Source organism: Saccharopolyspora sp. 6V, from assembly GCF_020176785.1.
Lineage (GTDB): Bacteria > Actinomycetota > Actinomycetes > Mycobacteriales > Pseudonocardiaceae > Saccharopolyspora_C > Saccharopolyspora_C gregorii.
In genome coordinates, this window is record NZ_JAIUKB010000084.1 from 5,312 (window position 1) to 61,674 (window position 56,363).

50 protein-coding genes and 1 pseudogene are annotated in these 56,363 nt (G+C 74.5%); 24 read left to right on the top strand and 27 right to left on the bottom strand.

From position 1 onward, the window contains the following. Nucleotides 1-116: 116 nt before the first annotated feature. Both LCD35_RS17220 and LCD35_RS17225 read right to left on the bottom strand, forming a co-directional pair. On the bottom strand, nt 117-1,256 hold the full coding sequence (locus LCD35_RS17220; protein WP_255615126.1) for a macrolide family glycosyltransferase: 1,140 nt from the start codon (nt 1,254-1,256) through the stop codon (nt 117-119). Nucleotides 1,257-1,843: 587 nt separating this feature from the next. Further along, nucleotides 1,844-2,866, bottom strand: a complete 1,023-nt coding sequence (locus LCD35_RS17225) for a tetratricopeptide repeat protein (RefSeq protein ID WP_224961525.1) — start codon at nt 2,864-2,866, stop codon at nt 1,844-1,846. 355 nt (nt 2,867-3,221) lie between these two features. On the opposite strand from LCD35_RS17225, the gene LCD35_RS17230 reads away from it, so the two are divergent. From LCD35_RS17230 to LCD35_RS17245, 4 genes are all read left to right on the top strand, one after another. Further along, nucleotides 3,222-4,100 carry an NAD(P)H-binding protein gene (locus LCD35_RS17230; RefSeq protein WP_225044458.1) on the top strand — a complete coding sequence of 293 codons (879 nt, stop codon included), beginning with the start codon at nt 3,222-3,224 and terminating at the stop codon, nt 4,098-4,100. Then, entirely contained in the window at nt 4,097-5,134 is a 1,038-nt protein-coding gene (locus LCD35_RS17235) for an alpha/beta fold hydrolase (protein ID WP_224967658.1), read from the top strand. The genes LCD35_RS17230 and LCD35_RS17235 overlap by 4 nt, the downstream gene beginning before the upstream one ends. A 43-nt stretch (nt 5,135-5,177) precedes the next feature. Then, the gene (locus LCD35_RS17240; protein ID WP_224961519.1) at nt 5,178-5,717 is read left to right on the top strand and encodes a GNAT family N-acetyltransferase; all 540 of its coding nucleotides are present in this window, start codon (nt 5,178-5,180) and stop codon (nt 5,715-5,717) included. A 173-nt stretch (nt 5,718-5,890) separates the two neighbouring features. Then, entirely contained in the window at nt 5,891-6,034 is a 144-nt protein-coding gene (locus LCD35_RS17245) for a hypothetical protein (RefSeq protein ID WP_224961517.1), read from the top strand. A 187-nt stretch (nt 6,035-6,221) separates the two neighbouring features. On the opposite strand, the gene glpK is transcribed toward LCD35_RS17245, so the two are convergent. Both glpK and LCD35_RS17255 read right to left on the bottom strand, forming a co-directional pair. After that, entirely contained in the window at nt 6,222-7,721 is a 1,500-nt protein-coding gene (glpK, locus tag LCD35_RS17250) for a glycerol kinase GlpK (RefSeq protein WP_224961514.1), read from the bottom strand. 148 nt (nt 7,722-7,869) lie between these two features. Then, nucleotides 7,870-8,613 carry an MIP/aquaporin family protein gene (locus tag LCD35_RS17255; protein WP_224961510.1) on the bottom strand — a complete coding sequence of 248 codons (744 nt, stop codon included), beginning with the start codon at nt 8,611-8,613 and terminating at the stop codon, nt 7,870-7,872. Nucleotides 8,614-9,032: 419 nt separating this feature from the next. On the opposite strand from LCD35_RS17255, the gene LCD35_RS17260 reads away from it, so the two are divergent. Then, nucleotides 9,033-9,914 (top strand): DeoR/GlpR family DNA-binding transcription regulator, encoded by an 882-nt coding sequence (locus LCD35_RS17260; protein ID WP_224961508.1) that lies wholly within the window; start codon nt 9,033-9,035, stop codon nt 9,912-9,914. Between the two features lie 148 nt (nt 9,915-10,062). Then, on the top strand, nt 10,063-11,760 hold the full coding sequence (gene glpD, locus LCD35_RS17265; protein WP_224961512.1) for a glycerol-3-phosphate dehydrogenase: 1,698 nt from the start codon (nt 10,063-10,065) through the stop codon (nt 11,758-11,760). Between the two features lie 59 nt (nt 11,761-11,819). Here the strand turns inward: glpD and LCD35_RS17270 are convergent, their stop codons facing one another. From LCD35_RS17270 to LCD35_RS17300, 8 genes are all read right to left on the bottom strand, one after another. Then, on the bottom strand, nt 11,820-12,629 hold the full coding sequence (locus LCD35_RS17270) for an ESX secretion-associated protein EspG (protein ID WP_224961506.1): 810 nt from the start codon (nt 12,627-12,629) through the stop codon (nt 11,820-11,822). Further along, nucleotides 12,626-13,495 carry a PPE domain-containing protein gene (locus LCD35_RS17275; RefSeq protein ID WP_224978343.1) on the bottom strand — a complete coding sequence of 290 codons (870 nt, stop codon included), beginning with the start codon at nt 13,493-13,495 and terminating at the stop codon, nt 12,626-12,628. The genes LCD35_RS17270 and LCD35_RS17275 overlap by 4 nt, the downstream gene beginning before the upstream one ends. Nucleotides 13,496-13,526: 31 nt before the next feature. Next, a complete protein-coding gene (locus LCD35_RS17280) occupies nt 13,527-13,913 on the bottom strand; it encodes a hypothetical protein (protein WP_225044459.1) in 387 nt (128 codons plus the stop codon). A gap of 136 nt (nt 13,914-14,049) precedes the next feature. Continuing rightward, entirely contained in the window at nt 14,050-14,790 is a 741-nt protein-coding gene (locus LCD35_RS17285) for a DUF3558 domain-containing protein (RefSeq protein WP_225044460.1), read from the bottom strand. Between the two features lie 227 nt (nt 14,791-15,017). Beyond that, complete coding sequence (locus tag LCD35_RS17290; RefSeq protein ID WP_224961859.1) at nt 15,018-15,389, bottom strand: DUF1707 domain-containing protein; 372 nt, start codon at nt 15,387-15,389, stop codon at nt 15,018-15,020. 131 nt (nt 15,390-15,520) lie between these two features. Further along, nucleotides 15,521-16,852 carry a dicarboxylate/amino acid:cation symporter gene (locus LCD35_RS17295; protein ID WP_224961857.1) on the bottom strand — a complete coding sequence of 444 codons (1,332 nt, stop codon included), beginning with the start codon at nt 16,850-16,852 and terminating at the stop codon, nt 15,521-15,523. A gap of 164 nt (nt 16,853-17,016) precedes the next feature. Beyond that, nucleotides 17,017-17,094 carry a putative leader peptide gene (locus LCD35_RS30760; RefSeq protein WP_373690059.1) on the bottom strand — a complete coding sequence of 26 codons (78 nt, stop codon included), beginning with the start codon at nt 17,092-17,094 and terminating at the stop codon, nt 17,017-17,019. A 142-nt stretch (nt 17,095-17,236) separates the two neighbouring features. After that, nucleotides 17,237-17,851, bottom strand: coding sequence for a nucleoside triphosphate pyrophosphatase (locus tag LCD35_RS17300; protein WP_224961855.1), 615 nt, complete (start codon nt 17,849-17,851; stop codon nt 17,237-17,239). A 418-nt stretch (nt 17,852-18,269) separates the two neighbouring features. On the opposite strand from LCD35_RS17300, the gene LCD35_RS17305 reads away from it, so the two are divergent. Continuing rightward, complete coding sequence (locus tag LCD35_RS17305; protein ID WP_225044461.1) at nt 18,270-19,406, top strand: S1 family peptidase; 1,137 nt, start codon at nt 18,270-18,272, stop codon at nt 19,404-19,406. A gap of 63 nt (nt 19,407-19,469) precedes the next feature. Here LCD35_RS17305 and LCD35_RS17310 read toward each other — a convergent pair whose 3' ends face one another. Beyond that, entirely contained in the window at nt 19,470-21,380 is a 1,911-nt protein-coding gene (locus LCD35_RS17310) for a Xaa-Pro dipeptidyl-peptidase (protein WP_374108095.1), read from the bottom strand. Between the two features lie 335 nt (nt 21,381-21,715). On the opposite strand from LCD35_RS17310, the gene LCD35_RS17315 reads away from it, so the two are divergent. The 3 genes from LCD35_RS17315 (at nt 21,716) to LCD35_RS17325 (ending at nt 24,098) form a co-directional block, all read left to right on the top strand. Beyond that, nucleotides 21,716-22,540 carry a biotin--[acetyl-CoA-carboxylase] ligase gene (locus tag LCD35_RS17315; RefSeq protein ID WP_224961851.1) on the top strand — a complete coding sequence of 275 codons (825 nt, stop codon included), beginning with the start codon at nt 21,716-21,718 and terminating at the stop codon, nt 22,538-22,540. 89 nt (nt 22,541-22,629) lie between these two features. Next, nucleotides 22,630-23,148 carry a PH domain-containing protein gene (locus tag LCD35_RS17320; protein WP_224961849.1) on the top strand — a complete coding sequence of 173 codons (519 nt, stop codon included), beginning with the start codon at nt 22,630-22,632 and terminating at the stop codon, nt 23,146-23,148. After that, nucleotides 23,145-24,098, top strand: a complete 954-nt coding sequence (locus tag LCD35_RS17325; protein WP_225044462.1) for a hydroxymethylglutaryl-CoA lyase — start codon at nt 23,145-23,147, stop codon at nt 24,096-24,098. The genes LCD35_RS17320 and LCD35_RS17325 overlap by 4 nt, the downstream gene beginning before the upstream one ends. A gap of 75 nt (nt 24,099-24,173) precedes the next feature. Here the strand turns inward: LCD35_RS17325 and LCD35_RS17330 are convergent, their stop codons facing one another. Then, a complete protein-coding gene (locus tag LCD35_RS17330) occupies nt 24,174-25,487 on the bottom strand; it encodes a MaoC family dehydratase (protein WP_225044463.1) in 1,314 nt (437 codons plus the stop codon). Nucleotides 25,488-25,809: 322 nt separating this feature from the next. Here LCD35_RS17330 and LCD35_RS17335 point away from each other — a divergent pair, with 322 nt between their 5' ends. Next, nucleotides 25,810-26,640 (top strand): TNT domain-containing protein, encoded by an 831-nt coding sequence (locus tag LCD35_RS17335; RefSeq protein WP_225044464.1) that lies wholly within the window; start codon nt 25,810-25,812, stop codon nt 26,638-26,640. After that, nucleotides 26,637-26,969, top strand: a complete 333-nt coding sequence (locus LCD35_RS17340) for a hypothetical protein (RefSeq protein WP_224961841.1) — start codon at nt 26,637-26,639, stop codon at nt 26,967-26,969. Before LCD35_RS17335 ends, LCD35_RS17340 begins: the two co-directional genes overlap by 4 nt. Before the next feature lie 47 nt (nt 26,970-27,016). Here the strand turns inward: LCD35_RS17340 and hisN are convergent, their stop codons facing one another. Then, nucleotides 27,017-27,784: a histidinol-phosphatase gene (hisN, locus tag LCD35_RS17345; protein ID WP_224961861.1), complete on the bottom strand. Its 768-nt coding sequence runs from the start codon at nt 27,782-27,784 to the stop codon at nt 27,017-27,019. Between the two features lie 126 nt (nt 27,785-27,910). On the opposite strand from hisN, the gene LCD35_RS17350 reads away from it, so the two are divergent. Together LCD35_RS17350 and LCD35_RS17355 are read left to right on the top strand one after the other, a co-directional pair. Then, nucleotides 27,911-28,585, top strand: a complete 675-nt coding sequence (locus LCD35_RS17350) for a response regulator transcription factor (RefSeq protein WP_224961839.1) — start codon at nt 27,911-27,913, stop codon at nt 28,583-28,585. A gap of 11 nt (nt 28,586-28,596) precedes the next feature. Beyond that, complete coding sequence (locus LCD35_RS17355; RefSeq protein ID WP_224968285.1) at nt 28,597-29,871, top strand: ATP-binding protein; 1,275 nt, start codon at nt 28,597-28,599, stop codon at nt 29,869-29,871. Between the two features lie 91 nt (nt 29,872-29,962). On the opposite strand, the pseudogene LCD35_RS17360 reads toward LCD35_RS17355, so the two are convergent. Beyond that, nucleotides 29,963-30,466 (bottom strand): annotated as a pseudogene (locus LCD35_RS17360) (GtrA family protein); the annotation flags it as partial. Nucleotides 30,467-30,550: 84 nt separating this feature from the next. Beyond that, on the bottom strand, nt 30,551-32,971 hold the full coding sequence (locus LCD35_RS17365; protein WP_225044465.1) for a sigma-70 family RNA polymerase sigma factor: 2,421 nt from the start codon (nt 32,969-32,971) through the stop codon (nt 30,551-30,553). A 279-nt stretch (nt 32,972-33,250) separates the two neighbouring features. Between LCD35_RS17365 and LCD35_RS17370 the strand changes: the two genes are divergently transcribed. From LCD35_RS17370 to purE, 3 genes are all read left to right on the top strand, one after another. Further along, entirely contained in the window at nt 33,251-34,048 is a 798-nt protein-coding gene (locus LCD35_RS17370) for a hypothetical protein (RefSeq protein WP_224962535.1), read from the top strand. Between the two features lie 51 nt (nt 34,049-34,099). Then, nucleotides 34,100-35,284, top strand: coding sequence for a 5-(carboxyamino)imidazole ribonucleotide synthase (locus LCD35_RS17375; RefSeq protein WP_224962532.1), 1,185 nt, complete (start codon nt 34,100-34,102; stop codon nt 35,282-35,284). A gap of 133 nt (nt 35,285-35,417) precedes the next feature. Then, complete coding sequence (purE, locus tag LCD35_RS17380; RefSeq protein WP_224962530.1) at nt 35,418-35,930, top strand: 5-(carboxyamino)imidazole ribonucleotide mutase; 513 nt, start codon at nt 35,418-35,420, stop codon at nt 35,928-35,930. Nucleotides 35,931-35,984: 54 nt separating this feature from the next. Here purE and LCD35_RS17385 read toward each other — a convergent pair whose 3' ends face one another. The 4 genes from LCD35_RS17385 to LCD35_RS17395 form a co-directional block, all read right to left on the bottom strand. Beyond that, the gene (locus LCD35_RS17385) at nt 35,985-36,248 is read right to left on the bottom strand and encodes a lasso peptide biosynthesis PqqD family chaperone (RefSeq protein WP_224962528.1); all 264 of its coding nucleotides are present in this window, start codon (nt 36,246-36,248) and stop codon (nt 35,985-35,987) included. After that, complete coding sequence (locus LCD35_RS17390; RefSeq protein ID WP_224978407.1) at nt 36,226-38,073, bottom strand: asparagine synthase-related protein; 1,848 nt, start codon at nt 38,071-38,073, stop codon at nt 36,226-36,228. Before LCD35_RS17390 ends, LCD35_RS17385 begins: the two co-directional genes overlap by 23 nt. After that, nucleotides 38,070-38,198, bottom strand: coding sequence for a hypothetical protein (locus LCD35_RS30000; RefSeq protein ID WP_255615122.1), 129 nt, complete (start codon nt 38,196-38,198; stop codon nt 38,070-38,072). The genes LCD35_RS17390 and LCD35_RS30000 overlap by 4 nt, the downstream gene beginning before the upstream one ends. Nucleotides 38,199-38,388: 190 nt before the next feature. Further along, nucleotides 38,389-39,171, bottom strand: coding sequence for a thioesterase family protein (locus LCD35_RS17395; protein ID WP_224962524.1), 783 nt, complete (start codon nt 39,169-39,171; stop codon nt 38,389-38,391). A 192-nt stretch (nt 39,172-39,363) separates the two neighbouring features. Here LCD35_RS17395 and LCD35_RS17400 point away from each other — a divergent pair, with 192 nt between their 5' ends. Further along, the gene (locus LCD35_RS17400; RefSeq protein ID WP_224962522.1) at nt 39,364-39,795 is read left to right on the top strand and encodes a DoxX family protein; all 432 of its coding nucleotides are present in this window, start codon (nt 39,364-39,366) and stop codon (nt 39,793-39,795) included. Between the two features lie 206 nt (nt 39,796-40,001). On the opposite strand, the gene LCD35_RS17405 is transcribed toward LCD35_RS17400, so the two are convergent. From LCD35_RS17405 to LCD35_RS17415, 3 genes are all read right to left on the bottom strand, one after another. Beyond that, the gene (locus LCD35_RS17405; protein WP_224962520.1) at nt 40,002-40,715 is read right to left on the bottom strand and encodes a TIGR03089 family protein; all 714 of its coding nucleotides are present in this window, start codon (nt 40,713-40,715) and stop codon (nt 40,002-40,004) included. Nucleotides 40,716-40,886: 171 nt separating this feature from the next. Then, a complete protein-coding gene (locus LCD35_RS17410) occupies nt 40,887-42,059 on the bottom strand; it encodes an LCP family protein (RefSeq protein ID WP_224978490.1) in 1,173 nt (390 codons plus the stop codon). A gap of 146 nt (nt 42,060-42,205) precedes the next feature. Beyond that, nucleotides 42,206-43,657, bottom strand: coding sequence for an LCP family protein (locus LCD35_RS17415; RefSeq protein ID WP_225044466.1), 1,452 nt, complete (start codon nt 43,655-43,657; stop codon nt 42,206-42,208). A gap of 702 nt (nt 43,658-44,359) precedes the next feature. On the opposite strand from LCD35_RS17415, the gene rfbB reads away from it, so the two are divergent. The 6 genes from rfbB to LCD35_RS17450 all read left to right on the top strand — a co-directional run bounded on the left by rfbB (nt 44,360) and on the right by LCD35_RS17450 (nt 53,258). Further along, on the top strand, nt 44,360-45,349 hold the full coding sequence (rfbB, locus tag LCD35_RS17425; protein ID WP_224962119.1) for a dTDP-glucose 4,6-dehydratase: 990 nt from the start codon (nt 44,360-44,362) through the stop codon (nt 45,347-45,349). After that, nucleotides 45,346-46,296 (top strand): dTDP-4-dehydrorhamnose reductase, encoded by a 951-nt coding sequence (rfbD, locus tag LCD35_RS17430; protein ID WP_224962117.1) that lies wholly within the window; start codon nt 45,346-45,348, stop codon nt 46,294-46,296. Before rfbB ends, rfbD begins: the two co-directional genes overlap by 4 nt. Before the next feature lie 423 nt (nt 46,297-46,719). After that, nucleotides 46,720-49,260, top strand: coding sequence for a class III lanthionine synthetase LanKC (lanKC, locus tag LCD35_RS17435; RefSeq protein WP_224968926.1), 2,541 nt, complete (start codon nt 46,720-46,722; stop codon nt 49,258-49,260). 123 nt (nt 49,261-49,383) lie between these two features. Beyond that, nucleotides 49,384-49,521 carry a SapB/AmfS family lanthipeptide gene (locus LCD35_RS17440; RefSeq protein WP_255615140.1) on the top strand — a complete coding sequence of 46 codons (138 nt, stop codon included), beginning with the start codon at nt 49,384-49,386 and terminating at the stop codon, nt 49,519-49,521. Between the two features lie 369 nt (nt 49,522-49,890). Continuing rightward, nucleotides 49,891-51,546: an ABC transporter ATP-binding protein gene (locus LCD35_RS17445; protein ID WP_225044467.1), complete on the top strand. Its 1,656-nt coding sequence runs from the start codon at nt 49,891-49,893 to the stop codon at nt 51,544-51,546. Beyond that, a complete protein-coding gene (locus LCD35_RS17450; protein WP_225044468.1) occupies nt 51,540-53,258 on the top strand; it encodes an ABC transporter ATP-binding protein in 1,719 nt (572 codons plus the stop codon). The genes LCD35_RS17445 and LCD35_RS17450 overlap by 7 nt, the downstream gene beginning before the upstream one ends. On the opposite strand, the gene LCD35_RS17455 is transcribed toward LCD35_RS17450, so the two are convergent. The 3 genes from LCD35_RS17455 to LCD35_RS17465 form a co-directional block, all read right to left on the bottom strand. Next, complete coding sequence (locus tag LCD35_RS17455; RefSeq protein WP_224962107.1) at nt 53,245-53,817, bottom strand: sigma-70 family RNA polymerase sigma factor; 573 nt, start codon at nt 53,815-53,817, stop codon at nt 53,245-53,247. The two genes, LCD35_RS17450 and LCD35_RS17455, sit on opposite strands and share 14 nt — an antisense overlap. 160 nt (nt 53,818-53,977) lie before the next feature. After that, nucleotides 53,978-54,838: a hypothetical protein gene (locus tag LCD35_RS17460; RefSeq protein ID WP_225044469.1), complete on the bottom strand. Its 861-nt coding sequence runs from the start codon at nt 54,836-54,838 to the stop codon at nt 53,978-53,980. A 547-nt stretch (nt 54,839-55,385) separates the two neighbouring features. After that, the gene (locus LCD35_RS17465; protein ID WP_374108096.1) at nt 55,386-56,357 is read right to left on the bottom strand and encodes a glycosyltransferase family 4 protein; all 972 of its coding nucleotides are present in this window, start codon (nt 56,355-56,357) and stop codon (nt 55,386-55,388) included. Nucleotides 56,358-56,363: the final 6 nt, after the last annotated feature.

Genomic DNA, 56,363 nt, shown 5'->3' on the forward strand with positions numbered 1-56,363 from the left:
CCCCCCCCCCCCCCCCGGGCCCCCGGGCCCCCCCCGGGCGGGGGGGGGCCCCCCCCCCCCCCCCCCGGGGCCCGGGGGGGGGCGGGGGGGGGGGGGGGCCCCGCGCCCCCGGGACGTCAGGCCGACTCCGCGCCGAGCCGCGCTTCGACGATCTCCGCGGCGCGCCGGGCGCCGCCCGCTTCGCCGATCTCGCGGCGCATCGCCGCCGACCGGGCCAGCACTTCCGGGTCGGTGGACACCCGGTGCAGCGCCGCCCGCAGCGCCTGCGGCGTGGCCTCTTCCTTCGGCAGGTGCACGCCGAGGCCGAGCTCGGCGATCCGCGCCGCGTTCGCGAACTGCTCCGCGGCCTGCGGGATCGCGATCATCGGCACTCCCGCGTGCAGGGCCTCCATCGTCCCGCCCATGCCCGCGTGCGTGATGAACGCGTCGGCCTGCGACAGGACGTCGAGCTGCGGCACCCACCGGTGCACTTCGACGTTCGGCGGTACCTCGCCGAGCACCGCCGGGTCGACGACCTCGCCGATGCTCAGCACCACCTGCCAGTCGAGCCCGCCGAACGCCGCCAGGCAGTCGCGGTACAGCTGCGGCTGGTCGGTGAAGGCCGAACCCATCGAGATCAGCAGCACCGGACGAGCACCGGACCGCTGCCACGTCCCCTGGGTGCGGCGCGCGGTCAGCATCGGGCCGACGAAGGTGTGGTTCGCCGCCACCGACTCGGCGTAGTACTGGAAGGAGCGCGGGATGGTGACCACGCTGCACTCCCGGTCCATGGTCGCGAAGGTCAGCGGCGCCCCGTGCTCGGCGAAGAAGGCGTCGGCCTTGGCGTGCACCGCCAGCAGCTCGGGGGAGTCGTCGAAGCCGAAGACCTCCTCGATCCCCTCGAACCGGACGTGCGTCGGGGACAGGCAGATCGCCGGGACGCCCCACTCGTGGGCGAGCACCGGTGCTTGCAGGGTCCCGATGTCGTAGATCACCAGGTCCGGCCGGTCCGCGGCGTAGGCCGCGCCCAGCTGCGGGTGCACCGAGATCATCTCGTCGACGAACAGCAGCACGGCCGCGGCCTGGTCCTCCGGCCACTCCTGCTGGGTCGCGGCCGAGGGCAGCGTCGAGGTGTACCGGACCGGTTCGGCACCGGCCTCGGCGACCTGCGGGGCGAAGTCCTCGGTGACCGCGTAGGTGACGCGATGTCCCCGGGCGGCCAGTTCGGCGACGAGGCCGAGGCCGGGATTGACGTGGCCGTGCGCGGGGACGGCCATGAAGGCGATGTGCGCGGATCTGGGCACGGGTTCACTCCGATTCGAGCTGGGCTGAGCTGGGCGGGCGCTCGCGAGCACGAGCGGGCGGGCTCCGCGCGGCACTTCGAAGGGGCTCACCACCGCGGACGGGGGAGCGGCGCGCGGGTGCGCCGGATCAGAGGTGCTGGTACCCGAACATGGCGCCACGGTAGCCCGGAACCGGTGGCGCCGTCCTCCCCTTTTTCGCCCGCCCGGCCGGGTTCCCCGTCCAGCCCGCGTCCCACTCGCGTCGCTGATCGCTGCCCGCACGCCGACCGCTGCTCCCGCGCTGACCGGCGCCCGCACGTCAAGCCGCGGTCCGCACCGGCTCCGCCCGGCCCGGCCGGAAAGCCGCAGCTCCGCGTTCGCGGGTCGGCGCTGCCCACGACCCCCGCCTCCGGAACGGCCGTCCGGCGAGCAGAACAGCCTGCCCGACGCCGAAACCGCTTTCCCCGCGAGCAGGACGCCCCGCCCGACGCCCGAAACGGCCCTCCGCGCGAGCAGAACGCCCCGCCCGACAAGCAGAACGCCCCGCCCGACAGGGTCGGACGGGCCGCCGCATCCCGCGCTCAGCCGGTGCGTTCCGCGATCGCGTTCTCCACCATCGTGCGGGTCTGCCACAGCTGGTTCCCGTTGACCTCGTCGCGCAACGCCACCAGGTCCGCCATCGTCGCTTCCGCGGGACGCCCCAACGCGTCGAGGCTCTTGAGCAGTCCCAGCCGGGACAGCGCGATGCCGCGCGGTTCGCGCAGCGCGCGGAACTTGTCGTGCGCGTCCCGGTAGGTGCGGGCGGCCTCCTGGTGGCGACCGGCGCGGAACTGCACGTTGCCGCGCATCTTGCGGTTGTAGGCGAGGGCGCTGGAGAGGTCCATCCGGCGGCAGGTGCGCTCAGCGGCGGAGAGCAGCTCCAGCGCCCGCTCGTGCTCGCCGCGCAGCGAGAGCACGTCCGCCTGCCCGCGCAGCGCCCACGCGTGGCCGCGGTCGTCGCCGGAGGCTTCGGCGACCTGCGCGGCTTCGGCGAACCGCCGGGCCGCCGAGTCGAGGTCGCCGGTGTTGCGCTCGATCTGGGCGAGTCCTTCCAGCGCCCACACGATGTGCCGGGATTCCTCGCGACGGCGGGCTTCGGCGAGCACGTGCTCGTGGAGTCCGCGCGCCCGCTCGAAGTCCCCTCGGATGCGCAGCGTCTCGGCGACTCCGGCGAACGCGTAGCCGTAGGCGGTGATGTCTCCGGCCTGCCACGACAGGTCGCGGCCCCAGGCGAGCAGCCGCAGCGCCAGGTTCAGCTCGCCGCGCTGGCGGGCCAGCGTGCCGCCGCTCCACAGCGCCCAGCCGCGGACGCCGTCGTTCCCGGCGGTGCGGGCGGCCCGGTAGGCGGCCTTCCACGCCCCGTCGGCCTCTTCCAGGTGGCCGAGCCTGCGGCAGGCTTCCGCGACGGCGAGCTCCGCTTGCGCGACGTCCAGCGCGGTGCCCCGCTCGGCCGCCCACCGGGACCGGTCGCGCGCCTGCGCCAGGACGTCCTCGTACGCGGTGTTCACCGACATGTCCCGGAGCGCGCCCTGGTATTCGGGGGCGAAAGCCCTGTTGCCGTCCATTCCGAAACCTGCCTCACTCGCGGCGCACCGCTGCCCGGCCGCCGTTCGTCGCTGAGGCGGGTGGCCGCCGCCCGACGCCCCGTGGCGGTGACCACCCGCGTTCCCCCGGTACCCCTGACCCTCGTCGAACCTAGGCGCGCGGGTGACAGGCGCGGATCGGCCGAAGTGCCGGAGGAGCTCGATCGATAGGCCGTGAAATCGCCGGCTCCTCGTACTTTCGGCCAGCGCTCGGCCGCTCGGCCGCTCCATCCGCGGGCGCCGCAGATAGGTCTCCGCGGCACCGGTCAACGTGATGATTCGAATGCCCGCGACGCGTGCTCAAGGCTGTGACCTGCGCGTACGGTCGCGGATCGGGATGGGCGGAGCAGCCGTCCGCGATCTGCTGGGGGATGTCATGACGGTGCTGGTGACCGGGGCGACGGGATCGGTCGGCCGGGAGGTGGTGCGCGGGCTGCTGGAGTCCGGCGTGCCGGTGCGCGCGGTGACCCGCGATCCGCGCCGGGCGGAGCTGCCGGCGCGGGCGGAGGTGGTCGCCGGCGATCTGGAGCGCCCCGCGGAGCTGCGCGCGGCGTTGGACGGCGTGTCGGCGGTGCACCTGTTCCCGGTGCCGGGCGGCGCGCGGGAGTTCGCCGAGCTGGCGGTGCGGGCGGGCGTGCGGCGGATCGTGGTGCTGTCCTCGGCGTCGGTCCTGGAGAGCGGGGCGGGCAGCTTGAGCGCGCAGCAGCACGCCCCGGTGGAGCGAGCGGTGGAGGAGTCGGGTGTCGCCGAGTGGACCCACCTGCGGCCCGGGGCGTTCGCGCTGAACGTGCTGGATTGGGCCGCGGACGCCCGGACGGAAGGTGTGGTTCGGCTTCCGTTCGCCGCGGCCGCTCAAGCGCTGGTCCACGAAGCGGACGTCGCCGCGGTCGCGGTCGAGGCGCTGCTCGGCGAGGGGCACGCCGGGCGGGCCTACGAGATCACCGGGCCGGCGGCGGTCTCCCAGCGGGAGCAGGTGGCGGCGATCGCCGAGGCGATCGGTGAACCGGTCCGCTTCGAGGAACTCACCCCCGAGCAGGCCCGGCAGGCCCTGCTCGGCCGGGGTTGCCCGCCGGAGGTCGCGGAGATGCTGCTGGACTACCTGGCGGCCGCGGCCGAATCGCCGGACGTGCCCACCGCCACCGTGCGGCGGCTGACGGGCCGCCCGGCGCGCCGGTTCGACGAGTGGGCGCGCGACCACGCGGCGGACTTCCGGTGACGGCGCGGACGATCCGCTCCGGCGACGTGCGGTTGTGGAGCGAGTCGATCGGTGACCCGGCCGCGCCGCCGCTGCTGCTGGTGGCGGGGGACGTGACCTCCTCCCGCGGGTGGCCGGACGGGTTGGTGGCGCTGCTGGTCGAGGCCGGGCTGCGGGTGCTGCGCTACGACCACCGCGACACGGGTCGTTCCACGCACCGCGAGTTCGCCGCGCACCCGTACGGCTTCGACGATCTGGCGGCGGATGCGCTGGCGGTGCTGGACGGCTGGGGCGTGGCGTCGGCGCACGTGCTCGGCATGGGCCTCGGCGGTGGGTTGGTGCAGCTGCTGGCGGTCGCGGCCCCGGATCGGCTGCGCAGCGCGACGCTGCTGTGCACGCACGCGTTGGGCGTGGACTTCGCCCGGAACTGGGCCCTGGCCCGGGCGGGTGAGCCGAGTCCGGACGAGTTCCCGACGCCGCGGCCGTGGTTCGTGCGCCGCGGCGAGGAGCCGTCGGCGGCGACGGACCTGGAGTCGGCGCTGGCCGAGCGCGTCGAGTGGCACCGGCTGCTGTCGGGGGAGGAACTGCCGTTCGACGCCGCCGAGTTCCGGCGGGTCGAGCTGCGGGACGTCGAACACGCAGGCACCTGGCGCATCCGGGAACCGCATCCGCACGCGCTCCTGCCGCAGGTCCTCGTCGAGCGCGGCGCGGGCCTGGCGCGGATCGGCACCCCGACGCTGGTGCTGCAGGCGCCGCTGGATCCGATCAACCCGCCGCCGCACGGCAGGTTGCTGGCCGCCGCGATCCCCGGGGCGCGGTGCGCGGAGATCGCGGGCATGGGCCACGCGTTGCCGGGCGCGGTGCACGGGCAGCTGGTGCAGCACCTCGTCGACCAGGTGGAGCTCGCCGACCAGGTGGAGCCGGCCGACCACGTCGAGCTCGTCGACCGGGTGGAGCCGGCCGACCGGGTGGAGCCGGCCGACCGGGTGGAGCCGGCCGACCAGGTGGAGCCGGCCGACCAGGCGGAACGGGCCGAGGGCGCGGAGCGGTCCTGAAATTCGGTACCGCCGAGGTGCGGAGTGCAGCAGACTCCCGCGCATGGAGCCGAGCGAGCAGTTGCACCACGACGGAGTGGACCTGCGCCGGTGGCGGCTGGAGGACGCGGGCACGGCGCTGCGGGTCGTGACCGAATCCCTCCAGCACCTGGGGCCGTGGATGGCGTGGGCGGCACCCGGCTACGGGATGAAGGAGGCCGCCGACTTCGTCGGCAAGGCCGAACGCGAGTGGGCGGCGGGCACGTCCTTCACCTACGCGGTGCTCGGCCCGGAGCGGCAGGTGATCGGTTCGGCGAGCCTGATGGACCGGATCGGGCCGGGCGGCCTGGAGATCGGCTACTGGCTGCACCCGGACTTCGAGGGCCGCGGCATCGCGCGCCGCGCGGCGCTGGCGCTGATCGACGAGGCGTTCCGGCTGGGCGCCGGGCACGTGGAGATCTGGCACGACGAGGCGAACCACCGCAGCGGCGCGATCCCGAAGGCGCTGGGGTTCGTGGAGGTGGGCCGTTCTCCGGCCGCACCGGAACAGGTCAGCCCGGCAGGAACCGGGATCCTCGTCGTCTGGCGCCTCCCTCGGCCATGACGCCGCTCGGCTGGTCCGCGACGGGATCCGAACACCGGGTCGGCGTGGGGCCGGGCGGTTCGGGCGGCGGTGCCGCAGAATGCCGGAGCCGGTGGGCCGCCGCGGGACGAGCGGGGGCCGGGGGCGAAGCCGTCGTCGGACGGCACCCGCACCGGCCGGGACGAGGGGGACGCATGCCGAAGGTGTCGGCGTCGTGGGCGCTGGCGGTCGGCGCGCTGATCGCGGTGGTGCTGGTGGTGCTCTCCGGGGGAGAACCCGTCGAACCCCGCCACGCCGAGTTCACCGGAGTCCCCGCCGCGGAACGAACGGCCCCCTGACCCGGCAGGCACCGCAGCCGCTGAGCAGCGACCACCAGAGCAAGGTGACCACCCGCGGGTTCTCAGCGCTCCCCTCGCGAGGACGGCTTTTTCGCATGTGGCGGAGCCACCTGTGAAAAAGACCCCGCAGCGAGGGGACCGCTGAGGTTCCGCCACCCGCCCCACCGAGGGGGACGAGCCGCCGGAATCAGGCCCAGTCGAAGGTCTTGGTGACCGCCTTCTGCCACTGGCCGTACTCGTGCGCCCGCCGCTCCTCCGGCATGACCGGGTCCCACTGCTTGTCCTTCGCCCAGTTGGAGCGGATGTCGTCCTCCCCGGCCCAGAAGCCGACGGCGAGCCCGGCGGCGTAGGCGGCGCCGAGCGCGGTGGTCTCGCTGACGACCGGCCGGATCACCGGGACGCCGAGGATGTCGGCCTGGAACTGCATGAGCAGTTCGTTGCCGACCATGCCGCCGTCGACCTTCAGCGACTTCAGCGGGACGCCGGAGTCGGCGTTCATGGCCTCGATGACCTCGCGGGTCTGGAAGGCGGTGGCTTCGAGCACGGCGCGGGCGAGGTGGCCGCGGTTGACGAAGCGGGTGAGCCCGACGATGGCGCCGCGCGCGTCGGACCGCCAGTGCGGGGCGAACAACCCGGAGAAAGCGGGCACGAAGTAGGCGCCGCCGTTGTCCTCGACGCTGCGCGCGATCTGCTCGATCTCCGGGGCGCTGCCGATCAGCCCGAGGTTGTCCCGCAGCCACTGCACCAGCGAGCCGGTGACCGCGATGGAGCCTTCCAGGCAGTACACCGTGTCCTTCGAGCCGATCTTGTACCCGACGGTGGTGAGCAGCCCGTTGTCGCTCAGCACGGGCTCGGTCCCGGTGTTGAGCAGCAGGAAGTTGCCGGTCCCGTAGGTGTTCTTGGCTTCACCGGGCGACAGGCAGGCCTGGCCGAAGGTGGCGGCCTGCTGGTCGCCGAGGATGCCCGCGATGGGGAGCCCGCCGAACACGCCGCGCTCGCGGAAGTGCCCGTAGACCTCGGAGGAGGAGCGGATCTCCGGCAGCATCGAGGTGGGGACGCCGATCTGGCGGCAGATGTCCTCGTCCCACTCCAGCTTCTCCAGGTCCATCAGCAGGGTCCGGGAGGCGTTGGTGGGGTCGGTGACGTGCAGGCCGCCGTCGGGGCCGCCGGTGCTGTTCCACAGCACCCAGGTGTCCATGTTGCCGAACAGCAGCTCGCCCTTCTCGGCGCGGGCGCGGACCCCGTCCACGTTGTCCAGGATCCAGCGGATCTTGGTGCCGGAGAAGTACGGCGAGAGGGTGAGACCGGTCTTGGCGTGGAACCGGTTCTGCCCGCCTTCCTCGGCGAGCTCGCCGACGATGGTGTCGGTGCGGGTGTCCTGCCAGACGATGGCGTTGTAGACGGGCTTGCCGGTGGTCTTGTCCCACACGACGGTCGTCTCGCGCTGGTTGGTGATGCCGACGGCGGCGATCTCGGAGGTCACCAGGTCGGCCTTGGCGAGCGCCCCCGCGCACACCTGGCGGGTGTTGCTCCAGATCTCCTCCGGGTCGTGCTCCACCCAGCCCGCCTTGGGGAAGATCTGCCGGTGCTCGACCTGGTCGACGGCCACGACGCGCCCGCCGTGGTCGAAGATCATGCAGCGGGTGGAGGTGGTGCCCTGGTCGATCGCGGCGACGTAGGAGGCCATGTTGTCGTCCTTTTCGATGGATTCCGAGATGTGCGTGGGCTCGGGGTGAGTGTCACCCGCCCGGCCCGGTCGGGCAGCCCCCCGGTGCGGGAACCGCGCGGTGCGGGCCCGGTCGGAGGGCCCGCACCGCGGGGGACGTGGCCGCGGCTCAGGTCGCGGGCAGCACCAGGGCGACCGCGCCCGCGAGCACCCCGCCGATGATCGGCCCGGCGACGGGGACCCAGGAGTAGCCCCAGTCGGCGGGGCCCTTGCCGCGGATCGGCAGCAGCGCGTAGGCGATGCGGGGGCCGAGGTCGCGCGCCGGGTTGATGGCGTAGCCGGTGGGCCCGCCGAGCGAGGCGCCGATCCCGATGACGATGAACGCGACGGCCGCGTAGCCGAGCGCGTCGTTGCCGAAGCTGAAGGCGCCGTCGTCGCCGCGGCCGGAACCGGGCGTCTGGATGATCCACAGCACCAGCACGAAGGTGCCGATGATCTCGGTGACGAGGTTCCACGGCGCGTTGCGCACGGTGGGGGCGGTGCTGAAGATCCCGAGGGTGCCCGCCGGGTCGTCGTGCGTGTCGAACTGCAGCTTGTAGGCCGCCCAGCACAGCGCCGCGCCCAGCGTGCCGCCGATGATCTGGGCGACGACGTAGACGGGCACCTGGCTCCACGGCACCTGGCCGTCGACGGCGAGGCCGAGCGTGACGGCGGGGTTGATGTGCGCCCCGGTGGGTTCGGCGATGCTGGCGCCCGCGAACACGGCGAAGCCCCAGCCGAAGTTCACCAGCAGCCAGCCGCCGTTGTTGCCGAGCGCCTTGCGCAGTGTCACGTTGGCGACGACGCCGCACCCCATCAGGGTCAGCACGGCCGTGCCCATCAATTCCCAGAGGAAGATCTCACCCAGACTCATGTCCCAGGTCCCCTCGTCGCGGCGCCATCGGCGCGGTCGGGTGTGCGTTGCTGGTCCGGCTGGGCGGGTGGTGCCGGACGGCACGCCGCGCTGATCCGCCCCGGGGTGAGCGCGCCGGTTCCGCGCCGCGGTTCCGCGGGCCGCTGGACGGCCGCGGATGTCGCGAGCACGGGCACGTCGACCTCCTCCGTTGGAGCCGCTTCGGCGGCCGGACGCGCCGAAGAACATGGTCACATTAGGCATGTGAAAACAAACATTGCAATAGCTTTGCGATGGTGTTTTTATCGCGATGTACGGTGAACTCGCTGTGTCCGGGATTCGTGCGGTGAGGCACGACCGTCGGGCAGGGGTTCGGCTAGGAGGATGGGCACCCAATGGTGGAAGTCCCCGCAGGGGATGTGGCGGTGAGGGGGACGACGATGTCCGCTACGTCGGGTCGGCGCCCGTCCGGCAAGCAGCAGGACCGGCGGCGCAAGATCACCGAACTCGTGATGGCGGAAGGTTCGCTGCGCATCGACGACCTGGTCTCGACCGTGGGCGCCAGCGCCATGACCGTGTACCGGGACTTGGCCGACCTGGAATCGCAGGGCCTCGTGCACCGCAACCGCGGCTACGTCTCCGCGGCCTCCTCGCTGCTCTACGAGGCGGCCTCGGAATACCGGATGCAGCAGAACGAGGCGGAGAAGGACGAACTCGCGAGCGCCGCCGCCGAACTGGTCGAACCCGGCCAGGCGCTGGTGCTCGACGACTCGACCACCGGGGTCTACCTGGCTCGGCGGCTGCCGGAACGCGCACCGCTGACCGTGGTGACCAACCACCGCGGGGTGTTCGGCGAGCTCGCCGGGCAGCAGGGCGTGCACCTGATCTCCATCGGCGGCGACTACCTGCCGTGGGCGGACGCGTTCGTCGGCGGCATGGCGCTGGACGCGCTGCGCGGGCTGCGGGTGGACCTGGCGATCATGTCCGTCTCCGCGGTGACCGACGGCATCTGCTGCTACCCGCAGCAGGAGATGGTGCAGATCAAGAAGGCGATGCTGGCCGCGGCCAGCCGCCGGGTGCTCTACGTGGACCACACCAAGTTCCGCAGGCGCGCGTTGCACGCGGTCGCGCCCGCCGAGGACTTCGACATGGTGATCGTCGATTCCGCCACGCCGGAGGCCGACGTCGAGGTCCTCGTCGAGCGCGGCGCCACGGTCCGGCGCACCGGCGAGATCCAGCAGGACCGGGCGAAGAAGGATCTCGCCACGGCAGGTCAGAGCAGCAATGGCGCGGCAGGCGTGCAAGGCGCAGGCCGGGCATGATGACCACCGCGGAACGCGCCGACGGGGTGCGGGTCGGCGGTGATCGGGATTCGAGCGAGGAGGACGCCAGGTGTCCCACGACGAGAAATCAACCGCGACGACCGGTGCCACCGACGCCACCCGGGCCTCGGAGGAGGCGCAGGGCAGGCTGGGGCCGGGCGACCGCGAACGCAACTGGAACAGGCTGGGCTCGGAGGAGTTCGACGTCGTCGTGATCGGCGGCGGCGTCACCGGCGCCGGCGCCGCGCTCGACGCGGCCACCCGCGGGCTGCGGGTCGCCCTCGTCGAGGCGCGCGACCTGGCCGCCGGCACGTCCAGCCGCTCCAGCAAGCTCTTCCACGGTGGCCTGCGCTACCTGGAGCAGCTGGAGTTCTCGCTGGTCCGCGAGGCCCTGCGGGAGCGGGAGCTGATGCTGACCCGGCTCGCGCCGCACCTGGTGAAGCCGGTGCCGTTCCTCTACCCGCTCAGCCACCGCGTGTGGGAGCGGCCGTACACCGCGGCCGGGCTGCTGATGTACGACACGATGGGCGGCGCCCGCTCGGTGCCCGGGCAGAAGCACCTGTCCCGGGCCGGTGCGCTGCGGATGGTGCCCGCGCTCAAGCGGGACGCGCTGATCGGCGGCATCCGCTACTACGACGCGCAGGCCGACGACGCCCGCCACACCATGACCGTGGCCCGCACCGCGGCCCGCTACGGCGCCGTCGTCGCGACCTCCACCCAGGTCACGGGCTTCCTGCGGGAGGCCGACCGGGTCGCGGGCGTGCGGCTGCGCGACGTCGAGACCGGCGCCGAGACCGAGGTCCGCGCCCAGACGGTGATCAACGCGACCGGGGTGTGGACCGACGAGCTGCAGCGCCTCTCCGGCAGCCGCGGGCAGTTCCGGGTCCGCGCCAGCAAGGGCGTGCACATCGTGGTGCCGCGGGACCGCATCGTCTCCGAGGCCGGGATGATCCTGCGCACCGAGAAGTCCGTGCTGTTCGTCGTGCCGTGGGGTGGCCACTGGATCGTGGGCACCACCGACACCGACTGGAACCTGGACCTCGCGCACCCGGCGGCGACGAAGAAGGACATCGACTACATCCTGGAGCACGTCAACACGGTGCTCGCCACGCCGCTGACGCACGCCGACATCGAGGGCGTGTACGCGGGGCTGCGGCCGCTGCTGGCGGGGGAGAGCGACGAGAGCTCGAAGCTGTCCCGGGAGCACGCGGTCGCCCGCGTCGCGCCCGGCCTGGTCGCCATCGCCGGTGGCAAGTACACGACCTACCGGGTGATGGCCGCCGACGCGGTGGACGCGGTGGCGCCGGACCTGTCCGGCCGCGTCGCGTCCTCCATCACCGACCGGGTGCCGCTGCTCGGCGCCGACGGCTACCACGCGCTGGTGAACCAGGCCGACCAGATCGCGTCCGCGCACGGCGTGCACCCGTACCGGATCCGGCACCTGCTGGACCGCTACGGCTCGCAGGTGCACGAGGTGCTCGCGGCCACCGCGGACCGGCCGGAGCTGCTCAAGCCCGTCCCCGGCGCCTCGGCCTACCTGCAGGCCGAAGTGGTGTACGCGTGCACCCACGAGGGCGCGCTGCACCTGGAGGACGTGCTGACCCGGCGCACCCGCATCTCCATCGAGTACCCGCACCGCGGGGTGGAGTCGGCGGAGCCGGTGGCGCGGCTGATGGCCGACGTGCTCGGGTGGGACGAGGAGCGCGTCGCCCGCGAGGTCGAGGTGTACACCGCCCGCGTCGAGGCCGAGCGGGACTCGCAGACGCAGCCCGACGACGAGGCCGCGGACGCGAAGCGCTCCGCCGCCCCCGAGGTGCGGGACCGCATCGAGGAACCCATCGCCTGATCGCAGCGACCAGGTGACCACGGGCCGCTCGTCCACCCGGACGGGCGGCCCGTTCCGCGTCAGCGGGCCAGCTCGGTCAGCAGCTCGTCGACGTGGGCGATCATCCGGCGGGTGTCGGCGGGCGAGACGGTGCTCCAGGAATCACCGGACGGCGAATCCCGGCGCAGCTGCGCGTACCGGCCGTGCGGGGTGTCGAAGAACCCCACGACCCGCGGCGCCCGCACCCGGCGGCCCAGCCGGTCCCGGGCGGCGGCGCCGAACTGCCCGCGCGCCCCGGCCTCGCGGACCATCGAGGTGAGCATCTCCGCGTCGTCGCCGCGCACGCCGCGGCGGACCAGCTCGCCCTCCAGCGCTTCGGCGTTCCCGCCTGTCGCGGCCGCGGCGGCGTCGAGGTCGGCGCTGCGCACCGTCACCGATCGGCCCGGCCCGGCGCCGAGCACCGGCAGCACCGAGGCCACCTCCCGCACCAGTCCGGCCGCCGACACCGGCCGCAACGTCAGCGCGTCCTCGTCCTTGACGACCAGCACCGCGTCCGCCCCGCTGCCGTCCGGCACGCCGGAGGCGGCGAGCACCCGGAGGCTGCGGCCGAACCAGGTCCGTCCGTCCACTTCGGACTCCGGGTGGGCGAGCAGCCGCAGCATCCGGTCCAGCGCCGGGTCCAGCTCCCGGCGGTCGCCGAGCTGCTTGGCGCCCATCGACCGCCACGCCGAGTCCGCCAGCTCCGCGCGCTCCGTCCAGGTGCGACCCGGCGAGGGCACCCGCAGCACCAGCGGCATCGTCTCCAACTCCAGGTGCTCGACGAGCACGTCGAACTCCAACGCGGACAGCCGGACCGGACCGGCACCCGCGAGTGCCGAACCGCCGATCATTGACCGGGATCTCCGCCGATGACCGGCCGGGACAGGGTCTGCGGTGCGTCGAAGAAGCCGGTACCGCCGCCGACCTGCTCGGTCACCGAGCGGTCCACCGGGTCGTCGTCGCGGCGCCGCGCCCGGCCCCCGCCGGAACCGGTCGGGTGCGTGCCGCGGCCGCGCTCGCCGCCGCGCCCCGCCGTACCGCGCGCGGGCTGCCTGCGCGCGCCGCCGGGGGTGGTCGCCGAACCGGTGCCGCCGCGCGGGGCGGGCACCGGGGCGCCCGCCCAGCTGATCGTGATGTTCGGCTGCTGCAGGCCCTTCGCCGCGCCCGGCGGGGGGACGTGCGCGTCCACGACCACCTGCGGCGGCGGCGCGAAGGAGGCCAGCGAGGTCGTGTTGGCCCGGGTGGAGGCCTCGTAGGTGCGCATCACCTCGAACGCGCGCTGCTCGGCGGCGTCCCGGCGGGACTCCTGCACCTCGTAGTCGGTCTGCCCGCCGAACAGGTGCACCAGCCCGGTGATCGCGGTGCCCGGGTCCTCGGTGGTCAGCGGCTGCGGCTGCGGCATGTCGGCGCGGGCCTTGCCGACGAACGAGGCCTGCTGCTCGGTGCGGTCCCGCATCGACTCGGCGGCCTGCTGCGCCTGCACGGCCCACTCGCCCAGCGGGCGGATCCCGCCGCGGGCGTTGTCGGCGGCTTCGCCCTGCCAGCCGGACATCGCGGAGCTCAGCGCGGCGGCGAGATCGCCGTCGATCTCGCCGAGGGTGCGGGTCAGCTCGCTCCAGCGGCGCACCGAATCGGTCGACGCGTCCGCGCCGGGGCCCTGGTGGATCTGCTCGTAGAGCTCCTCGTGGCGGTACCCCTGCCAGCGGTGGTCACTCATCGGGTTCCGCCTCCCGTCGCACCGGTCACGGTCAGCACCCTCCCCCGAGCCGCACCGCGTTCACGTCGTCGGTGTCCTGGTAGTGCTGGTTGGCCAGCTGCAGGGACTCGGCGGCCGATTGCAGCTGGTCGCGGTAGCCGCACAGCGCGGTCAGCGCGTCCTGGTCGCCGCCGACCGAGCGCTCGTTGAACTGCTCGGCGGCGGTGCTGCTGATCGGGTCGCCGGCCCACGGCCGGATGCGCAGCTCGGTGATCGCGTGCTCGATCTCCACACCGACCTGGTCCAGCGAGGACTGCAAGGCGTTCACGAGGCTCGGGATGGCGGCGGGTTCGACGCGCATGGAGCCACCGGTGCCGGGGGTTCCCGGTAGGGCGGTGGAATCCGGCGAGCCGTCCCCCGACGGCGAGTACAGCGGCACGGGGTTTCCCTCCCACGGGTAAGACGTCCGCGCTCACTCTAATCACTATTCATCACCGTGGGGAGTGCTCCAAACGCGGTGAGTATCAACGCGGTTGGGCCGCGGGGTCCAGTCGCGTTGCGCCGGACGCCCGCGATCACTCCGTCGGACGGGGGCTCATCAGCGGCTCCGAGGAGCCGCTCGTGGACCCGGCCGCGGAGGGATCCGCGGACGTGGTGGCGGATTCCGAGGTCTCCGGTGCCGGGTCGGCCAGCGAGGCCACCGCGTTCTCGGCGACCAGCTGCGCCCCTTGGCACAGGGCGTCCAGCGGCGGCGCGGGCTGCCCACCGTCGTCGCGGTAGAGCACGTCGAGGTGCTCGCCCTCGGCGAGGTCCACCGCCACGTTGCAGGACAGGTCCAGGTCCGGAGTCTTGATCACGAGCGCCGGGAAGCCGTGCACCACCACCGGGGTCGCCTGCACCTGCGCGGTGTCGTCCGTCCACACGCTCATCGACTCGGTGGTGATCAGCGACAACCGCGCCCCGACCTTCGCGGTGGTGTTGCGGAAGCTGCACGTGGGCGCGTCGCCGAAGCCGCCCTCGGTGTCGGCCAGCGGGTCGCGGTCGAACCCGAGCTGCCCGCGCTGCGCGGCGGTGAGCAGTTCGCACGGGTCCACACCGGACATGCTCAGCTCGTAGGGGCGCGGCGGCGGTGGCGGGGGCGTGCTGGTGGTGGGGGTGTGCGGCACGGGTGGCGGCGGTGCGGGCGTCTCCGCGGCGGGCTCGGAGCGGAGGAAACCGCATCCGGAGAGGGTGAGCAGCGCCGCAGCGCACACCCCGCCCAGCCGCATGGCCGACGTCCGGCCGTTCCGCGCCGAGGCGGTCCGCGAGCTCTGCATGGGCTTCACCGTAACGAAAGCGGCGGCCCGCCCGGGGCAACTCCGGGGGCGTGCCGCGCGGAGATCGCCCGGGTGACCGGCCCGTCGGCCCGGTTCGGGCGCTCGGACGAGGCGTTCGTCCGGCACCGGGCCGAGCGGGGGAGCGGGGTGCCGCTGTTCGGGCGCCGGGTGCGGGAACCCCGGCGTGCGGCGGGAACTGGCTGGTTCTCGCCAGCCGGCGGCGCCGGTCACCGCCTGCGGGCCACCCAGGCGATGAGGAAGATCGCGAGGAAACCGAGCAGCCACAGGTCCCTGGTCACCACGACCAGCACCAGCAGCAGAGCGGCACCGCCGAGGCCGAGCAGCACTTCCGCCCGGGGCCGGGTGCGGGCCGGTCGCCTGCCGGGAGCCCAGGTCGCGCCGCTCGCGGGCGTGGTGTCGGGCAGGTCCCGGAACAGCGCGTCCAGGTCGTCGCCGCTGCGGGCCGCGACCACCCGGGCGCAGCGCTCGTCGTACTCGACGAGGTCCAGCCTGCCCGAGGTCAGGTGCTCGCCGAGCAGCGCGATCGCGGTTTCGCGTTCGGCATCGCCGATCCGCAGTTTCCGGTCCCTCGCACGCACTCCGCCATCCTAGGGCCCGCGCTTCCCGGCGCCGACGTCCCGGACCGGACCTACCGGGCGAACGGCCCGTCCGGCCGGGAGGGCGGGCCGCTCGCCTCCGCGTGCCGGCACGGGGACGAGCGGCCGGAGCATCACGCCTTGGCGGTCAGCAGCGGCGGGTCGGACGGGGCGTTGAGCACCTCGTCGTCGATGAGGCCCTCGCCGCGGGCGACGACGGTCGGCACCACGATCTGCCCGGCCACGTTGGTCGCGGTCCGCGCCATGTCCATGATCGGGTCGACCGCGTAGGCGACGGCGATGCCGGTCGCCACCACCTCCGGCGGGAAGCCGAGCGCGCTCACGGTGAGGGTGAGCATCGTGAACCAGCCGGTGACCCCGGCAGTGGCGATGGAGCCGAACACGGCCACCGCCACGATCGTCAGGTACTGCACGACGCCCAGCTGGATGCCGAACAGGTTCGCGATGAAGATCGCGCCGACCGCGGGGTAGATCGCCGCGCACCCGTCCATCTTGGTCGTGGTGGCCAGCGGCACCGCGAAGTTCGCGTACGAGCTGCTGACGCCCAGGTTCTCGGCGGTCTGCCTGCTCAGCGGCAGGCTCGCGCCGGAGGAGCGGGACACGAACGCGAACTGCAGCACCGTCCACGCCTTCGCGAAGAACGTCGCCGGGCTCACCTTCGCCACGAACCGCAGCAGCACCGGGTACACCACGAACAGCACCAGCGCGCAGCCGGCGTAGGTGGCGCCGATCAGCTTGAGCAGCGGGGCGAAGAACTCGTTGCCGTAGGTGGCGACCGCGTTGCCGATCAGGCCGAGGGTGCCGATCGGGGCGAGCCGGATGATCCAGCCCAGCACCCGCTGGATCACCTCGAACAGCGAGCGGTTGAAGTCCACGAACGGCTTCGCCGTGTCACCGAGGCTGTAGGCGGCGGCGCCGATGATGAGCGCCACGAACACCACCTGCAGCGTCTCGCCCTCGGAGAAGGCGCTGACCAGGTTGCTCGGGATCAGCCCGTTGATCAGGTCGAGCCAGGAGCCCTGCGTCTTCTCCCCGATGGACTTCAGCCGCTCCGGGTCGGGTTCCAGCACCAGGCCCTGTCCGGGCTGCACGAGCCTTCCCACCGCGAGGCCGATGACCACGGCGATCAGCGAGGTGATCGCGAACCACAGCGCGGTCTTCCCGCCGAGCCGGGCCGCGGTCCGCCCGCCGCCGACCGAGCGCAGGCTCGTGATGCCCACGACGATCGCCGTGAAGATCAGCGGCAGCACGGTGAACGTGAGCAGGTTGGTGAACGTGGAGCCGATCGTGTCCAGCGTCGTGATCAGCCACTGGGCGTCGGTCGCCTTCGCGATCCAGCCCAGCAGCGCGCCGACGACCAGGGAGGCGACGACCGCGACGGCGAACAGCCGCGGGTTGAACCGGGGTCGTCGCCGTTCGGGCTCGGGGGAGGTGGACACGGGCATCTCCTGACTGCGTGGTCCGGGTGGCGCGGGACGCGCCGGGGAGGATCGCTCGCGGGCTTCGCCCGGGCGGGGAGGTGCGGGGGCGGTGCGATCGGCCGGAATCGGCGCGGATCAGGTCGGTGCCGGAGCGCGCCGCGGGCGCGGGACCGGGGTTCGCCGCCCGCTCAGGGACAAGCGCTGCTGGCCTGCCGTCGCAGATCGACGTGCAGGCGTGAAGTCAGGTAACGCCGCTGAGCTCCCATCGCGGACAGTTCTAACCCGCGGTTCGGTCCAGACCATCCCGAATTAACCGAATTGTGTTCGCGTTCACCGGCGGAACGGCGGAATTCGGCCCACCCGGCGGAATTCGGCCACGAACCGCGCCGGAGCGGTCACTCCCGGAGATCAGGAGCGCTGCCACAGCTCCGCCACGCCGACGCCCACCTCGGCCAGCAGGGCGCGGGTCAGCGGCAGGCTGATGCCGATCACGCTCGACGGGTCGCCGTCCACGCCCTCCACGAACCAGCCGCCGAGGCCGTCCAAGGTGAACCCGCCCGCCACCCGCAGCGGCTCGCCGGAGTCCACGTAGGCCGCCAGCTCCGCCTCGCTCGGTTCGGCGAAGCGCACCACCGTCGTCTTGTGCGCGTGCGCCCGGGACACCACCTCGCCGTCGCGCAGCCGCACCACCGCGTGCCCGGTGAGCAGTTCGCCGCTGCCGCCGGCCATCGCGCGCCAGCGCTTCAGCGCGATCTCCGGGTCGTGCGGCTTGCCGACGACCTCGCCGTGGATGGACAGCATCGAATCGCAGCCGACGACCACTGCTTCCCCGCCGATCTCCGGCAGCACCGCGTCGGCCTTCGCCAGCGCCAGCGCGGTCACCAGCTCCGCGGGCGACGGGTCCGGCAGCGCGGCGGCCACCGCGTCCTCGTCCACGCCGGACACCTGCACGGCCGGATCGATCCCGGCGGCGCGCAGCACGGCGAGTCGGGCGGGGGACGCGGAGGCGAGGACGAAGCGCACGCGGCGACTGTAGCCGCGCCCCGCGGCGGGACCTGAGGGCGGCCCGTTGCCCGCTTCGGCGTCGCCCGGACAGGCCGAACGGCCGAGCCGCAAGCCTGTGCGGTGCGGTTTCGTGCGTTCACAGGGAATGCCATAGCTCTAATGGCGGTGCCTGGTTCAGGTGGAAGATTCCTAATGTCCTTCTCGCGGACACCTCCGGCGACGGCCGGACGAGACCGCGGGCGGGGAGCTCTCCTCGCCGGTTCCACCCCTTCGCAGTGGATCCACGCCTCCTCCCGGCCCGCGGGCCGGACACCGCTCTCCTCCAGCGCGGACGCCCCCCGTCCGCCTGGCCCCGCGCGTCCCCGGAGCGCCGATCACGCCCCGCCGCGCGGCTCGCCCCATTCCGCAAGCACCGGATATCGAGGGAGATCGAAAGATGAGCCGGAAGCGAACCCTTCGCCTGGCGAGCGCCGCGCTGCTCGTCGCGGGCACCGCGACCGCGGCGATCAGCCCCGCCGTCACGGCCTCGCCGCTGGACCCCGACCTGCTCGCCGCCGTGCAGCGCGACCTCGGCCTCACCGAGCAGCAGGCCCGCACCCGCCTCGCGCAGGAGGACACCGCACGGCGGCTCGACGAGACGTTGAGCCGATCGCTGGGCGGCAGCTTCGGCGGCGCCTACTTCGACGCGGCGAGCGGTGCGCTCGTCGTCGGCGTCACCGACGCCGCGAAGATCGCCGAAGTGGAGGAAGCCGGCGCCACCGCCCGGATGGTGCGGCACAGCAGCGCCGAGCTCGACGCCGCCGTCGCCGCCCTCGACCGCGCCGAGGCGTCCGCCCCGGCGTCCATCACCGGCTGGTACGTGGACGAACGGGCCAACACCGTCGTCGTCGACGTGCAGGCCGCGCTGCGCGACGCCGCCACCGACGACTACCTCGCCGAGACCACCGGGAACGCGCCGGTGCGGGTCGACGAGGTCACCGAGGCGCCGCGCACGCTCTACGACCTCGTCGGCGGCGACGCCTACTACATGGGCGGCGGGCGCTGCTCGGTCGGCTTCCCGGTGCGCACCTCCAGCGGCGCGTCCGGCATGGTCACCGCCGGGCACTGCGGGACCCGCGGCACCTCCGCCTCCGGCTACAACCAGGTCGCCCTCGGCTCGTTCCAGGGGTCCTCGTTCCCCGGCAACGACTACGCGTGGGTGTCGGCGAACGGCAACTGGACCGCCCGCGGCCTGGTGAACATGTACAACGGCAGCGGCCGGGCCGTCTCCGGGCACAGCACCGCGCCGACCGGGTCCTCGGTGTGCCGCTCCGGCTCCACCACCGGCTGGCACTGCGGTTCGGTGCAGGCGCTGAACCAGACCGTCCGCTACGCGGAGGGCTCGGTCAGCGGGCTCACCCAGACCAACGTGTGCGCCGAGCCCGGTGACTCCGGTGGTTCGTTCATCAGCGGCAACTCGGCCCAGGGCATGACCTCGGGCGGGTCCGGCAACTGCTCGTCCGGCGGCACCACGTACTTCCAACCGGTCGGGGAAGCACTCAGCGCCTACGGCCTGAGCCTCGTCACGAACTGATCCGGGGGAGGGGGGCGTTCGACCGAGCGCATCGGGCGAACGGGCCGCTCGTCCCGTTCCGGGTCAGGCGCCGTCGCGGTTGAGCAGCACCCGCGATTCGGCGGGGAGCCGATCCGGGCGGACCGCGGCCGTCCCGGTCGGGGCGCGGTCGAGTCCCGCGTCCCGGACCGCGGCGGCGCCGCCGACGACCGGCAGCGACACCGAGGTGCCCGCCAGCCCGACCTCGACCCGGCCCGGTTCGGCCGGAGCCTGGATGAACGCGGAATCGGTCCCGCCGACGACCAGTCCCAGCCGGTGCCCGGCGGGGATCACGTGGTCGGTGGTGGCCAGCCGGAACGTCATCTCGTACGGCGTGCCCGGTGCCAGCGGCGATTCCTGGGACAGCGACTCGTGGTTGGCCAGGTCGGCCCATCCGCGGGACAGCACCTGGTAGTCCACGTCCGCGGTGGTGGCCTCGGTGTCCCGGTAGCAGGCGTCGTCGCCCTCGCGGCTCTCGCCCCAGCAGGACTCCGAGTCCAGGGTGCGGATGCCTTCGCCCTCGCCGAGCGCGTCCCGCGTGGTGGCGGGGCCGTAGTCGACGAGCACCGCCGACAGGTGCGCGGTCGGCGTCGCGGGCGTCGCGGTCACCGAGATCGAGCCGGTGCCTGCCAGCCGCAGGTCCTGCTCCAGCGGGGCGCTGGTGAACAGCGCGCGGGCCGGGGAGGCCTGGTCGGGTTCGCGCGCCCAGTCGTACTCGTCCTGCGCCGGGTCGTCGGTGAACGCGGCGCGCGCGTCGGCCGGGGCCGGTTCCGAGGTGAGCCCGCCGAGCCCGTCGGTGTCGCCGGGGACCGGGTGCAGCGTGGTCGCGGCCGCGGACTCGCCGGACCAGGACGCCTCGTCGGACCACTCGTCCGGGGCGCGTTCCACGCTGGCGGCCGGTTCGGCGTCGATCCCGTTGTCCATGCCGAGCAGCTCGTGGTCGAACCAGCGGTGCAGGGTGTCCACCCACTCCGCGCGGCGGAAGTCGAACGGGTCGACGTGGCCGGTCTGGCTCAGCCACACCTTGCGCGGCACGTCGTTCGCGGCCAGCGCGTCCCACCACTGCCCGAACTGGATCATCTTCACGTTGAGGTCGTTGCGGCCGTGCACGGCGAACACGCTGGCCCGCACGTTCGCGGCGTCGGCCACGTGATCGCGTTCGGCCCACAGGTCGGTGACGTCGCCGTTGGCGGGCGCGCCCTCGTCGAGCCGCTGCTTGACCGCCGAGCACTCCGGCCGGCCGCCCTCCTCGACGGTCTCGGCGAGCCCGCGCGGGTCCGCGCCGAAGGACACGCCGTCGGAGCGGTAGTAGTCGTACCAGGAGCTGATCGCCCCGATCGGCACGATCGTGCGCAGGCCCGCCACACCGGTCGCGGCGACGCCGTTGGCGATCGTCCCGTCGTAGGACTTGCCGATCATGCCGACGGCGCCGGTGGACCAGCCCGCACCGACCTCGGCGCCGCCGGTGGCCGCGTCGTAGCCCTTCGCGCGGCCGTTCAACCAGTCGACCACCGCCTTCGCCGAGCCCACGTCGGACGGGCCGCCGACGTCCACGCAGCCCTGCGAGCGGTTGGTGCCCGCCAGGTCCACCAGCACCGTCGCGTAGCCGCGCGGCACGAAGTAGTTGTCGTAGAACAGCGGGAACCCGACCGGCCGGCCCTGGTCGTCGTAGGTCTTGAGCTCGTTCTCGTTGCCGCGGCCGCAGCACGAGTAGTACGGACTCGCATCCATGATCACCGGGACGGGCCCGTCGGTCCGCGGCCGCGCGATGTCCACCGCGACCCGATCGGTCGCGCCGTCCGCGTCACCGTCCAGGCCGGTGTCCACCCACGTGGTCTCGCGCACGGGTTCCTCGGCGGACACCGGTTCGCTGCGCGGTGCCGCGGCCGCGGCCGCGGCAGGACTCGGTGCCGGGGGCGGTGGCGGGGCGGCGACGGCGGGCGTCGCGGACAGCACGGGCAACGCACCGCAGAGTACGGCCGCCAGGGCACGCCACCCTCGGATTCCGGGGCGCGGGGAACGGGAAGTCGGCACGGTCACCTCCGATGATCTCGCGGAACCCTAAGCGCCGAGATCAACGCCGTGCCACGGCCGAAAGTGTGGCGCCGCGAGGCCCGCCGGGCGGGGCGCGGCCACCTCGACGGGCAAGGGCGGGCGCTCGCCGGGAGGTGCGGCGTCCGGTCGCCCGCCACAGGTCGGAGGTTCGGCCGGGCATCCTGCGCGGTGTCGTTCGACGCGGCCGCGGCGCACTCCGCCGCGGCCGCCCCGCCGCGCCCTCGTAACCTGGGGCCATGGTTGTCCTGCTCGACGCGGCGGAGCTGCGCAGGCGGCTCGTCGACGACGGTCCGTACGCGAAGCTCGACGTGGTCACCGTGACCGGCTCCACCAACACCGACCTGTCCGCGGCCGCCGCGGCCGGCGCCCCGGACCGCACCGTGCTGTTCGCCGAGGAGCAGCAGTCCGGGCGCGGCCGGATGCGGCGTACCTGGATCTCGCCGCGCGGCTACGGCCTGCACGTGAGCACCGTGCTGCGGCCCGCTCCGGTGCCGCAGGACGCGCTGGGCTGGCTGCCGCTGCTGGCCGGGATCGCGCTCGCCGAGACGGTCCGCGACGCGTGCGGGGTGCCGGCCGCGCTGAAGTGGCCGAACGACCTGCTGCTCGGCGGCGGCGACACCTGGCGCAAGGGCGCCGGCATCCTCGCCGAGGCCGTGAGCACCGCGGACGGGCTGGCGATCGTCCTCGGGATCGGCGTGAACGTGCACCACGGCCCTGGTGAGCTGCCCACCGGCGCGGGAGGGCTGCCCGCCACCTCGCTCGCCGAGCAGGGTGCCGACGTGGACCGGCAGGATTTCGCGGTGCGGCTGCTGACCGCGCTCGCCGCCGTCGACGACCTGTGGCGCGAGCACGGCGGCGACGTGCTGGCCGGCGGCCTGCTGGACCGTTACCAGCGGCTGTGCGGCACCGTCGGCCAGCAGGTCCGGGTGGAGCTCGGCGGGAACGACCTGCTGGGCACCGCCACCGGCGTCGACCCGGACGGCAGGCTGGTGGTGCGCGGCGCCGACGGCGCGGGAACCCCCGTGTCGGCGGGCGACGTGGTGCACCTGCGTCCGCGCTGAACCGCGGCCCGCCTGATCGAGGGACGCTCGGCGGGGTAGCCGGGCGGGTAGCGTGATCAGCGCCTGGTGATCGAGGGAGGGATTCTCCGGTGGCGTATCCGGACGGTTTGCTGAGCGAGGACGAGTACGTGGTGGTGCACACCCACCCGCACTGGAAGATGCTCGTCCTGCCGGTGGTGCTGTTCCTCGTCGTGGTGGGCGCCGGTTCGTACGCCGCCGCGCTGGCCGCGCCGCTGACCTGGAACGTGCCGGTGTGGATCGCGCTCGCCGCCGTCGGTGCGGTGCTGGTCATCTGGTGGACGCTGGCACCGCTGATCCGCTGGCGCACCACCCACTTCGTGGTCACCTCGCGGCGGCTGATGGTCCGCGAGGGCGTCTTCACCCGCACCGGCGTCGACATCCCGATGTGGCGGATCAACAGCGTGCGGTTCAGCCACGGCCTGGTGGACCGGTTCTTCGGCTGCGGCACGCTGATCGTCGAATCCGCCTCCGACGAGCCGCTGGAGTTCGACGACATCCCCAAGGTCGAGCGGGTGCACACCCTGCTCTACCGCGAGGTCAACGACGAATCCGAGCACGACGACCAGGACCGTTGGGAGCGGCGATGAGCGCGCTGGAGGTCGGCCTGCCGGACCGGGTCCCGCCGCCGGAGCCCGGGGAACTGCCCGCCGCGGTCACCATCTGGGAGGTCGGGCCGCGCGACGGGCTGCAGAACGAGCAGGCCGTGGTGCCGGTCGAGGTGAAGCTGGAGTTCCTGCGCAGGCTCGCCGACGCGGGCCTGCGGATCGTGGAGACCACCAGCTTCGTGCGCCCGGAGTGGGTGCCGCAGCTCGCCGACGCCGCCGAGGTCCTCGCCGGGCTGGAGCGCCGGGACGGCGTGCGCTACCCCGTGCTGGTGCCGAACTCCCGCGGCCTGGACCGCGCCCTCGACGCCGGGGTCGCCGACGTGGCCGTGTTCGCCGCCGCCACCGAGTCGTTCACCCGCCGCAACCTCAACCGCGGGCTCGACGAGCAGTTCGCCATGTTCGAGCCGGTGGTGCGCCGCGCCACCGACGAGGGCCTCGCCGTGCGCGGGTACCTGTCGATGGTCTTCGGCGACCCGTGGGAGGGGCCGGTGCCCGTCGAACAGGTCGTCGCCGCCGGGCGCCGATTGCTGGAGATGGGCTGCGGGCAGCTCTCGCTCGGCGACACGATCGGCGTGGCGACGCCCGGGCAGGTGGAGGCGGTGCTGCGCGCGTTCACCGCCGCCGGGGTGCCGGTGGGGTCGCTGGCGGTGCACTTCCACGACACCTACGGGCAGGCGCTGGCCAACACCTGGACGGCGCTGCGGCACGGGGTGTCCATAGTGGACTCGTCGGCGGGCGGGCTGGGCGGCTGCCCGTACGCGAAGTCCGCCACCGGGAACCTCGCCACCGAAGACCTCGTGTGGATGCTGGACGGGCTCGGCGTCGAGCACGGCGTGGACCTCGCGGCGCTCGCCGCCACCAGCGCGTGGCTGGCCGAGCAGCTGGGCCGCCCCAGCCCGTCCCGCGTGGTCAAGGCGCTCACCGGGGCCTAGGCCGCCGTGCTCGGGCCCGCGCGCGGAGGGCTCGGCGCTCGCCCGCGGCGCGGTCGAGTCCGGAGGCGAACCGCGTCAGGACTGCTCGCGGGTGCCGAACATCGCCAGGAACGTGAAGCGCATGATGCGGTCGGCGTCCCGGTCCGCGGTGCCGGTGATCTCCACCAGGCCCAGGTTCGGCCTGCTCTTCGACAGCCGCCTGCTGTTCACCGTCATGCCGAACCGCAGCTCGTCGTCCGGGAACACCGGCGCCGCCCAGGACAGCTCGTTGCCGCCGGGCGAACCCTGCGAAGTGGACCCGGCGAGCACGTGGTCCACGTAGGCCCGCATCCACAGCGACGAGGTGTACCAACCGGACGCGCACAGCCCGCCGAGCACCGACTGCGCGCCGGCCTCCTCGTCCAGGTGGAACGGTTGCGGGTCGAAGCGGCGCGCGAACGCCACCATCTCGTCCCGGTCGATCAGCACCGAACCCAGGTCGAACACCCGGCCAGGTTCGAGGTCTTCGTACGCGATACCCGCCATGCCCGGATCATCGCAGGACGCCCGGGCCGGGTGGTGCGCGGTGCCCGATCCGGCTCCGGTGCGGCAGGATCGACGTGGAACCATCGACCGCATGGGCGCGTCCCGGAACGCGGGGCGGCCGGACGCGCCCGCCGACGCCTCGACTGCGGAAGGGGGAGTGGCGGTGGCCACCGATAGCGCGCACGCCGAGGAGCTCGCCGCTCGACATCGGCGCCCGCGAGGACGGCAGGCACTCCCCCGGACGGGGTCGGTGCGGCCATGAGCGGAGATCACGAGGACGTCCGGAAGCACGGCTCCCCGGCGCGGGACGAGCACTCCGGCGGCATCGAGCGGGCGCGGTGGCGCGGCGACGCCGACCACACCGGCCCCGTCACGGTCGAAGCGGCCGGGTCCGGCGCGCTCGCCGCGGGCTGGGTCGCGGACGGGGTGGACCCCGCGTCGGTGACCGCGCCGCACCCGGTGCGCCAGGCCTGGTCTTCCGCCCCGCCGCAGGGCCGCGGCGATTCCGCCGCTCGCGGACCGCGGTCCGACGGGTTCGGCGCGAATTCCGGGCAGGCGGGCGGAATCCGCGCGGGGCACGGTCCGGACCGCTTCGGGCCGGGGCAGCAGTCCCCCGAGGGGCGGCCGGGCGGGCACGGGCAGCGCGCGCAGGCCCGGCAGGCGCAGCAGGGGTGGCAGAACCACCGGGGGCAGCAGGGCGACCAGGGCCAGCAGATCCAGCAGGGCAATCAAGCTCAGCAGGGCCAGCAGAGCCAGCAGGGCCAACAAGGCCACCAAGCCCAGCAGGGACAGCCGATCCAGCAGGGGAACCAAGCCCAGCACGGGCAGCCGGCGCAGGGGAGCCAGCAGAACCAGCAGGTCCACCAAGCCCGGCCCGGCAGGCAGGGCCCTCCGAACCGCCCCGGCCAGCAGGACCGGCCGGACCACCGAGGACGGCAACCCCAGCAGGTCCGGCGCGGCGCCGCCCCGGCCGCGGGCCCCCCCCCCCGCCCCGGCGCGCCGCGCCCGCGCGCCGCACCCCGGGCCGGGCCGCCGGGGCTCGCGGCCGGGGGCGGGCGGGGGGGGGGGGGGGGCGGGGCGCGCGGGCCCCCGCCCCGGCCAGGGCGATCCGGTCGCGCGCCGGGTCCGCCCGCCCGCCGACCCGGTCCGGCCGCGCCAGGGCGACCGCAAGGAAGCGGTCGCGTTCATGCTCCACCAGTTCCCGATCGGGTACCTCCCGGTCGCCGCGGCGACCGCCAGCCGCCAGCTGCCGATGCCCGCCGAAGGCGTCGATCCGCTGGCCGGGCGCCGCTTCCCGCCGCGCGACCACCCGCGCGCGGACCTCGTCGACGACCGCGACGCCCTCGCCAGGGCCCGCTCCGGGGAGCTCGCGGTGGACCCGGCCGGATCCGACGGGGTGGAGCGCCCCGCCGAGTTCGCCGCCGGGCACGACCCGCTCGCCGAACTCAGCGAACTGGAGTGGGAACGCCGCTACACCGGCCCCGCCGGACCCCGCTGGCCCGCTGCCGCCTCGGTGCCGGAGGGTTGCGCGGAACCGGGCGAGCCGATCGTGCTCGAACCGGACGCGGTGCTCGACGCGCTCGGCTCCGACGCGGGCCGGGTCGCCGCGCCCGACGGCACCGCGTTCACCCGGCGCAGCCTGCCCCCGGACTACCTGGAGCTGCCGTACCACCGCTACCGGGTGCTGCGGCCGCTGCCGGTGTGGCGGGCGGTGTCCGCGCCGTGGTTCGCGGGCAGCGGCGGTGGCGTGCGCTACCGGCTGACGCACTCGCTGGCGGAACTGGTGGCGCTGGGCCACCTCGTCGAGCTCACCGCGGCGCGGGTCGCCGCGGAGGCGGGCACGCTGCGGCTGGACCCCGCCGTGATCGACGCGGCCGACCGCGCGTCCCGGCGCTCCGCGAGCGGGGGCGCGGGCCCGGACGAGCGCGCCGACGCCGCACCGGACGAACCACCGGGCGCGGTCGACGAGCCCCGCCGCACCGACCGGCACGAGGTCACGGAGGAGATCGCGAAGTGAACACCGAATCGATGCTCGGCTGGCTCGCGGCGCTTGGCGTCCCCGCCGAGCTGGTGTCGATCGGCACCGAGACCGACCACACCTGGTGCCTGGTCCGCGAGGAGGTGGACGGCGCCGCCGGGTGGGAGGTGTTCTGGCGCGAGCAGGGCAACCGCTACGACTGGGCGCGGTTCAGCAGCGAGCAGGTCGCCTGCTTCTACCTGTTCGGCAGGCTCAGCTGGACCCAGGCGCTGCGCGGCGCCATCGGCCCCGTCGACCAGGACCGCCCGCGCGTCCCGAAGGCGCCCGCCGAGCCGGCCACCCCACCCCACGGCACCCCGGTCCAGTGACCGCCTGAACTTCGAACACGGTTCGCGGAGCAGCACGAGTTCGGGATTCAGCGCAGCAGGTCCAGGGCCGTTGCGTGCAGGTGGCCGTTGGTGCTCAGCGCCGAGCCGCCCCGGAATCCGCGCCGCCCGCCCAGGTCGGTGAACTCGCCACCGGCCTCGCGGACGATGACCTGCACCGCGGCCACGTCCCACGGGTTCACCACCGCTTCGGCCGCCACGTCGATGGCGCCCTCCGCGACCAGGCAGTGCTGCCAGAAGTCGCCGAACGCCCGGTTCTCCCAGCACGCGTCCACCAGCCGCAGGTACGCCTCCCGCGAGTGGTGCTCCACCCAGCTGCCCAGGTGCGTGGTGGACAGGTAGGCGTCGGAGATCTCGCGCACCCCGGACACCGAGATCCGCTCCGCAGCGCCCCCGGAGCTCGCCCACGCGCCGCGCCCCGCGGCCGCCCACCAGCGGCGGCCCAGCGCGGGTGCGCTGATCACGCCCGCGGTCGGCGTGCCGTCCTCGACCAGCGCGACCAGCGTCGCCCAGGCGGGCACCCCGCGCAGGAAGTTCTTCGTGCCGTCGATCGGGTCCAGCACCCAGGTGCGGGCCGAGGTGACCTCGCCGCCGCGCTCCTCGCCCGCGATCTCGTCGCCGGGGCGCTGCTCGGCGAGCACCGCGCGCACCGCGTCCTCCACCGCCAGGTCCGCATCGGTGACGGGGGTGCGGTCCGGCTTGCGGTCCACCGCGAGGTCCAGCGCGCGGAACCGGTCCGAGGTGAGCGCGTCGGCGGTGTCCGCGAGGTGCAGGGCCAGGTCCAGGTCATCGGCGATCGTCACGGCGGCGACTCTACTTCCGCGCTCCGCGCGGCCCCGCTGAGGTGCGGCTACCAGACGGTCCGGGCGGAACTAACCGCCTACGACACGGACCTGATCATCGCGGACCTCTAGGGTGGAGGCGTGAGCGTAGTGCTGCTGGCCGAGGACGACCCAGCCATTGCTGTGCCGTTGTCGAGGGCATTGCAGCGGGAGGGCTACTCGGTCCGAGTCATCGACGACGGCCCTTCGGCGTTGCAGGAGGCGTCCTCCGGCGGAATCGACCTGATGGTGCTGGACCTCGGCCTGCCCGGGATGGACGGGCTGGAGGTGTGCCGGCGGCTGCGCGCGCAGGGCCGCGGCATCCCCGTGCTGATGCTCACCGCGCGCACCGACGAGGTGGACTTCGTGGTGGGCCTCGACGCGGGCGCCGACGACTACGTGGCGAAGCCGTTCCGGCTCGCGGAGCTGATGGCCCGCATCCGGGCGCTGCTGCGCCGCGGTTCCCCGGAGACGCTGGAGGCATCCGGAGTGCGGCTGGAGCTGACCGCGCGCCGCGTCCTCGTCGACGAGCACGAGGTGGGGCTGGCGAACAAGGAGTTCGAACTGCTGCGGGTGCTCATGCAGCACGCGGGCCAGGTCGTCACCCGCGAGGAGATCCTCGACGAGGTGTGGCCGGAGGCCAGCCGCAAGGGCAGCAAGACGCTGGACATGCACATCTCCTGGCTGCGCCGGAAGCTCGGCGACGGCAACGGCCGTGCCGACGAGCAGCGGATCGCCACGGTCCGCGGCGTCGGCTTCCGGTTCAACGCGGACTGACGGGCGGCCCGGTGCACAGGCGGATCCTGGTCGCGACGCTGCTGGCGGTGGCGGTGACGGCGGTGGTCCTGGGCCTGCCGCTGGGAGTGACCGCGCTGAAGCTGGTGGAGGACTTCACCCGCACCGACCTGTCCACCCGCTCGCAGCAGATCGCGACCTCGCTGGACGAGCAGGTCGCCTCCCGCCACCCGATCGACGTGGAGTCGGTGCTGCTGGCGGTGCCGCGGGACGCGCGGCTGGTGGTGCGCACCAAGGACCACGAGTACGTCTACGGCACCGACCCGGGCAGGTCGCCGCTCACCGAGAGCGTGCCGATGGTGCAGAGCGGCACGGTGACGCTGTCCGCGCCCAGCGGCCCGGTGCGCACCCAGCAGTTCCAGGTCGCGGGTCTGGTGCTGCTGCTGGTGGTGCTCTCCGCGGGCACCGGCATGGTGGTGGCGGGGTTGACCGCGCGGCGGCTGGCCGATCCGCTGCGGCACGTCGCCGCGCGCGCCGCCCGGCTCGGCGCGGGCGATTTCCGGGCCGATCCGAAGCGGCACGAGGTCCCGGAGCTGGACCGGGTCGCCGACGCGCTGGACGCCTCGGGCGCCGCCCTGTCCCAGCTGGTGCAGCGCGAGCGGGAACTCGTCGGCGACGTCTCGCACCAGCTGCGCAGCAGGCTCACCGCGCTGCAGCTGCGGCTGGAGGCGCTGGCCGACGTGCCCGACCAGGAGGTCGCGGAGGAGGCCGCCGCGGCGCTGGAGCAGGCCGAGCGGCTCTCCAGCGTCCTCGACGACCTGCTCGCCGCCGCGACCGCCGCGCGTGCCAGGGACGCCGAACCGCTCGACGTGTCCGAAGCGCTGTCCGAGGCCGCCGCGGAGTGGCGGGAACCGCTGCGCGCCCAGGGCCGCGCCCTGCGCCAGCGGGTGCCGGACGGCCTGCTCGCCAGGGCCACGCCCGGCCGGTTGCGGGAGGCCATCGGGGTGCTGCTGGACAACGCGGTGCGCCACGGCAAGGGGACGGTGACGCTGACCGCGCGCCACGGCGGCGGGACGGTGGTCGTCGAGGTCGGCGACGCCGGGCCCGGGGTGCCGGACCAGCTGGTGCCCTACGTGTTCGAGCGCGGGTTCTCCGCGGGCGGGTCCACGGGCGTGGGCCTGGCCTTGGCGCGGGCGCTGGTGGAGGCCGACGGCGGGCGCCTGGAGCTCAGCAAGGCCCGTCCCGCCCTGTTCGAGATCTTCCTGCCGGTGGCGCGGGCCGACGACGTGCTCGGCGTGCCGTGGAAGATCGAGTCCCGGCCGCGCTGATCCGGTTCCGCCGCCCGGTCCGGGGGTGCGGCGCCGGAGGCTTCGGCGCCGGGGGTGCGGCGCCGGATTCGTCGGCGGAAGGGTCGTCGTCGGGGGGTTCGTCGTCGGGGGACCCGTCGGCGGGGAACACCCACTTCCGGAACGCCCACCACCGGAACACCATGCCCAGCACCAGGCCCACCACCTGCGCGGCGGTGAAGTCGGCGATCTCCTCGACGAGCCTGCTGGTGTACGGGGTCTGCAGGTGCAGGGCGTAGCGGGAGAACCACAGCGGCGCCGCGTACAGCGCGACCCCGATGCCGCTGAACAGGAAGTACAGCGTGGCCTCGTGGTGGCGTTCCCGGCCGCCGCGGGTGCGGAACGACCACTCCCGGTTCAGCACGTACGACACGATCGTCGCCACCAGCACCGCGATCACCTTCGCGGTGACCGGTTTCGGCACCAGGATCGTCAGCTTCAGCGCGTAGAAGATCGCCGAGTCGATGAAGAAGGTGCTGGCGCCGACGATCGCGAACTTCACCAGTTCGCGATGGCGCACCGCGCGGTCCCGCAGCGGGCGCGGGACGCGGGCCAGCACGGCTTCCACGACGGACACTCCGACGATGTTAACCGCCCCGCCGCGGCCGCCCGGAGCTCGTGCGGCCGCAGCGGTGCCGGGACCTCCCCGGCCGGTCTCCGGTCAGCGCAGGAAGCGCCACCAGGGCGGCGGGGCGGTCGGCGGCAGCAGCGGTTCCAGGATCGGCAGCCGCCGCTCGTCCGGGGCCGGTTCCGGTTCCGGGGGCTCGGGCGGCCGGGTGGGCTCCGACGACGGGGGTTCCGGCGGTGCGGAGGTGCCCGGTCCGGTCGGGACGGGCGTCGGTGCCTGCGTCGGTTCGGAGCCGGGCGTCGGCTCCGGGGCGGGAGCGGGGCCCTGGCTCGGCGGCGCCCACCCCGGCAGACCAGGCAGGCCCGGAAGACCAGGCAACCCCGGCCGACCAGGCGGGCCCGGCAGCTCCGGCAGGCCCGGGACCTCCGGCGGACCAGGTCGCTCGGGCAGCCCCGGCACGTCCGGCAGCCAGCACGGCCACTCCGCACCGTCCGCCGGACGCAGCGGCCACAGCGGCGGGAGCGGGCAGTCCGGCTCCGGCCGCGGGCGCCACGGGAACCAGAGCCGGGTGGTCACCGCGGCGCTGTCGTTCGCGGTGCCGAGCCGGGCGCGCACCGGGATGGTGACCTCGCGCTCCTCGCCGTCCGAGGCGCCGCGCGGTTCGACCGGCAGCCCGGCCAGCCACAGGTGGCCCCGGTAGGACTCGCCCGGGTCCAACTCCGCCGAGCAGCGCAGCTCGTCGTCCGACGGCAGCAGGTCGCACGCGGGCGGGATCCCCAGCGCGCGCGCACCGGCGGGCAGCACCGCGACCGCCTCGGCCCGGCCCCGGGTCACGCCGGTGTTGCGCACGTCGAGGTTCAGCCGCAGCGGCGGGCCCTCCGGTACCTCGTCGCCCAGCAGCAGGTCGTGCAGCGGGTGCGCCGCCGCCGACACCGACACGTCCACCCCGTCCCCGGAGCGCATCAGCACCTGGATCCGGGACAGCGGCAGGTCCAGGTCCGCGCCCGCCACGATCCGCGCGCCGATCTCGCCGCCGGTGGCGTCGGCCGCGGCCGTCACGTGCAGGTCGAAGGTCAGCTGCTCACCCGGTTCGAGGCCGCGCTCCGAGGAGCACTGCAGCCCGCCGTCCCAGCTCTCGCAGCGCACCCCCGGGCCACCGGCCGCCTCGGCGGCGCGCGCGGTGCGGGCGGACGCGGGCGCGGTCCCCGCGGGACCGGACTGCTGGGAGGTCACCCCCGGGATCTCCGAGCTGACGCCCGGCGGCAGCGACAGGATCGCGGTCACCGGATCGGACGGGCCGGTGCCGTCGTTGCGCACCGTGATCGGCAGGTCCGCGGGGTCGCCGCCCGGCACCAGCGTCAACGGCTCCGTCGGGCCGTGCGCGTCCAGCTTCGGCGTCGGCGCGGCGGGCGCCGGAGCCGGTGCGGGAGCCGGCTGCGGAGAGGGCTGCTGCGGGGCCTGCGGGCTCGGCGCGGGAGGACGCGGTGCGGGCGGCGGTGCGACGGCGGGCTCCGGCGCGGGCGGGGGCGCCGAGGCGGACGGCAGCGGCGCCGTGCCCGAGGTCAGCGCCAGCGCCAGCGCCAGGCACAGCGCGGCGGAGGCCGCGACGCCCGACACCGCCTGGCGCGGCACCGAGCTCGCCGCGCCCGCCGCCGAACCCCCCGCACCGGCCGATGCGGCCGCGGGGGGGGGCGAAGCACCGCCGCCGGAGAGCAGGTACGCCGTGGCACCGGTGCCGATCACCAGCGGCGCGATCACCGCGCGCAGGCCGCCGTTGACGTCGGCGAGCTCCGCCGCCAGCCCGCGGCACCGGTCGCAGCCGTCGAGGTGGTTGTCGACCTGCGCGGTCTCCCGCTTCGACAACCCGCCGCGCGTCCACGCGCCCAGCCGGTCCGCCGCCGCCCGGCAGGACGCGATCCCCGGTTCGTCGTCGGACAGCGAGCTCAGGTGCACCTGCAGGTACGCCTGGCGCAGGCCCTCCCGCGCGCGGTAGGCCAGCGCCGACACCCCGTTCGGGGTGAGGCCTAACAACGGCCCGACCTGGGCGGGCGTCTCGCCTTCCACCTCGATGTGCCACAGCACCGTCTTCCAGCGCTCCGGCAGCCGCGCGAACGCCCGCGCCGCCAGCGACCGCTCCAGCCCGGCGACCGCGGTGTCGGTGAACGGCACGCTCGCCTCGGCGCCGGAGACCTCGGTGACGTCCTCGGCCAGCTGCAGCTTCCGGTCCCGGCGCGTCCGGTCGTAGGCGACGTGGCGCAGCGCCGTCAGCAGGTAGGCGCGGAACGCCGTCGTCGGGCCGCGGCCGCCGCGCAACGTGGCCAGCACCTTCGCGAACGCCTCGGACACCAGGTCGTCGGCCTCGGCCTGCGATCTGGAGACCTGCCGGGCCATGTTCTGCGCGGCGGCGACGTGGCGTTCGTAGAGCGTCCCGTAGGCCTCCGTCGAACCGTGCCGGACGGCCTCGATCAGCTCGCCGTCGCTGGGGCCCTGCGCTTCGGCCGGGGCTGTGGCCACGCCGCACCTTCCTTTGTGTGGTCCGCTGTCCGGGGTGTGCCGCTGGTCGGGCGGGTCCGCGCTCGGGGTTCCGGTGCGACCAGCCGACCGGGTGCGTCCGGATCCGCCGATCGGAGCAGATCCGCTTCATGGAACCATCCGCGCGATCGCCCGTCGATCCGCCAACGTGATGCGAATTCGCGTCGAACCTCATTGTGATCGATGACTCCCCGCGCCCTGCACGCAGTCTTCCGTCATGGTCGAACGCGCAGGTCGTCTCCATGGTGAAAGGGGGTCGGGATGAGCAACTGGATTCAGGGGTGCACGGGGATCGACCGGTCGTTGCGGTCGCGGTGGCGCACGGCGAGCCTCGCGGCGGGATGGCCGTTCCCCAGCGATTGGGGGGTGCGCGCCGTCGACGCGGTGTGCCGGGCGGTCGCGAGCGGGGCGGACCTCACCGAACCGCTGGGCAGGCTCGGTGCGGCGCGCGCGGAGGCCGGTGTCGGGCTGGCCGAGGCGCTGCTGGACGTGGCCGCGCTGCACGCCGCGAGCACCGGCACCGGCGACGGGCTGGTCTCGCCGGACCAGGACTCGGTGCCCGCGTGGATGCTGCGGCCCTTGGCGCTCGGCTGGGCCGAGGTGCAGGCCGAGTACACCGTGGGGCGCGAGGTGCAGGACCCGCTCACCGGGCTCACCACCGCCTCCTACCTGCGGACCCGGCTGCACGAGGTGTACCGGAGCGCGCTGGCGGCCGGCCGCACCGCCGACGAGGACCACGCGCTGATCACGGTGTCGCTGGACATCCCGCCGGACACCGGCGGATATCCGATGATGATGGCGATGGTGCTGGCCGCGGACGTGCTGCGGGACGTGTTCGACGCGGGCGAGACGGTGTCTCTGCTGCGGCCGGACACCGCCGCGGTGCTCGCCGCCCGCCGGCCCTGCCTGGAGGAGCGGTGCGAGCGGGTGCGGATGCTGGTGCGGCGCAGCATCGCCGGTGATCCGGCGCTGCACCCGGTGGGGCCGGTGCGGGTCCGGCGGGAACAGCTGCCGGGCGACCCCGCCGCGGCCTGCGCCATGCTCGGCGCGGTGGACTGACCGTTCCCGGTGGTCCGGGTGCCGGAGGGCGGGCAGTAGGCTCTCCTGCTCGTGGACCACCGCACTCGCACTCCCGTCGTAGGCATGATCGGTGGTGGGCAGCTCGCACGGATGACCCACCAGGCCGCGATCCCGCTGGGCCAGTCCCTCAAGGTGCTGGCCGTCTCGCCGCAGGACCCGGCGGCGCTGGTCGCGCCGGACGTGCAGCTCGGCGAGCACACCGACCTCGACGCGCTGCGCACCTTCGCGGAAGGCTGCGACGCGGTCACCTTCGACCACGAGCACGTGCCCGGCGAGCACCTGCGCGAACTCGTCGCCGCCGGGGTCGCCGTGCACCCCGGGCCGGACGCGTTGCTGCACGCCCAGGACAAGCTGGTGATGCGCCGCGAGCTCGCCGGGCTCGGCTTGCCGGTACCGCCGTACGCCGAGGTCACCGAGGTCGCGCAGGCGCTGGAGTTCGGCGCCGAGCACGGCTGGCCGTGCGTGCTCAAGACCGCCCGCGGCGGCTACGACGGCCGGGGCGTGTGGACGCTGAACACCCCGGAGAGCGCCGAGCGCGTCGTCGGCGAACTCCTCGACGGCGGGGCGCCGCTGCTCGTCGAGCAGCGGGTGCCGCTGCGCCGCGAGCTCGCCGCGCTCGTCGCGCGCTCCCCGTTCGGGCAAGGCGCCGCCTGGCCGCTGGTGGAGACCGTGCAGCAGGACGGCATCTGCGTGCAGGTGCTCGCCCCCGCCCCGGACGCCTCGGAGGACCTGCGGAACGAGGCGCAGAACCTGGCGCTGCACATCGCCGAGGCCCTCGGCGTCGTCGGCGTGCTCGCGGTGGAGCTGTTCGAGACCGACGACGGGCTCGTGATCAACGAGCTGGCGATGCGGCCGCACAACTCCGGGCACTTCAGCATCGAAGGCGCCCGCACCTCGCAGTTCGAGCAGCACCTGCGCGCCGTGCTGGACTACCCGCTGGGCAGCACCGAGCTCACCGCGCCCGCCGTGGTGATGGCGAACGTGCTCGGCGCGCCCACCGAACCGGCGATGGGCGTGGACGAGCGGACGCACCACCTGTTCGCCCGGTTCCCGCACGCCAAGGTGCACCTCTACGGCAAGGCCGAGCGGCCCGGGCGCAAGGTCGGCCACGTCACCGTCCTCGGCGACGACATGGCCGCCACCCGCCGCGAGGCGGAACTGGCCGCGCACTTCCTCTCCACCGGGGAATGGGCCGACGGCCACCCGATCCACTGACACCCGCCTCGGCGAGCACCGGGGGTGCGGGGCGGCTGCCCCGCGGACGTGATGGGCTGGACGGCGGGCGGTCGCTCGCCGCGACGACGAGCAGGAGCACCGGGCGCGGGCGCCCGGCGGGGAGGAACCGGAGATGGCGCAGGAACGGCCGCTGGTCGGCGTGGTCATGGGCAGCGACTCGGACTGGCCGGTGATGGAGGCCGCGGGGCAGGCCCTCGCCGAGTTCGACGTGCCGTTCGAGGCCGGCGTGTACTCGGCGCACCGCACCCCGCAGCGGATGCTGGACTACGCCCGCGACGCCGCCGACCGCGGCCTGCGCGTGATCATCGCCGGCGCCGGGGGAGCGGCGCACCTGCCGGGCATGGTGGCGTCCGCGACCGTGCTGCCGGTGATCGGCGTGCCGGTGCCGCTCAAGCACCTGGACGGCATGGACTCGCTGCTGTCGATCGTGCAGATGCCCGCCGGGGTGCCGGTGGCGACCGTCTCGGTCGGCGGGGCGCGCAACGCGGGACTGCTGGCGGTGCGCACCCTCGCCGCGGACTCCGGTGAGCTGGGCACCCGGTTGCGCGCGGCGATGGCGCGCTTCCAGGAAGGCCTGGAGAGCATGGTCCACGACAAGCACGAGGCGCTGCAGGCGCGCCTCTGACGGACCCGGGCGGCGGGACGTCGCCGCCCGCCGCCGCGGTGCCGCCCGGCGGACTCACCTGGTGGATTCCAGCAGGGCCGCGCCGCGGAGGCGTTCGACGATGGTGGCGACGTCGTGGCGGGCCACCTCCGCCGGGATGCGGTGGCGGTCGGCGAGCTCGCCCGCGATGCGGTCCGCGTCCTGCCCGATCAGCAGGCCGCGCAGCACCTGGGTGCCGGTGCGGTTGAGCAGCCAGCGCCGCCCGGTGCGCTCGTCGCGCAGCACCGTCCCGTCGCCGAGGTCGGTGGGGTCGACGTCAGGACGCAGTCGCAGGTGCATCGGTCCTCCCGGTGGAGCCCTGGGTGACGCCGCGCAGCCACGCCTCGCACCCCAGCAGGTGTTCCAGCGCGACCAGGGTGCGCGGTTCGACGTGCGGCGCGAGCAGGTGCTTGCGCAGCACGCCGGTGTCGACCAGTCCGTGCGCGGCGAGCTCCGAGTCGGTGAACAGCGCCAGGACGGCGCCGCGGTGGCGGCGGAACCCGATGTGCACGTCCGCCCCGACCCCGGCGTCCGGTCGGGGAGCGGGGACGGGCCGCTGCAGCACCGCGTCCGGTGCGGTGCCGCGGGCGGCTTCGGCCAGCAGCGGCTTGTACCGCCAGGGTGACGCCCGTTCAGCCGGGCGTACCGCGATCGCCGCTTCCACCACCCGGTCGTCGTAGTAGGGCAGTTCCAGCCGCACCCCGGCCGCCGCGTACCGCCGGACCAGCCGCCGGTACCCGGGTGCCGCGGTGCGCAGCGCGGTGAGCAGCTGGTGCCTGCCGCGGTCGGTCGCGAGCGGTTCGGCCTCGGTGGCCGCGGTGCGCAGCTCGGCGCGGGCGGCGGCCACCGCGTCGGCGCTCGCCCACGGCGCCGCGCGCAGCGGGGCGGGACCCCAGTCCAGCGCGGCGTGGTGCCGCGGCCCGTTCGGCGCGGTGAGCCGGTCGGACTGCTCCCGCCACCAGTGCGCCACGTCGTGCGCGGCCAGCAGCGCCGCCATCGTCGGCAGCAGCGGCCAGCGGTGCAGCGACCGGTATCCGCGCAGTTGCCGGATCGCTTTCACCGGGCGTTGCCGCAGCAGCGAATGCAGATGTCCGGGCGGGCCGCCGAAGATTTCATCGCCGCCGAATCCGGCGAGCTGCCGCTGCACGCCGTGCTCGGCGAGCAGTTCCGCGCACCGGCCCGTCGCGGCGAGTTCCCGGAAAAGCGGAATGGGTTCTTCGTGGTCGGTGAGCGCTCCTGGATCCTCGAATGCGGAGGGGATTTCTCGCGGATCCAGCACGAGGTGCGTGCCGTCCGGCAATTGCCGCGCGCATTCGGCGGCGAACCGGTTCTCTCCGTTCTCGCGGTCGTTTTCCCGGCGGTTCAGCGTGACGAGCTCGGGTTCGTGCCGCGCGGTGAGGAAGCACAGCGCGGTGGAATCCATCCCGCCCGAGAGGTCGGCGCCGGTGCGCCCGGTCCCGGACCGGATCGCGGTGTCGAGCGCCTCCCGGGTGGCGCGGGCGCCGCGGCGCAGCGCCACGTCCGGTTCCGGCGGCCGCCACCACCGCACCTCCCGGGCCCGCTCGGCGGCGAGCCGCAGGTACGAGTCGGGGGGCAGCGCCCGCACCCCGGACCACGCGGTGCGCCGGTCCAGCGGCGGCCCGGTCGGTCCGACCGCCACCCGCAGCGCCAGCGCCTGCTCGTCGATGCCCGCGCCGGCCAGCTCGGCGAGCAGGTCGGCGCGATCACCGGCGATCGGGACGCCACCGATCCGGGTGTGGAACACCTGCCGCAGCCCGGAGATCCCGCCCTGCACCCGGACCTCGCCGCGCACCGAGGCGGCCAGGTGCACTCCGCCGGGCAGCCGGTGCAGCACCGCGTCCAGGTCGGCGACCGAGCGCAGCCCGTGCACGATCGACGCGAGCCGGGTCGCGTCGATCGGGCAGGACCCCAGCAGCGCCACCCGGACCGGCCCGAGCGCGACCGGGACGAGGTCGTCGGTGCGGAAGCGGCCGACCAGCCAGGGGTTCCCGGAATCGTGGCGGAGCACGATCCGCCCCTGCGCCGGGAATCGGTCGACGACGTTCTTCAATCCCGGCACGTCGGGCAGTACGACCCAACCGGAGTGGTGCTGGAGCATGCTCATTCCGTTCTCGGATCGGTGCGCGTCGCGGGGTAGGAGGAAAATGGTGCGGTGACCGGCTCGGGTAATTCCACGATTTCCACGAGCGTGGGAGTTTCGTAGCCGTCGGCAGCGGTCTGCTCGTCCATGAATGCCTCCGCAGTGGTGTGCAGGCACGGATTCATGCCGACGATCACACTGCTAGGAGCCCGGGTGGGGCACAATGCCTCCCGGGTGATGATGACCCCATTCGGTGAAGAAAGTACTAGTCACGTAACAATGCCCCGCGCGAAATGCGTCGGGACCATCTCCGCGATGTCGCGGCCGGGCCGCGCGGTCTCAGCCCAGGCGGTGCGCCAGCACCGCTTCGTGGGCCGTCCCGACCGGTCCGCGCTCGTCGAAGAGCCGGGCGCGGGTGACGCCGACGCCGGTGGGTTCGACGTCGCGCGCCATCTCCATCCCGAGCCATTCGCCGGCGGGTTCCCGGTGCAGGTACAGCGTGATGTCGCTGTTGATCCACGGGCCGAACAGCGAGCCGACGGGACTGCCCGCGCTGATGCAGTCGACGAGGACGGCGACCTGGCTCAGCCTGCTGGTCGGTTCGTCGGGCAGCAGCGGCAGCGGCAGCCGCATCCACGCCTGGGTGGGGCCGCCGGCGAGCTGGTCGCGGACCCAGCGGACCTGGACCACGTCGTGCACTCCCCAGCGCAGCCCGAGTTCGGCGGGCAGCAGCGAGGAGTCCGGCAGGCCCTGCGGTCCGGGGAACGGGGTGGGTTCGGGTGCGTGGTCGCCGTCGACCCCGCTGCGGCGCAGCACCTGGGCGGTGGCGCGGGTGACCTCGGTGCCGTCCTGGGCGAGGGTGACCTCGAACACGCGCAGCCGCTTGCCGGCCCGGACGGTGCGGGTGGTGGCGGTGATCCCGGTGCGGGGGACGGGGCGGTGCAGGTCGACGGTGAGCCGGGCGACGAACAGGTCGGGTTCGTCGAGGGCCTGCTCGACGGAGCGGGCGACGAGTCCGGCGACTGGGCCGCCACCGGTGAGCTCGCCCCACGGGTTGCCCGCGGCTTCGGTGGGCACGAACAGGTCGCCTTCGCGGCGGAACAGGCTCTCGTCTCGGCGCATGCCCGGATGCTACTCAGCAGTATCTTACTTTGGGTAGATCTGACGGCTGGGTCGTCCGGGCGCGTTCGGGTTCGGTCGTCCGGCGCAGCGGGGGTGCGGGTTCCGTGACCAGTTTCCCATTCGGCCTTTTATTTGAAACTTCATGTATATGCTGGGCGGTCGGAACCCCCGTGCCCCCCGAAAGGTGAGCTGATGCAGCACCGTCTCCGCGACGTCACGATCCTGCTGGCCAGGTTGGTCGTCGGCGTGACCTTCGTCTTGCACGCCTACCAGAAGTTCGTGCTCAACGGCATCTCCGGCGTCGGCGCCGGATTCGAGCAGATGGGCATCCCGATGCCCGTCGTCGCCGCAGGGTTCACCGCCACCGTCGAACTGCTCGGCGGACTCGCGCTCATCCTCGGCGTGCTGATGCCCGTGGCGGGCGTGCTGCTCGCCGCCGTGATGCTCGGCGCGCTCGTCACCGCGCACGCGAGCGCCGGCTTCTTCGCCACCGACGGCGGCTTCGAATACGTGCTGGTGCTCGCCGCGACGAGCCTCGCGCTCGGCTTCAGCGGGCCCAAGTACACCGTGCAGGCGCTGTTCACCGGCGGCGCGCAGGCCGAACGCGCCAAGGTCGACGCCTGACCCAGGTGCCGGGCGCGAGGCGGCCGCCGACCGAGGCGCCGCCGCGCGCGAGCACGGAGCCGCGCGGGCCCGACGCCCGGCCCGCGCGGCCGGTGGCTCCGGCGGGGGAGGCCGGACGGTTCGTGCTCCGCGACCCGGCACGCCGGGCGGCACCGCTCGGTGGTGGCGCCGCCCGGGGCGGTCGCGGGGCGCGGATCCGGCGGCGATCAGCCGTCGAGCTCGACGGTCACCTTCTCGTCCGCGCGGCGCCGCTGCGCCTTCGCCGGATCCGGATTGCTCACCTGCACCAGGGAACCCTGCGCCGACAGCACCGACAGCAGGCCGTCCAGCACGCCCTGCGGCAACGTCCAGTTCCGCGCGGACAGCACCCGCGCCCCGCGGTCCACGCCCTGCTCGGCGGCGCGCCGCGACGCCAGCCCCAGCACCTCGTCCACGCTGAACTCCAGCAGCGCGGGAGCACTGCCCGGCACCGGGTCGCGCGGGGCGAAGTCGTCCCCGTGCACCCGCACGTCCGAGGCGTAGTCCACGACCTCCGCGGGCAGCCCGCGCACCGGCCCGCCCATCGCGTCCAAGCCGACCGCGGCCACCACGTGCGCCCCCGCGCCCGCCTCCAGCACCGAACCCGGCACGAACGCCACCTCGGCGCCCTTCGGATCGGCGACCACGTGCGCTCCGCACCACCACGCGCCCAGCAGCACGCCCAGCGTCTGCCAGTGCGCGGGCAGCGCGACCGCCACCGGGGCGCCCGGCTCCACGTCGAGCTCGTCCACCAGCCAGTTCGCCGTCTTCGCCGCCCAGTTCGCGGTGGTGGCCCTGGACAGCTCGACCCGCGCGCCGGTCGCGTCGTCGTAGTGCGTGATCAACGGCCGCGGTGATCCGGCGGCCACCATCGGGGCCAGCAGCGCCTGCGTGATGCTCATGCGGGGACCCTAGTGGTTCTGCTGCTGAGCACGAGGGTGGTCCGGTCGCGGGTGTGGTCGCTGCTCATCGGCTTCGCCGCTGACGGGAAAGAGCCGCGGCCCGCCGGGGCGGTTCGACGGCGAGCGGTGCGGGTGTCCGGTGCAGCGCGGGAGCGGCCCGTGCGGTCGGGTTCAGTTGATGCAGGGGATGCCCGTGGAGCTGATCGCGGGTGCGGGCGGGCTCTGCCGCCGCGCCGAACCGTCCAGGTCCAGCGCCGGGCCCGCGCCGAAACCGGCGGTGGGCACCAGGCCGGCGACGAACCCGCGCACCTGCGCCGGATCCACCGTCACCACGCTCTGCCCGTGCTCGTCGCGGTCGCCGACCGAACGCACCGGCAGCGTCACGAACCGGACGCTGCCCGAGGCGAGGCCCTGCATCCGCGCCGCGAACTCGGTGACGTCCCAGCTCTGGTCCAGCACCACCGAGCGCCGCGCCGCCTCCTGCAGCTCGGCGAGCTTCGCCGGGTTCGTGAGCGTCCCGGTGGACAGCAGCTTGTCCGTCACCGCGGCCAGGAACGCCTGCTGGCGCACGATCCGGTCCAGGTCGCCGCGCGGCAGCCCGTGCCGCTGGCGGACGAACGCCAGCGCGTCGCCACCGGAGATGGTCTGGCGCCCTGCCGCGAAGTCCGCGCCCGAGTTTTTGTCGCTGGTGGCGTGCCGCAGGCACACCTCGACCCCGCCGAGCGCGTCGGTCACCTCGTAGAAGCCCAGCAGGTTCACCTCGGCGTAGCGGTCCACCCGGACGCCCGCGAGGCCCTGCACGCTCTGCACCAGCGCGCGCTGCCCGGCCAGCTGCGCGCGCCGCTCGGCGGCGGCGCCGGAAGCGGGGTCCTGCCGGGACGCGGCCGCCTTCGCCAGCCCGTACACCGCGTTGATCTTCTGGGTGCCGCCGCCGGGCACCGGCACCGAGGTGTCCCTGGGCAGCGACACCGCCGTCGGCTGCGAGCCGTCGTGCGGGATCCGCAGCAGGATCAGGGTGTCGGTGTTGAGCCCGCTGGTGCTCTCGGTGCGCAGCTCGCGCAGCACGCTCAGCGGCAGCGGATCGCCCTGCGCGTCGGTGCGGCTGTCGTTGCCGACCAGCAGCACGTCGGTGGCGGCGTCGTCGGCCGGCGGCGCGTCGGGGGTCTCGGTGAGCACCTCGGAGCCGCCGACCTCGTCGCTGAGCCGGTCCAGCGCGGTCCACCCGGCCGCGACGACCGCGAGCACGCAGGCCGACAGCAGCGCGATCACCGCCCGGCCGAAGATCCGCAGCACGCGGCCCCCGCGCCTCCCCGGCGTCCCGGGGGCGTCCTCGTCGACGGCCACGGTCCCTCCCCGATGCGGCGGCCTCCCCGGCGGAGCCGCCCCGACAGCGGCCCGATTCCCGGAGTTGATCCACTGTAACCGGATCGCCCCGCCGAGCGGGCCCGTTCGGGCCGCGCGGCGGGGCGATCAGCGGGGTCGTGCCGGGATCAGTTCACGCAGGGGACCCCGCCCGCGTTGATCGGGCCGTCCGGCCCGTTCGGGTTCTGCTGCGCGGGCAGCGGCCTGGCCTGCCTGCCGCCGTCGAGCCGGATCTGCTTGCGACCGGCGAAGTTCTGCGTGCCGGGGCCCGCGTAGTCCGCGCCCAGGTACACCTCCACCGCGCCCGCGCCGAGGTTGCTGCTCTCCTTCAGCGGCAGCCCGCCGAGGCTCTCGGCGACCTGCTGCGCGGCGGCCTCGTCCCCGGGCGCGTGGTAGACCAGCGAGGTCGGCATCGAGTCCGCGTTGGAACTGCCGCCCTGGCTGAAGCCCTCCTGGCTGAGGCTGCTGAGCACGTCGGCGGCCAGGCCGGTCTTGCCGGAGGCGTTGAAGACGCTGACCGTGGTGCCGCTGCGCTGCTCCTCGGCGGCCTTCGCCTCCTGCTCCTTGGCCGCGCGTTCCGCGGGCGGCAGCAGCAGGTTGTCCATGAACTGCTTGACCTCGCGCGGGTTCGCCTCGACGTCCTCGGCACCGGATTCGCCGACCAGCTCGATCGGGATGGTCTGGAAGTCGATGTCGCCACCGGCGATGCCGGACATCTGCTGGGCGAAGTCGACCACGTCCCAGCCCTGGTCCAGCACCACGGACTTCTCCAGCGCCTGCATCAGATCGCCGAGCTTGCTCGGGTTGCTCAGGGTGCCGGTGGAGAGCATCTTGCCCGCCAGTCCGGACATGAACACCTGCTGGCGCACCACCCGGTCCAGGTCGCCGCGCGGCAGCCCGTGCCGCTGGCGCACGAACGCCAGCGCGTCCGCGCCGGAGATCGTCTGCGGGCCCGCCTTGAACACCGCGCCGGAGTAGGAGCTGTCGTCGACGTCGTCGAGCAGGCACACGTCCACGCCGCCGACGGCGGTGGTGATGTCGTGGAATCCCAGCAGGTTGACCTCGGCGTAGTGGTCGATGCTGGCGCCGGAGAGCTCTTCGATCGTTTTGATCAGGAATTTCTGGCCTTCGGCCTTGGATTGCAGTTCCAGCTGCTTGGGGTCGGTGACGCCGTCCTGTTCGAGGCGGTGGCGGGCTTCGCTCTTGGCGCGGCCGAGGGCGGAGTTGAGCTTCTGCTCGCCGTAGCCGTTGCCGAGCTGGACCATGGTGTCGCGGGGGAAGGACACGGCGCTGGCGCGTTGTCCGCCGTTGGGGATGCGCACCAGGATCATCGTGTCGGTGAGGTCGCCGCCCTCGTCGTCGGTGGTGCGCAGTTCCTTGAGCACCTCTTCGGGCAGCGGGTTGCCGTCGGCGTCGGTGCGGCTGTCGTTGCCGACCAGCAGCACGTCGGTGGCGCCGTCCGGCGAGTTCAGGCCGCTGCCGATGACATCGCTGCCGGAGAGCCCGTTGTTCAGGTTCCGCAGCGTTCCCCACGCGTAGCCGGTGGTCCCGAGCACCAGCACCGACAGCAGGGCCGCCACGGTGCGGCCGATGTGGGAGCCGGTGCGCCGCGCCGGGCGTGCGTGCTCGTCGGGCGGGGGTGGCGCGGGCGGTGCCGCCGGGTTACGGGGTCCATCGCCCGCGGGCCGCCGAGCCGGTCGCGCGGGCCGGTCGGGCGGGGTGCGTTCGGGCTTGGGGCGATCGGCCGGGGCGGGACGGCGGGCTTCGCCGCCGACGGGCCGTCCGGCCGGTGCGCCGCCGGGGCGGGGCCTGCCGGGGACACCGCCTGCCGGGCCGCCCTTCGGCCCGCGCGGGGGGACGGGCCTGCCCGGCTGCCCCGGTGGGCCACCTGGCCGTCGCGACCGGTCGTCCACGCCGAATCCTCCTCAGGGCCTGCCTTGCGAGCGTTACACCTCGCCGGGGTGATCCTCGGCGGGGTCACCGTGCAGGCTAACGGTGATCTGCCGCTGGGGTTGCGCGCGGGCGGGACGATCGGTGTCACTCGAACGATGGACAGGTTCGATCACGCCGAGCGCTGCCCGATCTCATTCTCCGCAACGGTCCACGAGCCCCCGCGGGTGCCTCCCGGCGCTCGGGTAGACGCCGGGAAACCCCCCACAACCCGCTGCGCACGAGATCCCGCCGGTACCGTGATCCGGCCGGCCGCGCGCGTGGCAGACTGCGGGCGAAGCCAGCCCGGACCGGGCCACCACCCGGCCCGGCCGCTCTTTCGGGAAGGTGCCATGCGAGTTCTGATCACCGGCGGTGCCGGTTTCATCGGGTCGCACTACGTGCGGCGATCGCTCGGCGGCGACCACCCGGAGTTCGCCGACGCCGAAGTGGTGGTGCTGGACAAGCTCACCTACGCGGGAAACCGGGAGAACCTGCGCCCCGTCGCGGACGACCCGCGGCTGCGCTTCGTGCAGGGCGACATCTGCGATGCCGAGCTGGTCGGCGAGCTGATGCGCGGGGTGGACCTGGTGGTGCACTTCGCCGCCGAGTCCCACGTGGACAGATCGATCCTCGGCGCCTCCGACTTCGTGCGCACCAACGTCCTCGGCACCGACGTGATGCTGCAGGCCGCGCTCGCCGCCGAGGTCGGCAAGTTCGTGCACGTCTCCACCGACGAGGTGTACGGCTCCATCGACGAGGGCTCCTGGCCCGAAGGGGATCCGCTGGAGCCGAACTCGCCGTACTCCGCGGCGAAGGCCGGTTCCGACCTGCTGGCCCGCGCCTACTTCCGCACCCACGGCCTGCCGGTCTGCGTGACCCGCTGCTCCAACAACTACGGGCCGTACCAGTTCCCGGAGAAGATGCTGCCGCTGTTCATCACGAACCTGCTGGACGGTCGGCAGGTGCCGCTCTACGGCGACGGCGGCAACGTGCGGGACTGGCTGCACGTGACCGACCACTGCCGCGGGATCGAGCTCGTCGCCGGGGCCGGGCGGCCGGGTGAGGTGTACAACATCGGCGGCGGCACCGAGCTGACCAACCGGCAGCTCACCGACCGGCTGCTCGCCGAACTCGGCGCCGACGAGTCGGCGGTGCGCCACGTCGAGGACCGCAAGGGCCACGACCGCCGCTACTCGGTGGACCACGCGAAGATCAGCACCGAGCTGGGCTACCGGCCCGTCGTCGACTTCGGCGAGGGCCTCGCGGACACCATCCGCTGGTACCGGGAGAACCGCGCCTGGTGGGAACCGCTGAAGCAGGCGGCGACGATCAGCCGATGACGGAACGGGAAGCGGGCCCGATCACCGGGCTGGACGAGATCGCGCTGCTGGTGCCGGGCGGCCGCGGCCAGCTGGGCCGCGAACTGCACCGCCGGGCGCAGGGCCGCCTCGGCCTGGTGCACGCGCCCGGTTCCGGCGAGCTCGACGTCCGCGACGAGCAGGACGTCACCGACGCGGTGGACTCGTTCGCCGAGACCGCGCGGGACAACAACCTCCGGCCCGTCGTCGTCAACGCCGCCGCGCACACCGCGGTGGACGCCGCCGAAGGCGAGCCGGAACGGGCCGCGGCGATCAACGAGGCGGGTGCCGCGGCGTTGGCCCGCGCCTGCGCGGTGCGCCGGGTGCCGCTGGTGCACCTGTCCACCGACTACGTCTTCGACGGCACCGCCGACGTGCCCTACGAGCCGTCCGACGAGACCGGCCCGCGCACCGCGTACGGGCGCACGAAGCTCGCCGGGGAGCGCGCGGTCCTCGCCGCCGCCGACCGGGCCTGGGTGGTGCGCACCTCCTGGGTGTACGGCGCCGGGGGCGGGAACTTCGTCAAGACGATGGTGCGGCTCGCCGGCGAGCGGGAGCAGGTGACGGTGGTCGACGACCAGGTCGGCGGCCCCACCTGGACCGGCGACCTGGCGGCCGGGCTGCTGGAGCTGGCCGGGCTGCTGGTCGAACGCCGCGATCCGGCTGACCGGGTGCTGCACTGCACGAACTCCGGGCGGGCCAGCTGGTACGAGTTCGCCCGCGCCGTGTTCGCCGAGATCGGCGCCGACCCGGACCGGGTGCTGCCGTGCGCCACCGCCGACTTCCCGCGTCCCGCGCCGCGGCCCGCTTACTCGGTGCTCTCGCCGCGCGCCTGGAACGCGGCCGGGCTGAGCCCGCTGCGGGACTGGCGTTCGGCGCTGGCGGCGGCGTTCGAGGTGGACGGCGCGGCCCTGCGCGGCGAGGGCTGAGGAGGCCGCCGCTCCCGGTTCCGGCGCGTTCGCGGGGAGGGCCGGGACGGCCGCCGCTCCCGGTTCCGGGGCGTTCGCGGACGGCTGCCCGCGGCCCGCATTCATTGCGCGCGCATTCTTCGAGCCGTTCCGCTGTTCCTGCATTCGATTCGAGCCGCGCGGTTTCCGTTGAACCATTTCCGCTGCCAGCGCCGGTGTTACAGGCGAATGGGTGATCGTTGCTCCGGATCGGTGCGCGAACGACTGCGGTACCTGGTGGTAACGAGACCGAAGTAGTCACTCTTCGAGCCTAGTGCGATCACTTGTTCGGCGGGTTGGCAGCCGGTTCCGGGCATGAGGAAATTTCACCGCGGCCGGCGAACTGTCGGACCGACTGGGATGTCGCGGAAATCACGTGATCTGCGCTCGGGGGAAAGGTGTGCCATGGACTTCCGGTACGAAGCATTCTGCTTCGCCGATCCGCTGTTCTTCGACGAGCAGAACGGCGCTTCCGGTGGTCCCGGCGAATACGCGCGGCTGCTCGAACTCCCGGAAGTCCCGAGCTGGTCGGACGCGACCGCCGGCGGCTGGCGGATGCTGCGCCCGCGCGGCGTGGACCTGCCCTCCCAGGGGTGGAAGGTGCACGTCTCGGCCACCCTGCACAACGCGGAACGGGTGCTGCGCACCGTCGGCGGGTACTGCCTGCGCAACCGGATCGCGTTCAAGCACCTGGCCGGGCGCGACGTGCTCCTCGCGCGGAACTCCAAATACGCGTCGCGTTCGTCGAGCGGGAAGTTCATGACGCTCTACCCGGTGGACGAGAACCACCTCGAACGCATTCTCCTCGAACTGTCCGCACCGCTGCGCGGCGAATCCGGGCCGTACGTGCTGAGCGATCTCCGCTGCGGTTCCGGTCCGTTGTACGTGCGCTACGGCGGATTCGAGCAGCGGTGGGTGGAAGTCGGCGGAACCCGGGTGCTCGCCGTAGAACGGCCCGACGGAGCGCTCGTTCCCGATGCGCGCGGACCGGGATTCTCGGTGCCCGGCTGGGTGCGGCTGCCCGCATTCCTCGAACCGCACCTGGCCGCCCGCCGGGACCCGGGGACGACCCGGTTCCCGTACCGGGTGACGTCCTCGATGCACTTCTCCAACGGCGGCGGCGTGTACCGCGCCACCCGGGAATCCGACGGCGTCGAAGTGGTGCTCAAGGAAGCCCGCCCGCACGCCGGGCTGGACCGCGACGGCACCGACGCCGAGGTGCGGCTGCGCCGGGAGCACCAGGTGCTGCGGCACCTCGACGGCGTCCCCGGCGTGCCCGCGGTGCACGAGCTGTGCACCGCCTGGGAGCACACGTTCCTCGTCGTCGAACCGGTCCCGGGCCGCAACCTCGGCGCCTGGCTGGCCCGCAACTACCCGCTCACCCGCGGCGGCACCACCGCCGAGGAGCTCACCGCCTACGCCGACCGCGCGCTCGCGCTGCTCGACCGGGTGCGGGAGCTGATCGACCGGGTGCACGCCCGCGGCGTCGTCTTCGGCGACCTGCACCCGCTCAACGTGCTGGTGGACGAGGACGACTCGGTGGCGCTCGTCGACTTCGAGATGGCCGCGCTGGACGTGGACGCCCCGCGGCCCGCGCTCGGCGCGCCCGGATTCCGCGCCCCGCCCGGCAGCAGCGGCACCGAGGTCGACGGGCACGCGTTGGCCGCGCTCGCGCTGTGGATGTTCCTGCCGTTGAACGCGCTGCTGGAACTGGCGCCCGGCAAGCTCGACGCGCTCGTCGACGTGGCGCGCCGCCGCTTCCGGTTGCCCGCCGAGTACGGCGGTGCGCTGCGCGAACGGCTGCTGCCCGCGGGCACCGCGCCCGCCACCACCGAACTGGACCAGCCCGCGCCGGACTGGGGGATCGTCCGCAAAGGACTCGCCGAGGGCGTGCTCGGCAGCGCCACCCCGGCACGCGCGGACCGGCTGTTCCCCGGCGACATCGAGCAGTTCCGGGTCGGCGGCACCGGCATCGCCCACGGCGCCGCCGGCGTGCTGCTCGCGCTGGACGTCGCCGGTGCCGGGCGTTACCCGGAGCACGAGCGGTGGCTGCTCGACGCGGTGCGCCGCACCCCGCCGCAGCGGCCCGGGCTGCTCGACGGCGCGCACGGCACCGCGCACGTGCTCGACCACCTCGGGCACCGCGAAGCCGCGCGGGAACTCGTGGCGGCCGCCGCCGGGCTCGCCGCGCAGACCACCGGGCACGGCTACGGGGCGGGCCGGGCCGGCATCGCGCTGAACCTGCTGCACCTGGCGCACCGCTGGGACGACGGGGAACCGCTGAACCGCGCGCTGAACCTCGCCGACCGGCTCGCCGCGGAGCTGCCCGCCGCCGCGCCGCCCGGCGACGTGGGCCGGGCCGGGCTGCTCGACGGCTGGTCCGGGCCCGCGCTGCTGTTCGCGCACCTGCACGACGCCACCGGGGAACGCGCCTGGCTGGAGCTGGCCGACCGGGCGCTGCTGCGGGACCTCGACGAATGCGCCCGCACCGACGGCGGCGGCCTCCAGGTGCGCGACGGCACCGCCCGCACCCTGCCGTACCTGGGGGTCGGCAGCGCGGGCATCGCGCTCGTCGCCGAAGAGCTCGCGCTGCGCCACCCCGGCGCGGAATGCCTGCGGTGGCAACCGGACCTGCTGGCCGCCTGCCTCGGCGAGTTCGTCATCCACCCCGGACTGCTGCACGGCCGCTGCGGGCTGCTCGCCGCGCTGGCCGCCGCGGACCGGCGGCGGCCCGAACCGGAGCGGACCGCGGCCATCGGCACCCACCTGGCCGCGCTGGGCTGGCACGCCCTGCCCTTCGGGGACGGCGGCATCGCGATGCCCGGCAACCAGCTGCTGCGGCTGTCCACCGACGTCGCCACCGGCGGCGCGGGCGTGCTCGCCACCGTCGCCGCCGTGCTCGACGGGCACGGCCGGGTGCTGCCGTTCTTCGGCACCGCGCCGTGAGCTCCGCGCCCCCGCACGGCGCCGTGAGCGCCGCGCACCTGCCGGGCGACCGGTGGCACCACGAACTCCGGGCGGGATCCCGCCCGGTCAACGAAGGAAACGACGGAAGGAACGACCGTGGAGATGGTCCTGCAGCTCCAGGAGCTCGAAGCCCGGAACGAGACCTCGTTCGGCGGCGGCGGTGGCGGCGACAACGGCAGCAACCTGAGCCTGCTCGCGTCCTGTGCGAACAGCACGGTGAGCCTGCTCACCTGCCACTGATCGCCGCGTCGCCCGCCTCGTGCCGCGCGGGGGTCAGGTGGCGGAGCTCCGACGACCCGCTCATCGCGCTCGAACCGGTGCGGCGCACCCACCTCCGGCGGCCCACCCGCCGGACGGCGGGGCCGCCCCCGGGAGCGGGACGTCGAGGAACCGCGACGGTGCCGGTCGCGACCGGTGGGCACCGGTCGGCGCGAACGCCGGCCGAGCGGCGGCACCACGCGGAGCACGATCCCGAGGCGGACGACGGCTGAAGTGCGGCCCCGGCACCCACGCGGTGCCGGGGCCGTCCCGTGCCGCGGGCCGTCCGCGGCAGGTCGCGCGCGACGGCGGCGGAGGGCACGAGGGCCGAGGAGCGGAGGAGGACGCCGGATGGTGGACCACGAACGGGTGTTGGCGCCCGCGGTGCGCGCGCAGCGGTGGCCGGTGTTGCTGCTGGTGCTGATCGCGCTGGCGACGACCGGCTGCGCCCTGCTGCTGCCCGCGGCGCTCGCGCGGACCGTCGACGCCGCCGTCTCCGGCAGCGGTGCCGTCGCCCCGCTGCTGGCGCTGCTGTTGCTCGGCTGCGGCGGGATCGCCGCGCAGGTGCTGGCGGTGCTGCTGTCGGCGCGGATCACCGCCGCCACCACGGCCCGGTTGCGGGCCGACCTCGCCGAGCGGCTGGTGCTGCTCGGCCACCGCGGCCCGTTCGCCGCCGGGGACGCGGTCAGCAGGCTCACCGGGGACTGCGCGGGCGCGGGCGGGATCACCGCGACGCTGGTGGAGATCGCGACCGCGGTGCTGCTGTCGGTGGGCGCGCTCGGCGCGCTGCTGCGGCTGGACCTGCGGGTGGCGCTGGTGTTCGTGGTGCTGCTGCCGCTCGCGGTGCTGCTGGCCCGGTCGCACCTGCGCAGCACGGCTGCGGACCTGCTCGGCTACCAGCAGGCGTCCGGCGAGCTCGGCGCCCGGCTGCTGGACGCGGTCACCGGGCTGCGCACCATCGCCGCCGCCGGGGTCGCCGAACAGGAGGCGCGGCGGGTGCTGCGGCCGCTGGACCGGCTCGGCGCGGCGGGCGCGGGCACCTGGCGCACCCAGTCCCGGTTGATGTGGCGGGCCGGGTTGCTGGTGCCGCTGGTGCAGATCGCGGTGCTGTGCGCGGCCGGGCTCGGGCTGTTCGCGGGCAGGCTCACCGTCGGCGAGGTGCTGGGCGCCCTCGGCTACGCCACCGCCGGGATGGGCGTCGTCCGGCAGTCGGCGCTGTTCACCGCGCTGTCCCGCGCCCGGTCCTGCGCGCAGCGGCTCGCCGAGGTGCACCGGGTCGCGCCGGAACCGGCCGGTTCCCGGGTGCTGCCGCCGGGGCCGGGGGAGCTGCGGGTCCGCGGCGCCGTGGTGCGCGGGGTGCTCGACGGGATCGACCTGGTGGTGCCTGCGGGCACGATCGTCGCCGTCGTCGGACGTTCCGGGGCGGGCAAGTCCACGCTGGCCGAGGTGCTCGCCGGGCTGCGCCCGCCCGACCGCGGGCAGGTGCTGCTCGACGGGGTGCCGACGGCGGAGCTCGATCCGGCGGCGGCGCACGTGGGCGTCGCCTTCGCCCGGCCGGTGCTGCTGGGCACCACCGTGGCGACCGCCGTGTCCTACGGGGCGGTCGAAGCCGACGTGGCCGCCGCCTGCCGCGCCGCCCAGGTGCACGACCTGGTGACCCGGCTGCCCGACGGCTACCTCACCCCGCTCGCCGAGGTCCCGCTCTCCGGCGGGGAGGCGCAGCGGCTCGGGCTGGCCCGCGCGCTCGCCAGGACGCCGCGGCTGCTGGTGCTCGACGACGCCACCGCCAGCCTGGACGTGATCACCGAGGACCGGGTGGAGCGCGCCATCACCACCGCGCTGCCCGGCCGGACCCGCGTCGTGATCACCCACCGCGCGGGCACCGCCGGCCGCGCCGACCTCGTGGTGTGGCTCGACGAGGGCCGGATCCGGCGCGCCGCCCCGCACGCGGAGCTGTGGGCCGACCCGGACTACCGCGCCCTGTTCACCGAGGAGGCGCCGTGCTGATCGGCGACTACCGGCGCGCCCTGACCGGGCACCGGCGCGGCTGGGCGGCGCTGCTGGCCTGCTCCGCGCTGGAGGCCGCGCCCGCGCTGCTGTCCGGGACGTTCGTGCGCAACGCCGTCGACGACGGGTTCGCCGCGGGCCGGTTCGACGTCGGCGCGGCCTGGCTGCTCGCGTTCGCCGCCGCCGCGGTGGTCGGCGCCGCCGGGGTCCGGTTCGTGTGGCGGCGCATCGGAGCCATCGTGGAGCCGCTGCGCGACGCGCTGGTGCGGCGGGTCGTGCGGGACGTGCTCGCCGACACCGCCCCGCCGCGCGGCGGACCGGACGCGGCGGGCGTCGCCCGGATCACCCAGCACGTGGAGGTGGTGCGGGACGCGACGGCGGGACTGCTCGTGCAGGCCAGGGGACTGCTGGTGTCGGTCGCCGCCGCGCTGGCCGGGGTGGCCGCGCTGGACCCGCTGCTGCTGTGGCCGGTGGCGCCGCCGGTGCTGCTGGCGGTGGCGCTGTTCGGCTGCTCGCTGCCCGCGCTCGCCCGCCGCCAGCGCGGCCTCGCCCTCGCCGACGAGCGGACCGCGACCCGGGCCGGGGCGGTGCTCACCGGGCTGCGGGACGTGGCGGCCTGCGGCGCGCAGCGGCAGGCGATCGCGGCGGTGCGCGACGCGGTGGACGCGCAGGCCGCGACCGCGGTCCGGATGTCCACCGCCGCCGCGCTGCGCACCCTGATCATCGGCGGGGGCGGGTTGCTGCCGGTGCTGCTGGTGCTGGCGATCGCGCCGTGGGCCGTCGGGAGCGGGCGGCTCACCGCGGGCGCGGTGCTCGGCGCGCTCGTGTACGTCACCGGCACCGTGCAACCGGCGCTGCACGGGCTGGCCGCCACCACCGGATCGGTGCTGCTGCGGCTGCTGGTGGCGCTGAACCGGCTCGCCGAGATCGGCCACGCGGCGCCCGCGGACCGGCCGCGCGGCGTCCCGGCCGGGCCGCGGGTGCGGGCCCACGGGCTCACCCACCGGTGGGGCGAGCACGCCGAACCGGTGCTGTCCGAATTGGACCTGGACCTGGACCCCGGCGAGCACCTCGCCGTCGTCGGACCCAGCGGCATCGGCAAGTCCACCTTCGCCGGGCTGCTCACCGGCACCCTCGCGCCCACCGGCGGCTCGGTGCGCGTCGGGGGAGTCGTGGTCACCGAGCTGGATCCGGCGGTGCGGCACCGGCTCATCGCGTTCACCCCGCAGGAGGCGTACCTGTTCGCCGGGACGGTGCGGGAGAACGTGGCGCTGCTGGCGGCCGGGAGCACCGACGCGCACCTGCTGGCCGCGGCCGCCGACGTCGGCGCCGCCGAGCTGGTGGCCCGGCTGGGCGGGCTGGACGGCGAGGTGCGCCACGGCGGCGCGGACCTGTCGGCGGGCCAGCGGCAACTGCTGGCGCTGGCCCGGGTGCACGCGAGCGCGGCGCCGATCGTGGTGCTCGACGAAGCCACCTCGCACCTGGACGGGCCCGCGGAGGCCCGTGCCGAACGCGCCTTCGCCGCGCGCGGCGGCGTGCTGGTGGTGATCGCGCACCGGCTCGGCTCGGCGCGGCGCGCGAACCGGGTGCTGCTGCTCGACGGGACCGGCGCGCAGCTCGGCACGCCCGCGGAACTGCCCGCCCGCTCCGCGACCTACGCGGAACTGGTGCGCGCCTGGGACGACGCGCCGCCCGGGCTCAGCGGGCGGTGAGCAGGCAGTCCCGCAGCCGGATCAGCCCGTCCCGCAGCCGCGTCTTCACCGTCGCCGCCGGGGCGGCCAGCCGGCGCGCGGCCTCCCGATGGTCGAGCCCGCAGTAGTAGGTCAGCGCCACCGCCTCCCGCTGCAACGCGGTCAACCCGGCCAGGCAGCTGCGCACCTCGCAGTGCTCGCTGCGGATCAGCACCGCCTCCACCACCGAGTCGTGCGCGATCCGGTGCGAGCGCGCCGCGAACCGCGCGTCCCGCGCCCGCGCCGACCGCACCGAGCGCAACCGGTCCACGGCCCGCCGGTGCGCCACGGTGAGCACCCAGCCGATCGCGCCGCCCCGCTCCGGCCGGTACCGGGCGGCGGTGCGCCACACCTCGACCAGCGCCTCCTGGGTGACCTCCTCGGCGTGCGCGTCGTCGTCGAGCACGTCGCGGGCCGCCGCGTGCACGAGCACCACGACCCGGTCGTAGAGCAGCTCGAACGCGCGCGGATCGCCCGCGGCCACCCGGAGCAGCAGTGCCTCAGGCCCGTCCCGCGCCCCTGCGCCCTGGGGCTGCCGCATCCGATCTCCCGTCCCGTCGTCCGCCCGTGCTCCCGGTGTTCGGTGCCGACCGGGGCGGCGACGGGCCGAATCGGCGATCCGGCCAGGAACGGCGCGAATCGGGCGCCCGCGAAGAAGGCCACCGAGCAGTGCCCGGTGGCCTTCGTCCCGCGCGGACCGATCAGATGCCGAGGCCGCCGGTCAGGTCCTCGACCGTGCCCTCGACGCCACCGACGGGGCCGTCGGCGCCGGTCAGCGGGGCCGTCAGGTCCGCCATCGGGGCGACGCCGCCGACCACGTCGTCGACCGGCAGCTCGCCGGTGACGTCCTGCACCGAACCCATGACGCCGCCGCCGTCGACGCCGCCGAGGTCGAGTCCGCCGGTCAGGTCCCCGGCACCGGTGAGGTCCGAGATCCCGCCGGTCAGGTCGCCGCCCTGGACACCGCCGACGGTGTCCTCCAGGCCGCCGACCACGTCGGTGACGCCGTTGCCCGCGACGTTGCCCGCGTTCAGGTCGCCGGTCAGGTCGCTGATGTCACCGGTGTTGATGTCGCCGACCAGGCCGACGTCGTTGCCGTTGCCGACCGGCGCGCCCAGCTGGTTGTCCGAGCCGGTGCTGTCCTCGCTGCGGGACGTCTCGGTGCTGTTGCCGCTGTTCTCGGTGGACTGCTCGTCGGTGGTGCGCGCCGTCGGCGACAGCAGGCCTTCGACGTCGCCGAGCGCGGTGAAGATCTCCGGGGTGGCCATCGTGCTCTCCAATTCATCGGGACCGTTCGGGAGGAACGGCATCAGGGCGTCCGCGGGCACGCCGTCGCCGTCGGCGGCGAGCACCACCAGCCCCGGGGGCAGGGCTCGGGTGAACTCGTCGACGACCTCGACCGGTGCGAGGTCGAGGGCCAGCGAAGCGGCGTGCACCACGTCCGCGTTGCTCAGCTCGGGCAGGCCCGCCTGGTCCAGGAATGCGCGCGGCTCGGCGGCGAACTCGGCGCGCGATTCCGCGCCCGCCACCACTCGCCGCAGGATTTCGTACACCGTCTCCACGGTCCGCACGCTCCGTTCCCAGGAATGCTGCACGAGCGGGTCGGAACGGTTGTGGCGAAGTCATCGGTACCCGCCGCACAGCCAGGTCCGAGTCGGCCAAGACTCGGATTTCGGGGACCGATCGCACCGCGACCCTCGCGCCGCCGACCCGTTCCGCCCGTGGTCACCACGCTAGGAGGGCGGTGAGCGGCGGGACATGGGGGTGATCCCCCTGTGCTTTTCCCCTATTAGGGGATCAGGCGCGAACGGGTTCTCCGGCGGCAGATCAGGAGTCCGTCCCGAAATCGATTGGTCGATTCCCAGTGGGATTCGACACCGTTTCTCGGCGTGCTCTCATATCGATCGGGAAAAACATCGACCGGCGACCGATCGATCGGGATCGTGGCAACGAAAGGAATGCGGAACGGTGCGCGGTGCGGCTCCGGCACGGTCGCACGGATCGCGGGCGCCGCGGTCACGGTCCGGGAATGGGCGGGTACCGAGTGCGCATCGACGAGGTCACGGCGTGGCGACCCGGGACTCGGCGGACTCGGCGGGCGCCGGCCCGTCAGCTCGCCGCGCGGGCGTAGGCGTGCAGCGTCGCCGCCGCGCAGCCGCGCCAGGTGAACCGCGCCGCGTGCGCCCGCCGCGCCGCCACCGCCGCCGGATCGGGCGCCGCCGCCGCGGCCCGCTGCAACGCCGCGCGCAGCGCCGCCGCGTCGCCGTGCGGGACGAACTCGGCCAGTCCGCCGGTGACCTCCCGCAGCACCGGCAGGTCCGAGCAGATCACCGGCACCCCGCAGGCCAGCGCCTCCAGCGCGGGCAGCCCGAAGCCCTCGTCCCGCGACGGCAGCACCAACGCCCGGGCCCCGGCCACCACGCTGCGCAGCTCCGGCTCCGGCAGGTACCCGGTGCGCAGCACCTTGCCCGTCTGCCGCGCCTCGCCCGGACCGGCCAGCACCAGCGGCGGCAGGTCCCGGTCGTGGGCGCGCAGCAACACCTCGACGCCCTTGCGCGGGCCTTCGGCGCCGACGAACGCGAAGTACTCGTCCGGCAGGCCCAGCCGGTGCAGCTCGGCCCCCGGCGGCACCGCATCGAACCACTCCGGGTCCACCCCCAGCGGCGTGACCACCACGTCCTGGCGGGGCAGGCCGAACCGCTCCGCGACCGAGTCGGCGACCGCCGCGCTCGGCGTGCACACCACCGCCGCCCGCCGCACCGAGGAGCGCACCAGGTCGGCGAAACCCGGCTCCGCCTCGGCGGGCTCGTCCAGGAAGGCCAGGTCGTGCACCGTCACCACACCGCCCGCGCGCACCGCGGGCGGCAGCGCGAAGTTGGTGCCGTGCACCACGTCCACCGTTCCCGCCAGCAGCTCCACCGGCGGGAACGGCGCCCGGGTCCACAACGCCCGCACCGCCCGCGCGGGCCCCCCCCCCCCCGGGGCCCCCCCCCCCCGCGGGGCCCCCCCCCGCCCCGCGCCCCCCCCCCCCGCCCGGCACCCCCCCGCCCCCGCGGCCCCCACGGACCAACCGCCCCGCACCCCCCG

What these genes read in the sequence shown, in the direction of transcription:
- LCD35_RS17405 (WP_224962520.1), bottom strand. Translation starts at nt 40,715, where the DNA reads ATGAGCATCACGCAGGCGCTGCTGGCCCCGATGGTGGCCGCCGGATCA.
- LCD35_RS30760 (WP_373690059.1), bottom strand. Translation starts at nt 17,094, where the DNA reads ATGGGAGCTCAGCGGCGTTACCTGACTTCACGCCTGCACGTCGATCTG.
- LCD35_RS17230 (WP_225044458.1), top strand. Translation starts at nt 3,222, where the DNA reads ATGGGCGGAGCAGCCGTCCGCGATCTGCTGGGGGATGTCATGACGGTG.
- LCD35_RS17220 (WP_255615126.1), bottom strand. Translation starts at nt 1,256, where the DNA reads ATGGCCGTCCCCGCGCACGGCCACGTCAATCCCGGCCTCGGCCTCGTC.
- LCD35_RS17275 (WP_224978343.1), bottom strand. Translation starts at nt 13,495, where the DNA reads ATGAGTGACCACCGCTGGCAGGGGTACCGCCACGAGGAGCTCTACGAG.
- LCD35_RS30000 (WP_255615122.1), bottom strand. Translation starts at nt 38,198, where the DNA reads ATGGACGAGCAGACCGCTGCCGACGGCTACGAAACTCCCACGCTCGTG.
- LCD35_RS17370 (WP_224962535.1), top strand. Translation starts at nt 33,251, where the DNA reads ATGAGCAACTGGATTCAGGGGTGCACGGGGATCGACCGGTCGTTGCGG.
- LCD35_RS17255 (WP_224961510.1), bottom strand. Translation starts at nt 8,613, where the DNA reads ATGAGTCTGGGTGAGATCTTCCTCTGGGAATTGATGGGCACGGCCGTG.
- LCD35_RS17315 (WP_224961851.1), top strand. Translation starts at nt 21,716, where the DNA reads ATGGTTGTCCTGCTCGACGCGGCGGAGCTGCGCAGGCGGCTCGTCGAC.
- LCD35_RS17240 (WP_224961519.1), top strand. Translation starts at nt 5,178, where the DNA reads ATGGAGCCGAGCGAGCAGTTGCACCACGACGGAGTGGACCTGCGCCGG.
- LCD35_RS17295 (WP_224961857.1), bottom strand. Translation starts at nt 16,852, where the DNA reads ATGCCCGTGTCCACCTCCCCCGAGCCCGAACGGCGACGACCCCGGTTC.
- LCD35_RS17325 (WP_225044462.1), top strand. Translation starts at nt 23,145, where the DNA reads ATGAGCGCGCTGGAGGTCGGCCTGCCGGACCGGGTCCCGCCGCCGGAG.
- LCD35_RS17285 (WP_225044460.1), bottom strand. Translation starts at nt 14,790, where the DNA reads ATGCAGAGCTCGCGGACCGCCTCGGCGCGGAACGGCCGGACGTCGGCC.
- LCD35_RS17390 (WP_224978407.1), bottom strand. Translation starts at nt 38,073, where the DNA reads ATGAGCATGCTCCAGCACCACTCCGGTTGGGTCGTACTGCCCGACGTG.
- LCD35_RS17385 (WP_224962528.1), bottom strand. Translation starts at nt 36,248, where the DNA reads ATGCACCTGCGACTGCGTCCTGACGTCGACCCCACCGACCTCGGCGAC.
- glpK (WP_224961514.1), bottom strand. Translation starts at nt 7,721, where the DNA reads ATGGCCTCCTACGTCGCCGCGATCGACCAGGGCACCACCTCCACCCGC.
- lanKC (WP_224968926.1), top strand. Translation starts at nt 46,720, where the DNA reads ATGGACTTCCGGTACGAAGCATTCTGCTTCGCCGATCCGCTGTTCTTC.
- LCD35_RS17260 (WP_224961508.1), top strand. Translation starts at nt 9,033, where the DNA reads ATGTCCGCTACGTCGGGTCGGCGCCCGTCCGGCAAGCAGCAGGACCGG.
- LCD35_RS17455 (WP_224962107.1), bottom strand. Translation starts at nt 53,817, where the DNA reads ATGCGGCAGCCCCAGGGCGCAGGGGCGCGGGACGGGCCTGAGGCACTG.
- LCD35_RS17305 (WP_225044461.1), top strand. Translation starts at nt 18,270, where the DNA reads ATGAGCCGGAAGCGAACCCTTCGCCTGGCGAGCGCCGCGCTGCTCGTC.
- LCD35_RS17440 (WP_255615140.1), top strand. Translation starts at nt 49,384, where the DNA reads ATGGTCCTGCAGCTCCAGGAGCTCGAAGCCCGGAACGAGACCTCGTTC.
- LCD35_RS17395 (WP_224962524.1), bottom strand. Translation starts at nt 39,171, where the DNA reads ATGCGCCGAGACGAGAGCCTGTTCCGCCGCGAAGGCGACCTGTTCGTG.
- rfbB (WP_224962119.1), top strand. Translation starts at nt 44,360, where the DNA reads ATGCGAGTTCTGATCACCGGCGGTGCCGGTTTCATCGGGTCGCACTAC.
- LCD35_RS17400 (WP_224962522.1), top strand. Translation starts at nt 39,364, where the DNA reads ATGCAGCACCGTCTCCGCGACGTCACGATCCTGCTGGCCAGGTTGGTC.
- LCD35_RS17245 (WP_224961517.1), top strand. Translation starts at nt 5,891, where the DNA reads ATGCCGAAGGTGTCGGCGTCGTGGGCGCTGGCGGTCGGCGCGCTGATC.
- LCD35_RS17270 (WP_224961506.1), bottom strand. Translation starts at nt 12,629, where the DNA reads ATGATCGGCGGTTCGGCACTCGCGGGTGCCGGTCCGGTCCGGCTGTCC.
- LCD35_RS17445 (WP_225044467.1), top strand. Translation starts at nt 49,891, where the DNA reads ATGGTGGACCACGAACGGGTGTTGGCGCCCGCGGTGCGCGCGCAGCGG.
- LCD35_RS17225 (WP_224961525.1), bottom strand. Translation starts at nt 2,866, where the DNA reads ATGGACGGCAACAGGGCTTTCGCCCCCGAATACCAGGGCGCGCTCCGG.
- LCD35_RS17335 (WP_225044464.1), top strand. Translation starts at nt 25,810, where the DNA reads ATGCTCCACCAGTTCCCGATCGGGTACCTCCCGGTCGCCGCGGCGACC.
- purE (WP_224962530.1), top strand. Translation starts at nt 35,418, where the DNA reads ATGGCGCAGGAACGGCCGCTGGTCGGCGTGGTCATGGGCAGCGACTCG.
- rfbD (WP_224962117.1), top strand. Translation starts at nt 45,346, where the DNA reads ATGACGGAACGGGAAGCGGGCCCGATCACCGGGCTGGACGAGATCGCG.